Here is a 56,659-nt window from a genome sequence, read left to right as displayed (position 1 = left end):
TTGAGGAAGGCGACCAACAGGCCTTCCAACAGGTGCAGGCGGCGCTCGACCTTCTGCAGACGATGGTTGAGGCGGCGGGTCACCGTGTTGCTGCGGAAGCTCAGCCATTCGCTCAGCAGGTGCTTGAGGTTCTTGACCTGCGGGCGGCCATCCAGGCCGATCACATTGAGGTTGACGCGGTAGCTGCGTTCCAGATCGGTGGTGACGAACAGATGGCCCATCAGCTGCTCGGCATCCACGCGGCTGGAACGCGGCACCAGGACCACCCGCACCGGGCTGGTGTGGTCGGATTCGTCGCGGATGTCTTCCAGCCACGGCAGCTTCTTGGCGCGCATCTGCTGGGCGATCTGTTCGATCACCTTGGACGGCGAGACCTGGTACGGCAACGCGTCGATGACGATGTTGGCGTGTTCTTTCTTGTAGGTGGCGCGCGCGCGCACGCTGCCATGGCCGGTCTCGTAGATCGCGCGCAGGTCGGCGGGCGGCGTGATGATCTCGGCGGTGGTGGGGTAATCCGGTCCGCGCACGTGTTCGCACAGCTCGGCCACGCTGGCATCTGGGTCGTCGAGCAGGCGCAGCAGCGCGCTGACGATCTCGTTGAGGTTGTGCGGCGGTACGTCGGTGGCCATGCCGACCGCAATGCCGGTGGTGCCGTTGAGCAGCAGGTGCGGCAGACGCGCCGGCAGCCAGGTGGGCTCTTCCAGGGTGCCGTCGAAGTTGGGCGCCCAGTCGGTGGTGCCCTGGCCGAGCTCGCCCAGCAGCACTTCGGCGATCGGGGTCAGCTTGGATTCGGTGTAGCGCATCGCCGCGAACGACTTGGGATCGTCGGTGGAGCCGAAGTTGCCCTGGCCTTCGATCAGCGGATACCGGTACGAGAACGGCTGCGCCATCAGCACCAGCGCCTCATAGCAGGCGCTGTCGCCATGCGGGTGGTATTTACCGATCACATCGCCCACGGTGCGCGCGGACTTCTTCGGCTTGGCGGCCGCGTTCAGGCCCAGCTCGCTCATCGCATAGACGATGCGGCGCTGCACCGGTTTCAGGCCGTCGCCCAGGAATGGCAGGGCGCGGTCGAGCACCACGTACATCGAGTAGTCGAGATAGGCGCGTTCGGCGTATTCGCGTAGCGGCAGCTGTTCGAAGCCGTGGAAGGTGGGGCGGGTCAGATCGGTCATGTAAAGCCAGGTCCTGCGTGAAGAAGAACCCGCGCCAGGGCGCGGACTCGAAGAGCGCCGATTATCCGGATGCGGCGGGGGATGCCAAGCCGCGCGCGTCGGGGCCAGCCAGATAGCGCATGGGTGGGGCGCCGAAATGGCGGTGGAACACGCTGACGAAGGCGCTGGGGCTGCTGTAGCCGAGCTGGTCGGCCACCGTGGCCACCGCGCTGCCCTGACTGAGCCGGCGCAGACCTTCGGCCAGCCGGGCCTGCTGCCGCCACTGCGCAAAACTCAGGCCGGTCTCGGCACGGAAATGCCGGCTCAGACTACGCGGCGACAGCCCGCCCCAGGCGGCCCACGCCTCCAGCGGGCGCGGATCGGAGGGGGTCTCGAGCAACTGGCGTGCGATGCGCAGCAGCCGACGGTCGGCCGGCATGGGCAGATGCAGGTGGTCGATCTGCACCTGGCATAGCTCGTCCAGCAACACCGCGGCCAAGCGTTGCCGGGCTGCGTCCAGCGGCTGATCCAGGGGCCAGCCGGCAGCGCGCATGATCGCTTCGCGTGCCAATCCGGTCAGCCGGATCACGCCGATCTGCTCAGGCAGGCCATGGCAGGCGTCCGGTCGTATCACCACGCCCCAGCCACGCAGCGGCCCGGCCAGCTCCACGGTGTGCTGCCGGCCCGGCGGCATCCAGCCGGCACAGCCTGGCGGCAGCGACAAGCTGCCTTGTTCGGTGTGCACGGTCAGCACGCCGTGTTCAACGAACATCAGCTGGCCGCGCACATGCGCATGCCAGGCGGTCTCCGGCGCCCAGACCGCGCGCAGATCGGCCAGGAACGCGATCAGCACCGGGCCATCGGCCCACTCGAAGCTGTCGCGTACGCCGGGCGGCAAGGCGTCGACGGTCGTGGTTGGCCGGTTTTCGATAGGCATTGGCGCAATTGTATTACCAGGCCAGCGTGGGCGCGGCGTATGGTGGCAACCCTTGCGTCTGGTTTAATTGCGGCCAACATATTTTCGTTGACAAATATTTTATTCGAAATAAAATCTCCGCATGAGCGATCACCCCGACACCCCGCCGTCGTTCGGACTGCTGCTGCGCCAGGTACGCGATGCGTTGATGCGTCAGCTCGAGGCCGAGATGAAGGGCGAGCTGCCCGACTTCGGCTTCAGCCACTACGTCGGCCTGAAGATTCTTGCCGTGCGCTCGCCGTGCACGGCCAACGAGCTGGCGCTGGCGCTGGACCAGACTCCGAGCGCCGTGACCCGCCTGCTCGACAAGCTCGAGGCGCTGGGTGCGGTGCGGCGCGAGCCGCACGCCCAGGATCGGCGCGCGCTGCAGATCGTCATGACCGAGCAGGGCGTGGCGTTGTGGGAGCGACTGCGTCTGCGCGGCGAACGTGCAATCGAGTACGGCCTGCGCGATCTGTCCGCTTCTGAGCGCGAGCAACTCACCTCTCTTCTTATCCGTGTCCGCGATGCACTCAACTCATGAACACCGCTAGTTTCCACCGACGATCTTCGCGCCCACGCGTGCTGCGCTTGTTGCTGCCGGCTGCCGCGGCACTGGTGCTGACGGCCTGCGCCAGCGGCCGCGGTCTGACGCCGCAGGGCACGCTGCTGGAAGCCGGTGCGCTGCATGCCGAGCGGACGCTCGGACCGGCGTCGCTGAGTCCGGCAGCCTGGCCGGCAAGCGATTGGTGGCGCGCGCTCGGCGATGCGCAACTCGACGCGTTGATCGCCGAGGGGCTGCAGCATAGCCCCAGCCTGGCCGCAGCCGACGCACGCCTGCGTCAGGCGCAGGCGCGCACCGGGACCGCGCAGGCCGAGCGTGGCCCGAGCCTGTCGGTATCCGGTGGCTACACCGGCCTGCAGCTGCCCGAAGCCATGGTCGGCGAGGAGCTGGGAGGCAGTTACGGCGGCAGCGCGCAGGCCGTGCTGGATTTCCGCTACGGCGTGGATCTGTGGGGCGGCAAGCGGGCGGCCTGGGAAGCGGCAGTGGATCAGGCGCATGCCGCCGCCATCGACGCGCAGGCCGCACGGCTGAACCTGTCGGCGGCGATCGCCGAAGGCTACGCGCAGCTCGCCTATGCGTGGAGCCTGCACGATGTGGCCAGCGACGAGCTGACCCGCGCGCAGAAGACGTTGGAGCTCACCCGCCAACGTCGCAGCGCCGGCATCGACAGCGAGCTGCAGGTCCGTCAGGCGCAGGCGCGCGTGCCGGCCGCGCAGCAGCAATTGCAGTCCGCACAGCAGCAGATCGACGAGGCGCGCACCGCGCTGGCTGCGCTGGTCGGCCAGGGCCCGGACCGTGGGCTGCAGATCGCACGCCCGACCCTGGGCACCGCGCTTGCCATGCAACTGCCGAGCAATCTGCCGGCCGATCTGCTCGGCCGTCGCCCGGATGTCGTGGCCGCGCGCTGGCGGGTGGAAGCGGCCGACAAGGACATCGCCGTCGCCAGGACCCGCTTCTATCCCAGTCTCAACCTGATTGCGCTGGGCGGAGTGGTCAACCCGGATGTCGGCAAGCTGCTGGAAAGCGGCTCGGTGTTCGGGCTGGTGGCCCCGGCGCTGAGCCTGCCGATCTTCGACGGCGGCAAATTGCGCGCCAACCTTGCCGGCAGCGATGCGCAGTACGACCTGGCGGTGGCCGACTACAACCAGAAAGTGATTTCCGCCCTGCGCGAAGTGGCCGATCAGGTCAGTGCGGTGCGCTCGCTGGAGCAGCGCGCCCAGGCGCAGGACCAGGCCGTGCAGACGGTGAGCGCCGCGTTCGACCTTGCGCAACAGCGCTTCCGTGCCGGTATCGGCAGCTACCTGGATGTGCTCAGCGTGCAGGAGCAGCAGCTGCTGGCACGCCAGCGCATGGCCGCATTGCAGTCGCAACAACTGCTGGCCTCGGTGAGGTTGCAGCGTGCGCTGGGCGGCGGCTACATGCCCGAGCCCGCACGCGATACCGCACATACCGCAGCCAGTTCCGCACAACCGCATTCCTGAGACAGCGCCAATGAGCCAGACCCCTTCAGCTTCCTCCCAGCCCGCGCCGGCCGCACCGAACAAGCGCCGTGCGGCGCTGCGCATCGTGGCCCTCGCAGTCATCGTGGCGATCATCGGTATCGTGGCGTGGTATCTGCTCGTCGGCCGCTGGCACGAAGACACCGACGATGCCTATGTGCAGGGCAACCAGGTGCAGATCACCCCGATGGTGGGTGGCACCGTGGTCAGCATCGGCGCCGAAGACGGCATGCGCGTGGAACGCGGCCAGCTGCTGGTGCAGCTGGATCCTGCCGACACCGCCGTGGCCTTGCAGCAGGCCGAGGCCAATCTGGCCAAGACCGTGCGCCAGGTGCGCGGGTTGTACCGCACGGTGGAGGGCGCACAGGCAGAGGTGTCTGCGCGCGAGGTGACGCTGCGCAGCGCCCGCGCCGACTTCGCCCGACGCAAGGACCTGGCCGCCACCGGCGCCATCTCCAACGAAGAACTGGCGCATGCCCGCGAAGAACTGGCGGCCGCCGAGGCGGCGGTGAGCGGTTCGCGCGAAAGTCTGGAGCGCAATCGCGCGCTGGTGGACGATGGCGCGCTGGCCAACCAGCCGGATGTACAGACTGCCGCCGCGCAGCTGCGTCAGGCCTATCTCAATCATGCGCGCACCGGCGTGGTGGCGCCGGTGTCGGGCTATGTCGCGCGGCGTTCGGCGCAGGTCGGCCAACGCGTGCAGCCGGGCAGCGTGCTGATGGCGGTGGTGCCGCTGGAGCAGGTGTGGGTGGAAGCCAACTTCAAGGAAACCCAGCTCAAGCACATGCGGCTTGGGCAGGAAGTAGAGCTGCATTCGGATCTGTATGGCGGCGGTGTCGCCTACAGTGGCCGTATCCAGAGCCTGGGGCTGGGCACCGGTAGCGCGTTCTCGCTGCTGCCGGCCCAGAATGCCAGCGGCAACTGGATCAAGATCGTGCAACGGGTTCCGGTACGCATCGCGGTGGACGCCAGGCAACTGGCGGCCAATCCGCTACGCATCGGCCTGTCGATGAAGGTCGATGTGAACCTGCACGATCAGCAGGGGCAAGTGCTGCCGGCCAAGGCCGCCAGCGGTGCGGTGTTCTCCACCGATGTGTATGCACAGCAGCTCAAGGCGGCCGACGCCGATATCCATCGCATCATCCAGGCCAACCTGCCGACGCAGGCTGCCGCCAAGCTGGGCTGAGCCGGCATGTCTTCGCAAGCTGCTACTGCGCCCGGTGGCCCGGCGGCGCCCGCGGCCGGCTTTCGCCCGGCGAGCGTGGCGCTGTGCACCGTGGGCCTGGCGATGGCCTCGTTCATGCAGGTGCTGGACACCACCATCGCCAACGTCTCGCTGCCCACCATCGCCGGCAATCTCGGCGCCAGTTCGCAGCAGGCCACCTGGGTCATCACCTCGTTCGCGGTGAGCACCGCGATCGCGTTGCCGCTGACCGGCTGGTTGAGCCGTCGCTTCGGCGAAACCAAGTTGTTCGTGTGGTCGACGCTGGCCTTCACCGTCGCCTCGCTGCTGTGCGGGCTTGCGCAGAGCATGGGCATGCTGGTGGTGGCGCGCGCGCTGCAGGGCTTCGTGGCCGGGCCGATGTATCCCATCACCCAGAGCTTGTTGGTGTCGATCTATCCGCGCGAAAAACGTGGGCAGGCGCTGGCGCTGCTGGCGATGATCACCGTGGTGGCGCCGATCGCCGGGCCGATCCTGGGCGGCTGGATCACCGACAACTACAGCTGGGAATGGATCTTCCTGATCAACGTGCCGCTGGGCATCCTCGCCAGCAGCATCGTCGGCTCGCAGTTGCGGCACCGTCCGGAGCAGTTGGAAAAGCCGCGCATGGATTACATCGGCCTGATTCTGCTGGTAGTGGGCGTGGGCGCGCTGCAGCTGGTGCTGGATCTGGGCAACGACGAAGACTGGTTCGCTTCGGACAAGATCATCGTGCTGGCCTGCATCGCCGCGGTGGCCCTGGTGGTGTTCGTGATCTGGGAGCTGACCGACAAGGATCCCATCGTCGATCTCAAGCTGTTCCGGCACCGCAACTTCCGCGCCGGCACGCTGGCGATGGTGGTGGCGTACGCCGCGTTCTTCAGCGTGAGTTTGCTGATTCCGCAATGGCTGCAGCGCGACATGGGCTACACCGCGATCTGGGCGGGCCTTGCCACCGCGCCGATCGGCATCCTGCCGGTGCTGATGACGCCGTTCGTGGGCAAGTACGCGCTGCGGTTCGACCTGCGCATGCTGGCCACCATCGCCTTCATCTTCATGTCGTTCACCAGCTTCTTCCGTTCCAACTTCAACCTGCAGGTGGATTTCGGCCATGTGGCCACCATCCAGCTGGTGATGGGCGTGGGCGTGGCGCTGTTCTTCATGCCGGTGCTGCAGATCCTGTTGTCGGATCTGGATGGTCGCGAGATCGCGGCAGGCTCGGGCCTGGCCACCTTCCTGCGCACGCTGGGCGGCAGCTTCGCGGCCTCGTTGACCACCTACCTGTGGGCGCAACGCACGCAAGTGCACCACGCGCACCTCACCGAACACATTTCGGTCTACACGCCCGGCATGCAGGAGCAGGTTGCCGCGATGGGGCAGGGCGACCTGCAACGCGGCGCAGCCTTCCTCAACAACATGATCAATCACCAGGCCTCGCAGATGGGCTTCAACGACATCTTCTACCTGCTGGGCTGGACCTTCCTGGCGATCATCTTCTTCCTGTGGCTGGCCAAGCCGCCGTTCGGCGCAGGCGCCGGTGGCGCAGCGGCTGCTGGCGGGCATTGAGCGCGGGTGACAGGGCGCGTGGCCGCTCTGACATCGGCCAGGAGACATATCACGCCGTTCTACTGCAGAGCGGGTGATCTGCGACTTGGCTGCAGGGCCCTTGCCCGCCCACGCCGGCTCTCGACACCTACGCTGCCACACTTCGAACAGATAAGGCTCTGACGCGGCATCCATGCCGCGTAAGGTGGGCAAGGACCAGCCGGGATATCGGTGTGCGTAGTGCTTTTCAAGGCAACCAGCAAACCGTTTGGAGCGGTGGGGGCATCGCGGTTTCGACCGACGCAGCCCCGGCGCAGATGCGGCTATTCGTGTATTCGCGCTGGACGTGCTGCTGTTTCCGGCGTCCGGCAATGCGCTGGACAGCCTTGCCTGGGCGCATGAGGCAGGCGAACGTGAGGAGGCGTGAGGCCTCAGCTATCTGTTGCTGATTGCGGCTCGATTGCCTGGTGCCGCGATGCGTCGTCGTTTGCGTAGTTCTGCTGCGCTGTTGATCGGCATGCTCACCAATGCCATCGCCCAAACGCAAAAAACCTCGCCGAGGCGAGGTTTTCTACGATCTACCGTGAGTCGTGGTGCCCAGGAGAGGACTCGAACCTCCACGAAGTTGCCCCCGCTAGCACCTGAAGCTAGTGCGTCTACCAATTCCGCCACCTGGGCGACTCAGGAGGCGAATTGTGCAAGCTGCGCGTGCGGCTGTCAACGTGTCTTCGGCAAAATGTTCGTGCTCGCCTGCGCTGCGCGTTGCGAGAACGGCAGCGTGATCGAGGACGCAGGTTGCATGCGTCCGTTACCGCGACGCACGGCAACCGATGGCGCTCTGCCGCGCCCGGCCGTGCGGGCGGGCGGTCAGAAGTCGGTCTGCGCGGTTCGCAGCACCGGGTACAACCGGTAGCGCTCATCCCATGAGGAATGGCGCCGGGCGAAGAACTCCAGCCGTGCCTGCGGGTCGCCGGCGAAGACCTTGTCGTTGGCGAGGCGTTGCTCGAACTGTGCCTTCAATGCGGCATCGCGGGCCAGCATCTCGCGCGCCACGTCTTCGGCGACATAGGCCTCCATGTATTCCTTGCGTTCGAAGGCCGTATTGAAAAAGCCCCATTGCAGCAGCGAATCCGGCGCCTGCGGCTCCAGCATCGCCATCACCAGGCGCGCCTTGGGTTGGGCGATCGGCACGAACAGTGAGCCGGCCGGCACGGCGCGGCGTTCCTCACGCCATTGCCCGACGACTTCCACGGTCTGGTGACCTTCGTTGGAGCGTGCCGCGAAGGTGGCGGTGTCGGCGCGGAAGGTCTGCACCTGGCGCTCTGCAGCCGTGCCGATGGTTCGGAAGTCGACACCGTGCAGGCGCAGTTTTTCCGCCACCAGTGCAGCCTGTGCGGCCGGCACCAGATACCCGCCGCGCGGCGCATCCACCACCACATCGGGCTTGACCTGATCGCGCAACGGCACCTTCCAGACTTGCGGGGTGTTCTCGTCGTAGCGCGTCATCAGCGCGCCGGAGATCGGCGAGGGCGTGCGTGTGTAGGCATAGCCGCGAAACGCGACGGTGCGCGCGGCGGGGCCAGCCGCAAAACTCAGCGGCTCGGGCGTGCCGGCCAGGCGGCTGGCACGTTGATCGGCCGCCAGCGCATCGGCGCGCCAGGCGGTTCCGTGTCTGGCCGCCTGCTGCAGCACCGACACGATGGTGTTGCGGGTGACCCGCACGCGGGTGGGGTAATCCTTCCACGAATGCGTTTCCACCAGCATGCCGAAGCGGTTGCGCAACAGGAAATAGCCATGCGAGAAGCGCGGCGGCGAGACGTCGTCGGCGAATCCGGAGCTGGGGTCGTCTTCGCGGACGAAGGAGGGGTAGTACGGCAGCGGCAGCGAGCCCTGCTTTTTGAGATCGGCAAGTACGGCGTCACGCCAACGCGTGCCATCGCGCTGCAGGGCGGCGTCGCCGGCATGCACCGGTTCGACCTGCACCGAGACATCGTGCTCGAACTTGGCGCCGTCGGTGACATGCAGGTCCACATACATCAGTGGGTCCCACTGCTGCACCAGCCGCAGCATGGCCTGCATTTCGGGCGCATCGGCCTTGACGTAGTCGCGGTTGAGATTGAGGTTCTGCGCGGTGGTGCGCCAGCCCATCTGCTCCGGCCCGCGCTGGTTGGGGCGGTTCCAGGCGCCGAAACGCTCGTGGCCATCCACGTTGAACACCGGCACGAACACCCACACCAGCTTGTCGAGGACGCCCTTGCCGGCCTTGCCGTCCAGCAGCTCGCGCAAGGCCAGAAAGCCGGCGTCCTTGCCGTCGATCTCGCCGGCATGGATACCGCCCTGGATCAGAACGACTGGCAGCTTGCGTTGCGCGGCGGCATCCGGATCCAGCACGCCGCTGGTGGAGACGACCAGCGCCTTCATCGGGCGGCCTTCGGGCGTGGTGCCGAATTGTGTGCAGCGCACCGCCTGCGGATAGCGTTGTGCGAACGCATCGCAGAGCGCGATGACCTCGTCATAGCGACCGGTCTGCACGAAGCCGCTGCGTTCGGCCACGCTGGTCAGCGATTCGGCAGCACCTACGGCAGGGAGGGAGGCGCACAACAACAGGCCCAAGGCCAGGCGGGTGAAGCGGAGCATGCGGGGGTCCGGCGATCTGGGGAAACCCTTTGCAATGTAGCCGAGCCGGCGGCACAGGCCAATCCGCACCGTGACCTGGCGCGCGCGGATGCGCGCTACCGGATCAGGCCCGCGGCGCGCAATGTCGCGGCGCATACGCCCGCCGGCATGACGCCATGCGAGGCGAGATGCCAGTCGCATGGCAGCGAGCCCACCGGCGCCGGTACGATAGGGCCTGCCTACCGTTGGACCGGACCGCCTTTGACCACCCCGACCTTGCCCGGCGCCGCTGCCGGCGCGCGCCTGCCGCGCCAGATTCCCTTCATCATCGGCAATGAAGCCTGCGAGCGCTTCAGCTTCTACGGAATGCGCAACATCCTGGTGCAGTTCCTGATCACCTCGTTGCTGCTGCAGGAGATCAGCGGCCCAGGCCGCGAGGCCGAGGCCAAGCACATCCTGCACAGTTTCATGATCGGGGTGTACTTCTTCCCGTTGCTGGGCGGCTGGCTCGCCGATCGGTTGTTCGGCAAATACAACACGATCCTGTGGTTCAGCCTGGTCTATTGCGCCGGGCACGCGTGTCTTGCGCTGTTCGAAGACAGCCGCAGCGGCTTTTTCGTCGGATTGAGCCTGATCGCGCTGGGGGCGGGTGGTATCAAGCCACTGGTGGCCTCGTTCATGGGCGACCAGTTCGATCAGTCCAACAAGCACCTGGCGAAGGTCGTCTTCGACGCGTTCTACTGGATCATCAATTTCGGCTCGCTGTTCGCCTCGCTGCTGATTCCGCTGGCACTGAAGAACCTGGGGCCATCCTGGGCGTTCGGCATTCCCGGCATCTTGATGTTCGTGGCCACGCTGGTGTTCTGGCTGGGACGCAACCGCTATGTGCGGGTGCCCTTGCCGCCCAAGGACCCGCACGGGTTCGGCGCGGTGGTGCGCACCGCGCTGCTGACACGCGCATCGGGGCAGGGCCGCCCGGGCCTGGTGCTGGCGCTGCTGTCGGTGTTGCTGGCGCTGGCCTGCTTCGTGCTCATCGAACCGTTGGGCATCGTCATCTGCCTGTGCATGGCGCTGGTGCTGCTGCTGGCCGGCATCGGCGGCGGCACCTGGTGGCAGCTGGAACGTGCGCGGGGCACGCATCCGGATGCGGCGGTGGAAGGCGTGCGGGCGTTGCTGCGAGTGCTGGTGATCTTCGCCCTGGTCACCCCGTTCTTTTCGCTGTTCGATCAGAAGGCCTCGACCTGGGTGCTGCAGGGGCGTGAGATGCGCATGCCGGTCTGGTTCACCGCCTCGCAGATGCAGGCGCTCAATCCGCTGCTGGTGATGCTGTTGATCCCCTTCAACAACCTGGTGCTGTATCCGGTGCTGCGCCGGATCGGCTGGGAACCCACGCCATTGCGGCGGATGACCAGCGGCATCGCTTTCAGCGGCGTGGCCTGGATCGCGGTCGGGCTGATCCAGGTGGTGATGGATGGCGGCGAGCCGATGCACATCGCCTGGCAGATCCTCCCGTATGCGCTGCTCACCTTCGGCGAGGTGCTGGTGTCGGCCACCGGCATCGAGTTCGCCTACAGCCAGGCGCCGCCGTCGATGAAAGGTGTGGTGATGAGTTTCTGGTACCTGACCACCACGGTCGGCAATCTGTGGGTGCTGCTATCGAACGTGGCGGTACGCAATGAGACGGTGACCGCGCATATCGCCGATACTGGGCTCAGCGAAGCGGCGTTTCTGATGTTCTTCTTCGCGGCCTTCGCATTCCTGGCGGCACTGGCCTTCGGCCTGTATGCGCGCGGTTATCGCATGGTCGACAATTACCGTTCTGCCTGAGGTCTGCATGATTACCCTGATCCTGATCGCCATCAACGGCATCGTCTCCTGGATGGCGTTCAACAACCGCAGGTTGAACGACCGCCTGATCCTGTGGCCGCCGGCCGTGGACAAGTACAAGCAGTACGACCGGTTGGTGACCTATGGCTTCATCCACGCCGACCTGGGCCACCTGGTCTTCAACATGATCACGCTGTTCTTCTTCGGGCGGGTCATCGAACGGGTGATGCTGCAGGTCACCGGCAGCGTGCTGACCTATCCGCTGTTCTATCTGGCGGCGCTGGTGGTATCGATCCTGCCCAGCTATCTGAAGAACCAGAAGAATCCCAACTATCTGAGTCTGGGCGCATCCGGGGCAGTGTCGGCGGTGCTATTCGCCTTCATCCTGCTGCAGCCGTGGACGATCATCCTGGTGCTGTTCATTCCGGCCCCGGCGATCATCTATGCCGTGTTCTACGTTGGATACAGCCTGTGGATGGATCGCCGTGGCGGCGATCGCATCAACCACAGCGCGCACCTGGCCGGTGCGGCGTTCGGGGTGATGTTCATGCTGATCATGGCGCCAGAGGTGTGGCAGATCTTCCTGCAACAGCTCGTCAATCCGCGCTTCGGCTAAGCCTGCGCCAGACACACTGCTGCAGCCAGGCGTGAAGGGAGTGGGGCGGCACCGTCGTGAACGGGTCGGGCCACTTCCTGCGCCGGGATTGTCGCAGTGGCGCGGCGTCCCGGCGGATACCGCCAAGCCGCTCAGGCCGCGCTGCGGTCCTGGTCGCTTGCGGTGGCACTGCTGGACGTTGCGCCATAGGCCTGCTGCAGGCGCTGATACACCGTATCGTTGAGCTGTGCGAAGTCCGCGCTATGGGTGTCGCCGGTCAGGGCGAACTGGAACAAGCCTTCCAGCAGCGAGCTGTCGCTCGGGGCGTTGTTTCCTGCCGAATCGTTGTGCATGCGATGACTCCTCGTAGGTGAGCAAGAGCCTTGTCCAGTGCCCGGAGCCGGGTGCTGCGAGTGCTCTTGAGCTCAGCTATCGGCGCAGGCGAAACGAACTTGAGTGACGGCCCTCCAATTCGTGCGGAGTGCGTGGCGTGGGTTCATTTTCACGCTGGCGCGGCGTGGCGCTGTTCACACTCAAGGCCCATTCCCTGGCTGCAGACCACACGGAGTCAGCGACCATGCGCGCCGAACACCAACCCGCCGAGCAGCGATTCCATCTATCGGCTGATGGCCAGCGCGCCGAGCTGCAATACCGTCGCGACGACGCACGCCTGACCATTACGCACACGGCGGTACCCGATGCGATCGCCGGGCGCGGCATCGCGTCGGCCCTGGTCGAGGCCGCATTACAGTACGCACGCGACAGCGGCCTGAAAGTCGTGCCCGCATGCAGTTACGCCGAGGCATACATGCGCCGGCATCATCAGTATCACGACCTGCTGGCCTGATGCCGGCAACAACGTTTGGATCAGGGGAGTTGGCAGGAATGGGGCGGTTGGCGCAAGTGAATGGATGGGTGGGGATCGTGCTGCTGGCCATGCTGGCGGGTTGCACGCAGCGCGAGGCGACGACCGCCGAACCGGTGGCGCCGGCTGCCGATGCTGTGCCGACGCCGGTCGCCGAACCGGTCATGGTGAGCAGTGGTCCGTTGCAGGACGTGATCGAGCATGCGCCGGCATACATGGTGGGCATCAGTTATCCGCGTGGCCTGGACGCCTATCCGGAATTGGCTGGCCTGGTCCGCGACTATGCACAGGATGCGCGCGACGAGCTGATGCAGGCAGTGTCGGGACTGGGCAACGACAAGCCTGCAGCGCCCTATGAACTGTCGCTGTCGTTCGAGAAACTGTTGCAGACTCCCGAACTGATCGTGGTGTCCGCCGACGGCAGCCGCTATACCGGCGGCGCGCATGGCGAACCATTAGTGGCGCGTTTCGTCTGGCTGGTCAAGGAGCGCAGGCAGCTGACCGCACAGGCACTGATCGCAGATCCCGCTGGCTGGGAAAAGATCGGCCGCGAGGTCGCCATGCAGCTGCATGCCGCCGCAGCCGAGCGCGTAGTGGCCGAGCGCGTGCCGATCGAGGAACAGGCAGAGCAGGTTGCCTCGGCCGACCGCATGATCGCCGAAGGAACCACGGCGCAGGTAGGCAATTTCGCTCAGTTCGTTCCGGTATTGAATGCGGCCGGCAAGATCGCCGCACTGCGTTTCGTGTTTCCGCCGTATCAGGTCGGGCCGTATTCGGACGGCACGCAAACGGCGGAAATCACAACTGCGACGTTGCTCCCGTGGGTCGCGCCGGAATATGCACATCTCTTCGCTCGCTGATCCATCGCCTTGCAGGTGATGTGTTTGAATGGCCGCGCCATTCAGTATTGGAATCAGACCGGCGATATGAGTAGTTTCGATGCGACCGAGAACTGCGTGAACCACACAAGCGAGCGTTACACGGCATTTCCGCGGGAATCGGCCGTCGTGGTGAGGTTGATCAAGCATCTGTACAAGCGACTGCATACGATCACTTGCATCCGGCTCAGGCCTTACGGAATCAGCCCACCAGAATACGAGATCCTGATGACGCTGCATGGCACGCCGGACCAAGCGATCACGCCGACCGAGGCGGCCGAGGCGGTTAGCGAGAAGCCGGCCAACATCACCCGGCTCACCGACCAGCTATGCGAAAAAGGCCTGATTGCGCGCGGCACCAGCGCAGATGATCGGCGCAAGATCGTGTTGACCCTGCAACCGGCTGGGCTGGCGTTGATTGAGAGCTTGCTGCCGGAAGCCTGCGAGCTGCTGGCGCAGCAGACCTCCCACATCAGCGAGGCCGAACAGGTGCGTCTGGAAAAGCTGCTGAAGAAACTGCTCATTGGCGTGGACTTGGTCGAGCCCTGAGCCGGTACGACGGCGCGCGTCGCCATCAACGACAACGCCGCCCGGAGCGATCCGGGCGGCGTTGTCGTTCTTGGGACTGGACGTTACGGCTTGGACTGCGGAGTTTCCTTCGTTGCGCCGTCGCCGCCCTGCGCGCTCAGGCCGCGCTTTTCCAGTAGCGGCTCGATCTGCGGCGCGTGACCGGCGAAGTTCTGGAACAACTCCATGGCATCCACGCTGCCGCCGCGCGAGAGCAGGGTCTTGCGGAAGCGGTCGCCGTTGGCGCGGCTCAGGCCGCCGTGCTGCTTGAACCATTGCTGGGTGTTGGCATCCAGCACTTCCGACCAGATGTAGGCGTAGTAGCCAGCGGCATAGCCTCCCATGATGTGGCTGAAGTAGGGAGTCTTGTAGCGCGGCGGCACCGGTGCGTAGGCAATGCCGTCCTGCTGCAGGGCCTTGGCTTCGAACGCCATGACGCCGGCTGCATCGGGCACCTGGCTGGCGCTGACCTGATGCCAGTTCTGGTCCAGCATCGCCGCACCCAGGTATTCGGTGGTGGCGAATCCCTGATTGAACTTGGACGCGGCGATCACCTTGTCCAGCAATGCCTGCGGCATCGGCGTGCCGTTCTGGTAATGCTTGGCATAGTTCTTCAGGATCGACGGCTCGTCGGCCCACATCTCGTTGACCTGCGAGGGAAATTCGACGAAGTCACGCGGCACGCTGGTGCCGGAGAAATACGGGTATTTGACGTCCGAGAACATGCCGTGCAGCGCATGCCCGAACTCATGGAACATGGTGGTCACTTCATCCCAGGTCAGCAGCGTTGGCTGGCCGGCCGGCGGCTTGGGAATATTGAGATGATTGGCCACCACCGGCTTGAAACCGGTCAGGTCCGACTGCGAGACATACGAGTTCATCCATGCGCCACCACGCTTGGATTCGCGTGCGTACATGTCGGCGATGAAGATCGCCAGCTGCTTGCCATCGGCATCGAACACGTCGTAGACGGTGATGTCGTCGCGGTAGGTCGGCAGATCGGTGCGCTGCTTGAAGGTCAGGCCGTATTCCTGGGTGGCGGCGTAGAACACGCCGTTTTCCAGCACGTTCTTCAGTTCGAAGTAGGGCTTGAGCTGGGATTCGTCGAAGTTGTACTTGGCCTGGCGCACCTTCTCGCTGTAGTAGGCCCAATCCCAGGCTTCGAGCTTGAAGGTGGGCTTGCGTGCAGCTTTTTGTTCCTTGTCGATCATCGCCTGCAGATCGGCGGCTTCGCGCTTGGCGTTGGCGACCGCAGCAGGTGCCAGCTTACCGAGCATCGCATTGACCGCTTCCGGAGTCTTGGCGGTCTGGTTTTCCAGGGAATAGGCTGCGTAGGTGGGGAAGCCGAGCAGCTTGGCCTTGTCGGCGCGCAGCTTCATGATGCGCGACACCAGCGCGGTGTTGTCGTACTGGCCGCCATGGCTGCCACGCGACACCGAGGCGTCGTAGATCTTCTTGCGCAGGTCGCGGTTCTTCAGCTGGGTCAGCGGCGGTTGGCCGGTGGTGTTGAGCAGCGCAATCACGTACTTGCCATCGAGCTTGCGCGCCTTCGCCGCTTCGGCGGCCGCAGCGATCTGTTCTTCGGACAGGCCGTCGAGCTGCTTGACGTCATCCACGACCACCGCGGCGGCGTTGACCTCGGCCAGTACGTTCTGGCTGAAGGTGGTGCCCAGCTTGGCCAGCTCGGCATTCATCGCCTTGAGCGTGGTCTTGTCCGCATCGGAGAGCTTGGCGCCATCGCGCACGAAGTCGCTGTAGTACTTCTCGACCAGGCGCACACCTTGCGCATCGAGGCCCAGCTTGGCGCGTTGGTCGTACAGGGTCTGGATGCGCGCAAACAGCTTGCCGTTGAGCGAGATCGCATCGCGGTGCGCGGCGAACTTGGCCGAGTAATCGGCCTGCAGCTTCTTGCGTACATCGTTGGTGTCGGCACCGACCAGGTTGAAGAACACGGTGGTCGCCCGATCCAGGGTGGCGCCGCTCTTCTCCAGCGCGAGGAGGGTGTTCTCGAAGCTCGGTTTGGCCTTCTGGTTGGCGATCTTCTCCACTTCCTTCAGCTGCTCCGCCATGCCGGCGTCGAAAGCGGGGGCGAAATCGCTGTCGGTGATCTTGTCGAACTGCGGGTAATGCAGCGGCAGGTCGCTGTCGGCGAAGAAGGGGTTGGCCTGGGTGGCGGCCTGGGTGGCAGCGGGGGCGGCAATGCTGTAGGACGGCATGGCAAGTCCCAGGGAAGCGGCCAGGGCAAAAGCGAGACGGGTGGTCAAGAGAGTTGCTCCAAAGTGCGACCCATGAGGCTAACCCGGGCCGGGGGGTACTGGCTTGTGACAAAAGGCATGGCCGGGCAGCGGACGCGAGCATTGGCAGTTGCGGTTCTGGCGTGGTGGCGACCAGTACGCTGGGGCGATCTGACGGCGAGCCACACGTTGCAAGGTCTGCAGGCAAAGGCGATTCTTCGGGCGGCGCCTGCCGTTCGCCTGCCGGCGCAATGCGTTGCTGCCAGTGTCTGCGACGTCTGGCATCGCGAATGAAATGCGCGAGCGGCCTCATTCCGGGCCGCACACGTGGCTCGCCGCAGGGCAACCTTGCCACTCCGGCCAACTGCAACGTGCGGCCCTGCATCGTCCTGCGCTAGGCTGACGTCTTTGCAGTGGAGACCGGCATGACGGCGCTTTCGGCCCAGCAGTTCACCGACCTCGATGGGCGCACGCACGCCTTGGCCGACTACGCCGGCAAGGTGCTGCTGGTCGTCAATGTGGCCTCCAAGTGCGGTTTTACCCCGCAGTACGCGGGCCTGCAGGACCTATGGCAGCGCTACCGTGCGCGTGGTCTGGTCGTGATCGGCTTTCCGTGCGATCAATTCGGCCATCAGGAGCCAGGTGACGCCGCGCAGATCCGCCAGTTCTGTTCGCTGGATTATGCGGTGGATTTCCCGTTGTCTTCGAAGATCGAGGTCAATGGCAGCGGCGCGCATCCGTTGTGGCAGTGGCTCAAGCACGAACGCCCCGGCGTGCTCGGATCGGAGGCCATCAAGTGGAATTTCACCAAGTTCCTGATCGGCCGCGACGGGCGCGTACTGGAGCGTTATGCGCCCACCACCAAGCCGGAAGCGTTGGCTGCCGACATCGAGCGCGCGCTGGGCACATGATCCGGTAGGGCATGGTGCTCGAACCGACGGCATCGGGTCCTTCAGATGAAACGCCGCGCCGCGCTGGCGTTTCACCCGTGTCAGGTCACTTCTCGACGAAGGCACGCTCGAATACGTAATGCCCCGGCGTACCGATGCGCGGCGAGGTCTGGAAGCCGCGGCCGTCCAGCAGCGTACGCAGGTCGGCCAGCATCTGCGGGCTGCCGCAGATCATGAAACGGTCGTTGGCCGGATCCAGCGTTGGCAGGCCCAGCGTCTGCTGCATGCGTCCATCGGCCATCAGCTCGGTCAGCCGGCCCTGGTTGGCGAAGGCTTCGCGGGTGACTGCCGGGTAGTACAGCAGCTTGTCGCGCAGGATATCGCCGAGGAACTCGTGCTGCGGCAGCTCGCGCTCGAAGTAGTCGCGATAGGCCAGATCCTGCTCGAAGCGGACGCCGTGGGTGAGGATCACCTTGTCGAAGCGCTCGTAGGTTTCCGGGTCCTTGATGACCGACAGCCATGGCGCCAGGCCGGTGCCGGTCCCCAGCAGGTACAGGTTGCGGCCCGGGTGCAGGTCGCTGATCAACAGCGTGCCGGTGGGCTTCTTGCCGACCAGCACCTTGTCGCCGGGCTGGATGTGCTGCAGCCGCGAGGTCAGCGGACCATCGGGCACCTTGATGCTGAAGAACTCCAGCTGTTCTTCCCAGTTGGCACTGGCGATCGAATACGCGCGCAGCAACGGGCGCGTCTCGGTCTCCAGTCCGATCATCACGAACTGCCCGTTCTCGAAACGGAAACCGGGGTCGCGGGTGGTGGTGAAGCTGAAGTAGGCATCGGTCCAGTGGCGGACCTCGAGCACCGTTTCGGCGCCGAAAGCGGAAGACATACCGGTGAGTGTCGTGGGAGGAATACCGGGCAATTCTACCTCAAGCCCGCCAAATGAGATGAACTCTCATTTGGCGGGCCGGAATTCGGGAGTCGGAATTGGGGATTCGCAAGAGCAGATCCTGGGTCCCGGAAGTGCCGGGCTCGCGGATGAGCCGGCAGCTCTTCCCAATCCCCAATGCCTAATCCCGGCCTCACCGATACCCAGCCGCCTGCAGCTCGAACAGCTCCGCATAGCGCCCGCCCTGCGCCATCAGCTCCGCATGGGTGCCGTTGGCCTCGATGCGCCCCGCCACCAGTACCAGGATGCGGTCGGCCATGCGTACGCTGGAGAAGCGGTGCGAGATCAGTACCGCGGTGCGGTTGTCCGACAGCTCCTTGAAGCGCTGGAATACCTCGAACTCGCTGCGCGCGTCCAGCGCGGCGGTGGGTTCGTCCAGAATCATCAGCTGCGCATCGCGCATGTAGGCGCGCGCGATGGCGATCTTCTGCCACTGCCCGCCGGACAGGTCCACGCTGTTCTTGAAGCGGCGGCCGATCAGCTGGTCGTACCCATGCGGCAGGCCGGCGATCAGTTCGCCCGCCATCGCGCGCTGCGCGGCTGCCTGGATGCGGCCGGTGTCGTCCATCGCATCCACCTGGCCCACGCCGATGTTCTCGCCCACGCTCAGGTGATAGCGCACGAAATCCTGGAAGATCACCCCCAGATTGGCGCGTAGATCGTCCAGGTCATAGTCGCGTAGATCGTGGCCATCGAGCAGGATGCGGCCTTCGGTCGGGTCGTAGAGCCGCGCCAGCAGCTTCACCAGGGTGGTCTTGCCGGCGCCGTTCTCGCCCACCAGTGCCAGCACTTCGCCGGCGCGCAGTTCGAAGTCCAGATGGCGCACCGTCCATTGCTCCGCCTCGGGATAGCGGAAGCCCACGTCCTCGAACACGAAGCCCTGGCGGATCGGGCGCGGCACCGGCAATGCGTCGGGGCGGGAGCGGATCTCCGGCACGATGTTGAAGAACGAGTACAGGTCGTCCAGGTACAAGGCCTGGCCGGCGACCTGCGAGAACCCGATCAGCAGGCCTTCCAGCAACTGGCGCAGGCGCAGGAAGCTGCCGGCCAGGAAGGTCAGGTCGCCGATGCTGAAGTCGCCACGCACGGTGCGCCAGGCGATATAGCCGTACGCGGCGTAATAGCCCAGGGTGCCCAGCGCCGCCAGCAGCGCGCCCCACAGCGCACGCTTGCGCGCCAGTGCGCGGTTGGCCTGGAAGAACTTGTCGGCCAGTCGCCGGTAGCGCGCGATCAGGAACCGGTGCAGGTTGAGGATCTTGACTTCCTTGGCGGTCTCCACGCTGGCGCCGACCTGGCGCAGGTAGTCGAGCTGGCGCCGTTCCGGCGTCCACTGGAAGTTGAGCGAGTAGCCCAGTGCGTTGAAGTGGGCCTCGCCGATGAACGCGGGAATCAAGGCGATCGCCAGCAACACGATCAGCCAGGGCGCATACACCACCAGGCCCACCGCCAAGCTGATCACCGTGATGGCGTCCTGCACCTGACCGAACAACTGGCTCATCAGGTTCATGCGGTTCATGGTCTGGCGCCGCGCGCGATCCAGCTTGTCCTGCCGGTCGGGATCTTCGAAGTCCTTCAGATCCAGCTGCGCAGCGTGTTCCATCAGGCGCACGCTGGCCGCGTTGTTGAACAGCTCCGACAGCAGCGCATCGGCATAGCCGACCATGCGTCCGAGTAGATCCGAACCGATCGCCAGGGCCAGCTCCAGTGCTAGCAATTCCAGCAACCGGTTCAGGCGCCCACTGCCCAGCGCCTGGGCGAATGACTCGAACGCCGGCGGCTGGCCCACCAGGTGGATCGCCTCGTCGATGATCAGCTTGCCGATGTAGAGCGTGGCAATCGGCATCAGCGCGCGCAACACGCGCAGGCCGATGCTGCTGGCGCTCAACCAGCGGCTGGTCTGCCAGATCTGACGCAGGAAGGGGGGCAGATTGCGCAGCGCATCCAGGCGTTCGCGCAGGGTGGGGCCGGTACGGGGAGTGGGCGCGGCGGCGCCGGAATGGGAAGCTGACATTCGCCCAGTGTGCCGGGCGCGGCGTGCTTCGGGAGTGTTGAACCTTGCCGGAGGGGGAGCGCATCGCCGCCGGACAGCTTGGCCCGGCCCGGGCACTGCGGTGCGAAGGGCTGCAGCGCTGCCGCAGACGCGCCATTCGCAACCCAGCCTTCCCCTGGCTACGCCGGTGCGGCCGGCGGTTTGTTCTAAAATGCCCGGATTGACCCCCGCCAGCCGTAGAGCCAGCCGTGACCTCGATCAAGCAGGAAGACCTCATCCAGTCCGTCGCCGATGCGCTGCAGTACATCAGCTACTACCACCCGGTCGACTACATCAAGAATCTGTCCGCTGCCTACGAGCGCGAAGAGTCGCCGGCGGCCAAGGACGCCATCGCGCAGATCCTGATCAATTCGCGCATGTGCGCCGAAGGCCATCGCCCGATCTGCCAGGACACCGGCATCGTCACCGTATTCCTGGAAATCGGCATGAACGTGCGCTGGGACGATGCCACGATGGGTGTGGAAGACATGGTCAACGAGGGCGTGCGTCGCGCCTACAACCATCCGGACAACAAACTGCGCGCCAGCGTGCTGGCCGACCCGGCCGGCAAGCGCGCCAATACCCGTGACAACACGCCGGCGGTGGTCAACACCAAGATCGTGCCGGGCGACCATGTCGAAGTGATCGTCGCCGCCAAGGGTGGCGGCTCGGAAGCCAAGAGCAAGTTCGCCATGCTCAACCCGTCCGATTCCATCGTCGATTGGGTGCTCAAGACCGTGCCGACCATGGGCGCCGGCTGGTGCCCGCCGGGCATGCTGGGCATCGGCATCGGCGGCACCGCCGAGAAGGCGATGCTGCTGGCCAAGGAAGCGCTGATGGAGCCGATCGACATCGTCGACCTGCAGGCGCGCGGCGCCTCCAATCGCGCCGAAGAACTGCGGCTGGAGCTGTACGAAAAGGTCAATGCGCTCGGCATCGGCGCACAGGGCCTGGGTGGCCTGACCACGGTGCTGGACATCAAGGTCAAGGATTACCCGACCCATGCCGCCAACCTGCCGGTGGCGCTGATTCCCAATTGCGCGGCCACCCGCCATGCGCATTTCACCCTGGACGGCAGCGGCCCGGTGATGCTGGACCCGCCCTCGCTGGAAGACTGGCCCAAGCTCACCTACAACCCGACCAATGCGCGCCGGGTCAACCTGGATACCATCACCCGCGAAGAAGTGGCCAGCTTCAAGCCGGGCGAGGTGATCCTGCTCAACGGCAAGCTGCTGACCGGCCGCGACGCCGCGCACAAGCGCATGATCGACATGCTCAACAAGGGCGAAACCCTGCCGGTGGATTTCACCAACCGCTTCATCTATTACGTCGGCCCGGTCGATCCGGTGCGTGACGAAGTGGTGGGCCCGGCCGGCCCGACCACCGCCACGCGCATGGACAAGTTCACCCGCCAGATGCTGGAACAGACCGGCCTGCTCGGCATGGTCGGCAAGTCCGAGCGTGGCGATGCCGCCATCGATGCGATCCGCGACAACAAGGCGGTGTACCTGATGGCGGTCGGCGGCTCGGCCTACCTGGTGTCCAAGGCGATCAAGGCCGCGCGCGTGCTGGCGTTCGAAGATCTCGGCATGGAGGCGATCTACGAATTCGAGGTCAAGGACATGCCGGTCACCGTGGCAGTGGATTCCACCGGCGAGTCGGTGCACAAGACCGGCCCGCGCCAGTGGCAGTCGCGCATCGGCAAGATTCCGGTGGTGGTCGAGTAAGCGCGGCAATCGAGCCGGCTGCGCGGCCGATGGGCTGGCGTGGCCGGTATCGGCAAGCGACATGGACCAGGCGTTTACGGCGGCTATTGCGAACGCTCGTCTTCGACTGAGCGGCAACCAGACGGCGTGCGTTTCGACCGTCCGGCCTGGAACGGCGAGGCAGCGCACGCAGCGTCGCACAATCCACCGGCAGTACGGCCCAGTTACAGCGCACCCGGGCGCGACGAAGCGTTAACGGAAATGCATCGCACCCGGGTGCGTACCGCCGCGCAGGAAGCGGCTATGCTCGGCGGACCAGCGGGTCCGCAAGCAGAACGGATGCTCCGACGCATCTGCACCGTGCTGCTGTCGTGCCTGAGCCTGAGTGGGGCGCAACAGCAAGAGGCGGCGACGGTGCTGATTCCGTCCAGCAACGACGCGTCGCGGCCTGCTACCACCTGATCCGGAGCGCGCATGGTCGCCACGCTGTATCACACCCCCAGCACCGCCGCCCTGGTCGTGCACTGGCTGCTGATCGAACTCGACATTCCCCACGTGCTGCATCCGCTGGACTTCGACCGGCGCGAGCAGAAATCGCCGGAGTATCTGGCGCTCAATCCAGCCGGCGTGGTGCCAACCCTGGTGCTGGACGGGCAGGTGCTGACCGAAGCGGCGTCGATCGTGTTGCACCTGGCCGACCTGTACCCGCAGGCCGGGCTGGCACCGCCTGTCGGTACGCCCGAGCGTGCCGCCTATTACAAGTGGATGTTCTTCTGCGCCAATACCTTGCAGCCGGCCTATCGCGCCTGGTTCTACCCTGACGAACCAGCCGGTGCCGCGCGTGCCGAAGACGCACAGGTACAGGCGCGCGCGCGGCTGGAGGCAGCCTGGACCCAGGTGGATGCGTATCTGCAGGCGCACGGCCCGTACCTGCTGGGCCGGCAGCTGTCGGCAGCCGATTTTCTGCTCACCATGTTGATGCGCTGGTCGCGCAACATGCCGCGGCCGACCGATACCTGGCCGGCGCTGCAGGCGCATGCGCAGCGTATGAAAGCGCGCCCGGCCTTTCAGGAAACCTATCGCCGTGAGGGCCTGACGGACTGGACCTGAACCGGCGGCTGGCGACTGCGAAGTTTTGTGCGCATTACCTCCTTCTGGGTCGTTTTGCGGCGTTTGTCACATAGTACGATCGCGGCACCAACCAGAGAGCAGGGGCTCGCCATGTCGCATTCCGCATCCCGTCGAAAACTGCTGCAGTGCGCCTGTTGCGCGCCGATCGCCGCAGCTACCGCGTCGCTTCCGTTTGCCGTGCGCGCCGCCCCGTCGAAGAAGACTGACCTCAACGCCGAGCAGGCGCTGCAGATACTGCGCGATGGCAATGCCGCCTTCGTGGAAAACCGCCCCAAGAAGATCATCTCCGACAGCCGCCGCCGCCTGGAACTGGCGTTGGGCCAGACTCCGTTCGTGATCCTGGTGTCGTGCTCGGATTCGCGCGTACCGCCGGAGCTGCTGTTCGGCCGCGGACTGGGCGAGATGTTCATCGTCCGCAATGCCGGCAACACCGTCGATACGACGGCGCTGGGCTCGATCGAATACGCAGTGAGTCAGCTCGGCGTGCCGCTGGTGGTGGTGATGGGCCACGAGAGCTGCGGCGCGGTGGCTGCGGCGGTCTCGGTGGTGGAGCAGAACGCGTTCTTCCCGGGCGCGATCGGCGCCATGATCGAACCCATCGTTCCGGCGGTGCTGACGGCCAAGAGCAAGGGGAGCGACGATCTGCTGGCTGCCTCCGTGAAGGCCAACGTCAAGCGGACCGTCGATCGTCTGCGCGGCGCTTCCGAACCCGCCTTGCTCGAACCCCTGCGCACCGGCGCCTGCAAGGTGGTCGGCGCCTACTACACCTTGAAGGACGGCAAAGTGGATTTCTTCGACGTCTGAGTCGATGGCGCGCCGCTGGCGGTGCATGATGCGGACTGCCAGGAATGCGCAGTCCGCGCCGCGCAACCCGGCGTGGCGGTGGGTTCGCAGCTTCCCGCGCAACGCAAAGAGCCGGCAGCGATGCCGGCTCTTTGCGTGTGTGTCATGTCTGCAGGGCAGGGCGTTGCGTGCGCCGTATGCCGTGGACGGATCGTGCCTGGCTCAGAACCACTCCAGCAGCGACACGCCGACGCCCACATAGGTGGCCTTGTGGTTGTAGTCGATCAGGCTTTCGCCGTAGCCATCGAACACCTGCACGTGGCCGCGCAGCAGGTTGTTGATGGGAAACCCATAGTCCAGCTGCACGGAACCATGTGAACGATCGCCTCCGCGCAACGAGTGACGCGCGATCAAGGCGACCTCGTGGCCGTTCTTGTTGTAGACCAGGGTCGCATCGCCACGCCCCATGTAATCCTCGATGTCCGGATTATTGTCGTCGGCGCGGTCTTCCTTGATACGGAACCACGGACGCAGGGTCAGCGCCCAGTTCTCCCGATCCAGTCCGATATTGAGGATCACCCGGTTCCACGAGCGCGACAACGGGTCGGCTCGCCCGTTGGACATGTGGTTGAGGCTGATGCCGCTCATACGGCCCTTCCAGCCGAAGATGCTGTAGTTGTTGCGGAACACCAGCATCGCTTCGGGTTCGTAATTGGTCTCGCGGAACGGGCGCGACGCCTCCGAGTTGTAGGCCTGCCAGCGCGAGCTCTGGGTATAGCCCATCCAGATGTCGCCATTGTCGCCGAACAGATCCTCGGCCACCTTGGTCTTGAAGCTGAGCTGGAACTTCAGTTCGGCGCTGTCCAGCTGTTGCGGCGTGTTGACCGAGTTGGCCGGGTTCGGCGACTGTGGCGTGCGGTTGGTATCGCTGGTCCAGAATGCGGGAAGCAGATAGACCGGCTTGTAGCCGCGTAGCTGGAAGGTGCCCAGTTTGGAATCCTTGGCCAGCTCCCAACGGCGGTCCAGCAGCGAACCACGTCCGGCATTGGCCACCGCTTCCTCGATCGGCCTGTCTTGCGCTTCGGCACGGAAGAAATCGCCGACGCGGCTGAGGGTGCGCGCATCCTCCGGCTTGGCGGCCTGCTTGGCCAGCTGCGCTGCCGCGTCTGCCTGCTGGGTGGCCTGCGGTGTGTAGCCCAGGGCCTGGTCGTAGCAGGCCAGGCGTGCGGCGTCCGAGGTGACGGAGGTGCAGGCCTGCGGCGATGCCGGTTGTGGAGCGATTTCCTGTGCCTGGGCCAGCGGGGCGGCTGCCAGTGCGATCAACAGGTAGGAGCGAGAAGAATGGGTAGGCATGGCGCTCGGGCCGAGGAGGGCGCCGGGCCGGCGCGACAGCAGCTAGCTTAACGGTCGCGTCTGCATACGCAGTGTGTATACGGCGGCATAACACCCGCCTGGGGTGCAGCCGCAGCGAGCGCTAGTGAGCGATGCTGGGTCGTTTATCGCCCGCGCCCAGATGAGCGCGTGGCGAGCACGGCGCGTGATGCCTCAAAAAAACCAGGCGATCGCGAACACGCCGAGCATGCATAGCCCCAATGCCAGCTTGGTGGCAGTGCCCAAGACGATGCCCAGCCACGTGCCGACCCCGACCTTGGTGGCTCGATCGGTCTTGCGCGTCTGCAGGTATTCGCCCAGCCAGGCACCGGCGAATGGCCCGACGAACAAGCCGATGGGCATGAACAGCAGTCCGACGAAGGCGCCGATCACCGATCCCCACAACGCGGCCTTGCTGGCACCCACGCGTCGGGCGCCGTACACCGTGGCCAGAAAGTCGATCAGGAACGACAGCGCAGTGATCAGCCCGAGAACAAGCAAAGGGATCCATCCCACGTGAGCGAAGCCGTCGGCCCAGGCCGCCAGCAGCAACCCGGCAAAGACCAGTGGCAAGCCGGGCAACGCGGGCAGGATCACCCCGGCCAGGCCCACCAGCACCAGTGCTACGGCCAACACGTAGTAGACGACGGTGATATCCATAATGCTTCGAAAATGTCCTATTTCAGACTTGATGGGATTGCACAAGGGGTGCTTGAAAATTGGTTTTGCGCGGGTTAAGTTGCAGCCGCTGCTGTTTGCAAAGGTCACCGTGAATCGTGGCCTGATGGGTAGATCGGCCGATCCGCTACATCCTCGTACCTCGCTTCCTCCTTGCAATCACAGCCACCACCGCCAGTCCATCACAGTGTCGTAGGGAGTCAGTCGAGATGTCCAACATCGAACGCGAACACGGTGTCGTGAAGTGGTTCAACGATGCCAAAGGCTTTGGATTCATCAGCCGCGAGAACGGCGAAGATGTTTTCGTGCATTTTCGCGCGATCCAGATCCAGGGCTTCAAGAGTCTCAAGGAGGGGCAGAAGGTCAGCTTTACCGTTGTGCAGGGACAAAAGGGACTGCAGGCCGATGCGGTGCAGGTGGTCTGAGCCGCACGATCGGTCACTGGTATCGCAGATAGCAAAAAGGCCCGTCACCGGGCCTTTTTGCTGTGTATCGCCGACGCCGGTGCCGATCAGCGCAGCACGACGCGGCCGTTGACCACCCGCACATAGGCGTTTTCGCGCACGCCGGCCAGGTCGCGCTGATTCACCACGATCACGCGGCCGTCGTCCATACGCACCTGCACATCGAAGCTGGAACTGGTGACGTTGTTCTGGATGGCATTACCGGCCAGCGCGCCAGCCGCCGCGCCGGCGACGGCCGAGACATTCTTGTTGCCCTTGCTGCCGCCGGTCTCCTTGGAGATCTGGCGGCCGGCCACCGCGCCCACGATGCCACCCAGCACGGCACCGGTACCGGTCGGGGCCGTGCGGGTGGGGCCGACTTCGTCGATGCGGGTCACGATGCCGCAATCCACGCAGCGTGGTGCAGGCTGCGAGTAACCCCGGTCATAGCCGCGATCGCCGCGATAGCTGCCGTACTGAGGTTGAGAGGTGGCGCAGCCAACCAGGGTTGCGGTTGCAGCCAGGCCGATAACGAGCAGTCGGGTCTTCATCGTGGTGTCTCCGGGGTGGTTCTGAAGGCGGTCGAGGCCGCGGCGACGTCATCCTGTGATGGTCCGGGTGAACGGTCTGCCAACTGGGTCACTCCAGGCTTAACGAAACCCGAGCGTCGGCTTCACCGGAAATCGCGATGACAGGCATCGCAGGCCTCGGCGACCTGGGCGTGCAGATCGGCCAAGGCCGCGCAATCGGCCGCGGGCATGGCCTGGGCGCGGTCGAGTACCGCACGCAGGGCCTGGGCGTGCTCGCCAAAGCGGCGGTCCTCTCCCTGGTGTGCGAACGCGGGCTCCAGGTCGGCGGCAAGCAGGCGCAAGGTGCGCACCCGCGATTGTTGCTGCGCCGGCGTGCATGCGCTGCCGGGCGGCAGCCGCAGCGCGCGCAGTTGATAGTCCATCACCTGCATCAGGCTGTCGGGGATCTGGTCGCGTCGGGCCTGCAGCACGCGCGCCACCATCACCGTTGCCACCAGTCCGATCAGCACGCCCAGCACCAGCATGAAGGCGTAGCGCGCCGCGCGCGATTGAGGGGCAGGGGAGTCGGTCATGTCGCGTGCTCCGGCAGCAAGGCGGGCGGTTGGGCGGACGCGCCGCGGATGGCGCGCGTAAAATAAGCTGATGAAAGCACAATGGCGTGAACGCTTTGCCGGTATCGACCGGCTGTATGGAGTCGGCACGGTGGAGCGCCTGGCCGCCTGCCGCGTGGCTGTGGTCGGCATGGGCGGCGTGGGCTCGTGGGTGGTGGAGGCGCTGGCACGCACGGGCGTGGGCCATCTGCGCCTGATCGATGCCGACGATCTGTGCGTGTCCAACACCAATCGGCAACTGCCGGCATTGGCCGGGCAGTATGGGCGCAACAAGGCGCGGGCAATGGCCGAACGCTGCGTGGCGATCAATCCGGAGATGGACGCCGAAGCGGTGGAGTCCTTCCTCACCGCCGGCAATATCGACACCCTGCTGGGCGATGGCTTCGATCTGGTGATCGATGCTTGCGACAGCTTCCGGGTCAAGGTGGAAACCATTGCGTGGTGCCGTCGGCGCAAGCTGCCGCTGCTGACCGTGGGTGCTGCCGGCGGACGTACCGATCCCACCCTGGTGCGGGTGCGCGACGTCTCGCGTACCGAGCACGATGCGATGCTGGCACTGATCCGCAAAAAGCTGCGCAGCGAGTTCAACTTCCCCAAGAACCCGCAGCGCTACTTCGGCGTGCCGGCGGTGTATTCGCTAGAGAACGTCAAGTATCCGCAGGCCGACGGCAGCGTGTGCGGCATTCGCCCGCAACTCGATGCCGATGCCACGCTCAAGCTCGATTGCGGTGCCGGGCTGGGAGCGGCCACGCATATCACCGGTACCTTCGCGTTCGTGGCGGTGGGCAAGGCGTTGGAGATGCTGCTCAAACCCAAGTCGAAGGCTGGCGCGATCAGCCCGTCGGCTGGCATTGCCGCGGCATCGTAAATCGCCGGGCGTAACGCCCGGTGGCCTCACGCCGCCGGCAACCCGAACAAGCTGCGTGCGTTGGCCGTCGTCTGTGCGGCGACGCTGGCGGCATCGTCCCCGCGTAGTTGCGCGATGCAATCCAGCACCGTGCGCAGAAAGGCCGGCTCATTGCGCTGGCCGCGATTGCCTGCGTCGGGTTGGTCGGGTGCATCGGTTTCCAGCAGCAGATAGCGCAGCGGCATGCTCGCCGCCAGGCCGCGCAGGCGATTGGCCCGTGGATAGGTGACCGGCCCGCCGAGGCCGATCAGGAAGTCCAGGTTCCACAGTTGCCGGGCCTGTTCCGGACTGCCGGCAAAGCTGTGCACCACGCCGCGCAGGCCGCCGACCGCCTTGATGCGGGCGATGACCTCTTCGGTGGCACGACGTGCATGCACGATCAACGGCAGGTCGTACCGTTTGGCCAGTTGCAGCTGGCCATCGAAATAGCTGCGCTGCGCCTGCGCATCCAGGCCATCCAGGTAGTAATCCAGCCCGCACTCGCCGATGGCGCAGGGGCGCTCGCGCTCGATCCAGTCGGCCAGGACCTCCAGATGCTCGGGACGATGTTGATCCAGGAAGATCGGATGCAGGCCATAGGCCGCATGCAGCCCGGGTGCCTGCGCGCAGACCGCGCGTAGGCCCGTCCAGCTGGCGGCGCTGATGGCCGGCACCACCTGTTGCACCACGCCGGCCGCGCGTGCGCGGGCGATGACTGCGGCGCGGTCGTGGTCGAATTCGCCGGCGTCCAGATGGCAGTGGCTGTCGACCAGTTCCATCAGCTGTGGCGCGACGCTGCGGGGAGTGGCGCTTTGCGGGTTTTCCAGTTCGCCAGCAGCAGTGTCGTGAGGCCGAACAGCAGTTCGTCCAGGAAAGGCAGCGGATCGGGCAACAACAGGTCCACCGCGAACAGGATCGCCGCCAACTTGAACAGTGTGGGGTAGCGCAGTCGGCCGGCCCACTCCAGCGCGCGTGCGGTCAATGGATTCGGCATGCCTCGGCTCCTGCTGTTAGAAGTGCATGAAGTAACCGCTAGCTGAACTTAACTGGCGCGTTCATGAGCGAGCGCGTTTTCGTTCAGGGTTCCCATGCTGGAATCACGCCGTCAACAACGCGGCGGGTCCGCAGGGAGCTGGTCATGAAGAGCAATACGACAACTATACTGGTCGCTGCCGGTGCCTTGCTGGTCGGGGGCGTTGCCACTGCGGCCTTCATGAACAATCGTCCGTCCTCCGGCGATTTCGTCGCCAACGGCCAGCCGGCTCCGCGTGGCCTGGAATACGCCGACGTGGTCAAGGTGGCACCGATCACCCAGCGCGAGCCGCAGTATGCGCAGGTGATCAACAGCAGCGCGATCCGCGAAACCACCACCAGCTCGTCGCCGCGCGAAGTCTGCCGCGACGTGGTCGTGCAGGAACGGCTGCCCGAGCGCGACGGCAACGTCGGCGGCACCGTGGCTGGCGCCGTCATCGGCGGTCTGATCGGCAACCAGGTGGGCGGCGGCAACGGTCGCAAGCTGGCGACCGCTGCGGGTGCAGTGGGTGGCGGCTTCATCGGCAACCGGGTCGACCGTAATCATGTCGGCGGACGCGTGGTCGACCGTACCGAACGCCAGTGCCATACCGAGAACGCCAATTCGCAGTCCTCGCGCGTGGTGGGCTACGACGTGACCTACCGCAACGCCGATGGCACCACCGGCACCATGCGGATGGACAGCAAGCCGGGCGAGCGCATCTCGCTGGGCGATGCCGACAACACGGTGGGCTACGACGTGACCTACCGCTACGACGGTTTCGAGAAGACCGTGCGCATGAATGATCGGCCGACCAGTGATCGTCTGCCGGTGGTCGATGGTCAGCTGGTCACCCAGACGGCCTCGGCAGCCGGCGGCGCGGGCTTCCGCCGCGACGAGATGGGCACCAGCCGCCAGTAATCGGACTGGAAGCATTGCAGAAGAAAGAGCCGGCGCCGCCGGCTCTTTTTTTGCGCCGGGAACCGCCAACGGCTACGGCGCGCCACCGGGCCGGCAAGTGGCAGATAATCGGCGCCTTCTGATGCGAGGAGCGGAGATGCCGGTGCGTTGCGATGACATGTTCGATGTTCGCGCGCTGCTGAGCGAGGACGAGCGGGCCGTGCAGGACGCGGTGGCGCGCTTTACCGATGCCCGTGTGCTGCCGGCGATCGGTGCCGCCTTCGACGCGGGGCGCTTCCCGCGCGAATGGGTGCCGGAGCTGGCAGCGCTTGGCTTGCTGGGTGCCAGCCTGCCGGCAGAGGTCGGCGGTGCGGGATTGGGCGCGGTGTCCTACGGGCTGATCTGCCAGGAACTGGAACGTGGCGACAGCGGCCTGCGCAGTTTCGTCAGCGTGCAGTCCTCGCTGTGCATGTATCCCATCCACGCCTATGGCAGCGACGAGCAGCGTCGGCGCTGGTTGCCGGAGATGGCGGCGGGTCGGGTGATCGGCTGTTTCGGCCTGAGCGAGGCGCAGGGCGGCTCGGACCCGGCGGCGATGAGCACGCGCGCGGTGCGCGAGGGCGACGGCTGGCGCTTGAATGGCGCAAAGATGTGGATCACCAACGGCAGCATCGCCGCGTTGGCCATCATCTGGGCGCACACCGACGACGGTGTGCGCGGGTTTCTGGTCCCCACCGACAGCCCCGGATTCAGCGCGCAGGACATCGTGCACAAGATGAGTCTGCGCGCATCGGTCACCTCGGCACTGTTCCTGGACAATGTGTTCGTGCCCGAGCAGATGCGCCTGCCGGACGCGGCCGGGCTGAAGGCGCCCTTGGGGTGCCTCAGTCAGGCGCGTTACGGCATTGCCTGGGGGGCGATCGGTGCGGCGGTGGCCTGCCTGCGCGAAGCGCTGGCCCACGCGGGCGAGCGCATCCTGTTCGGCCGGCCACTGGCGGCCACGCAAAGCGCGCAGATCCGGCTGGCCGACATGGCGCGGCGGATTTCGACCGCGCAGTTGCTGGCGCTGCAGCTCGGCCGCCTGAAGGACGCAGGCGCAGTGCGGCCGGAACAGATCTCGCTGGCGAAATGGAATAATTGCCGCATGGCGCTGGACGTGGCGCGCGACTGCCGCGACCTGCTCGGCGCGGCCGGCATCACCACCGACCATGTGGCGATCCGCCACGCGCTGAACCTGGAATCGGTGATCACCTACGAGGGCACCGAGACCGTGCATCAGCTGGTGGTGGGCCGTGCGTTGACGGGACTCAACGCGTTTTGACAAGGAGCGGGCGTTGATCGGCAGGGAGGTGGAGCGACGCCTGGGTGGCGTGATGTGGATGTTGTGCGTGGCTGTGGTGGCGACGATCGCGCCCGCGCAGGCCAGCGATGCGCCGCGCATGGCGCCGGCACCGGGTTGGGTGGTGTCCGATGCGGTGCCCGCCGCGGTGCCTGGCGCGGGTGGGTTGCGCTACGAGTTGGTGTCCGATCAGGTCGATCTGACCGGCCGCGCGGTGCGCGCGTATCGACGACTGAGCTACACCGTGCGGCAGGCCAGGAGCCTGGACGAGGCCGGGCAGATCTCCATCGATTACCACCCGCTTTACCAGCGCCTGGAGCTCAACAGCCTGGACGTGTGGCGCGAGGGCAGGCGCATCGATATGCGCGATCGCGCACATTACGCCCGCTTGCGCCGCGAGAGCGGGCTGGAGAATGGCTTGCTCGATGGCGCCTCGACACTGTCGATTACCGTGCCCGATCTGCGGGTCGGCGATCGGGTCGATTATGCGACCACCGTCACCGGCTCCAATCCGGTGTTCGGCAAGGGCTACTACGATGTATTCGACGCGCGCTACGGCGTGCCCCTGGGCGAACGCCGCGTGCGCCTGCGTTACCCGGCCGGCATGGCGCTGCAGTGGCGGATCAGTGCGCCGGGATTCAGTCGCAAGCTCGACACCGCCGGTGCGGTGGCGACACTGGACATTGCGGCCAGCAACGTGGCGGCCGCGCGGCCGGAAAAACACGCGCCCGACGACATCGATCCGTACGGGATGATCGAGATCTCCACCGCCGGCAGCTGGGCGGCGGTGGCGGACTGGGCGACACGCTTGTATCCGGACCGGTTCCAGAACGCGCAGGTGGCTGCCGACATGGCGCAGAGCCTGCAACTGCGCCGCGAGGACCCACAAGGCGCGCTGCTGCGCGCGGTGGCCTTCGTCCAGGGCGAGATCCGCTACCTCGGCCTGGACATGGGCGAGAACTCGCACGCGCCGCATGCCCCGGAAGCGACCCTGCGCAACCGCTATGGCGACTGCAAGGACAAGGCGACCTTGCTGGTCGCCCTGCTGCAACTGGCCGGTATCCGCGCCGAGCCGGTGCTGGTCAGCAGCGACAAGGGTGGGGTGCTGGACAAGCGCCTGCCCAGCCCGTACGCGTTCGATCATGTCGTGGTGCGCGCGCATCTGCCGCAAGGCGCCGTCTGGGTGGATGCCACCCGCGACCGCGAGGACGGCCCGCTGGCACAGCGCCGGCCGCTGCCGTTCGTGCGTGGACTGCCGGTGTTGGCCGGACAGGCGACCTTGGTCGAGGTACCGGCACCGATGCCGGCATTGCCGCAGGTCGAGGTGCACGAAGACGTCGTGATGTCGTTGCGCAAACCGCAGCGTGTGGCGACCTTTACCGTCGATACCACGTATCGGCAGGGCCGCGGCGAGCGCGTGGCCGCCAGCTTCGAGAACGAGGGCGCACAGGCGGTCGGCGAGCAGTACCTGGACTTCATGCAGCAGTACTACACCGCGCTCACCCAGGTCGAGCCGCCGACCATCGACGCGGCCGACGCGTTGAACGTGCGCACGCACGAGACCTACCGGCTGCAATGGCCGGACAAGGAGGGCGACGAAGTGGGCTTCCCCTTGTTTCAGCTTGCCGACTGGATGGATGCCCTGCCCAAGGGCGCGCGCAAGGCGCCGCTGGCGCTGGGCGGACCGCAGCTGGCGCGTCAGACCATCGATGTGCAGGTCGATCCGCCGGTGCGGTTGAAAGCGCAGACCCAGGTCGTCTCCAATCCCTGGTTCCGCTTCTCGCGCACGATCACGATGCACCAGGGGCGTCTGCGCATCGTCGGTCAATGGCAGCGCTTCACCGACCGGATTCCCGCCGATGGGGTGGCGCGCGCCGCAGCCGACATGGAACGCGCACGCGACCTGCTGTACTTCAATCACGATTTCGAACCGCAGCGGCGCATGCAAGCGGCCGACTGGCGTGCGCTGGAGTATCCGCTGGTGGGGCTGCTGGCGCTGATCGTGCTGGTGCTGGCATGCCTGGCCTGGTGGCGCGGCGGGGGCTTGGGCGGGATGCTGTTCGATCCGCACGCGGTTGCGCAGCGCCTGCAGATGCAGGCCGGCGCGCGCCGGAGCGCGTGGTGCGTGTTCGGCCTGATCCTGATGCTCTCGAGCTGGATGTGGGTGTCGCCGCGGCCGCTGTGGGTGCACGCCATCGCCGTGGCGATCATGCTGGCCAGTGCGCTGGTGGGCTGCGTGCTGTTGCAGCGGATGCTGCGCTGGATGGGCGGCGTGGCGCAGCTCGATGCGTTGCTGCCGGCGCTGCTGGGCAGCGCGTTGCCATGGCTGGTCTGCCTGCTGGCGGCGCTGGCCGCGCTCGGTGGCGATCGCGTCCTGCTCGGGACCGGTGTCCACGATCCAGCCGGGCTGGCGCAGGTGGCCATGGCGGTGCTGCTGATGCTGCTCGGCGGGCTGTGGTGGTCGACCGCTGCGGTCCAGGCGGTTGCCGGTGCCACCGGCTGCACCCGCGCGCGCGCCTTCGGTGCGCTGGCATTGACCGTGTCGGTGCTGGGCATGCTGGTCGCCGTGCTGGGTGTGCCGGTGGCGCTGGTGGTGATGCGCTGAGCCACGCGGCCGGCGGTGCACGCACCGCGGCGAGGCCTTGCCGCAGAATCGGTGCAGGGCTTTGCAAACACCCCCGGGGCTGTGACACTGCCAGCCCCCCATCGCTGCCGTGGAGCCAGCTTGATGTCGACCGTGCGTCCCCCGTTGACCGTCCATGGCATGTCCAGTTCCGGCAACTGCTACAAGGTACGTCTGCTGCTGGAACAACTGGGTAGCCGCTACCACTGGGTGGAAGTCGACAGCGTGGCCGGTCAGACCCGTACGCCCGGATACCTGGCCAAGAATCCCAACGGTAAGGTGCCGATGGTCGAGCGCGACGATGGCCGCGTGCTGACCGAATCCAATGCCATCCTGTTCTGGTTGGCCGAAGGCACGCCGTACCTGCCGACCGATGCGTGGCAGCGTGCGCAGGCGCTGAGCTGGATGTTCTTCGAGCAGTACAGCCACGAGCCGTACGTGGCGGTGGCGCGTTTCATCAGCCTGTGGACGCCGCGCGATGCGGCGCGCCGCGGCGAACTGCCGCAGCTGCGCGTGCGCGGTGAGCAGGCGCTGGCGGTGATGGACCAGCATCTGCAACAGCACGCCTGGTTCACCGGCAGCGATTACGGTATCGCCGACATCGCGCTGTTCGCCTATACCCATTGCGCCGAAGATGGCGGCTTCGACCTGCAGCGCTGGCCGGCGATCGGCGGCTGGCTGCAGCGCGTGCAGCAGCTGCCCGGATTCGTAGCGATGCCGGCGCCTACGGTGGTTGCGGCATGAGCCGTGCAGCCGCAGTCGCCAGGGACTGGACGATGGCCGCGTCGATGATGTCGGGTGGTCCTCGCGCGCCGATGGATGCCAGGCATTCGGGTCGACAGCCAGGCGCGCGCCTGGCTGCGGTCGCCGGCCTCCCCGCCGGCACGCAGGGGCGCTGACGATGTGCGGACTGGCAGGACTGTTGCTGGCGTCGCCGCGCCTGCATGGCGAACACCTCGAGGCCCTGGTGCGGCCGATGGGGGCGGCATTGCGCCACCGCGGCCCGGACGACGCAGGCACCTGGTGCGACGCGCAGGCCGGCGTGGCGCTGGCGCATCAGCGTCTGAGCATCCTGGACCTGTCGCCGTTGGGGCACCAGCCGATGCGCTCGGCCGATGGCCGCTACGTGTTGGCCTATAACGGCGAGATCTACAACTTCGCGCAATTGCGCGGTGCCCTGTCCGCGCTGGGGCATCGCTTTCGTGGCCATTCCGATACCGAGGTGCTGCTGGCGGCCGTGGTGGAGTGGGGGCTGGACGACACCCTGGCCCGTTGCAACGGCATGTTCGCCATCGCGCTGTGGGACGAGCGCGACAACTGCCTGTTCCTGGCGCGCGATCGCGTGGGCAAGAAGCCGCTGTACTACGGCTGGGCCGGCGACACCCTGGTGTTCGGCTCCGAGCTCAAGGCGCTGTGGCAGCATCCGGATTTCGACAACGGCGTCGACCGCAACGCACTGACGCTGTTGCTGCGGCTGGGCTACATCCCGGCACCGGCCTGCATCCACGAGCGTACCTTCAAGCTGATGCCGGGCCGGGTGCTGCGGATGGATGCGCAGACCGTGGCCGCCGGGGCAGCCGCACATCGCCCCGATCAGGCGCAGCAACCATTCTGGAATGCCCGCGAAGCGATGCAGCGCGCCTTGGCGGCGCCGTTCGCCGGCGCCGAGGCGCAGGCCGAAGAGCAGCTGGACGGCGTGCTGCGCGATGCGGTAGCGCTGCGCATGGTGGCCGACGTGCCGGTGGGCGTGTTCCTGTCCGGCGGCACCGATTCGTCCATCGTCACCGCGATGATGCAGGCGCAGAGCGCGCAGCCGGTGCATACCTTCAGCATCGGCTTCGAGGGCTCGCATCACGACGAGGCGCCGCTGGCGCGCGAGGTGGCCACCCATCTGCAGACCGACCACACCGAGCTCTACGTCAGCGGCGCCGATGCGCTGGCGGTGGTGCCCGGCTTGCCGGACATGTTCGACGAGCCCTTCGCCGATGCCTCGCAGGTGCCCACCGCGCTGGTGGCGCGGCTGGCGCGCGGTGGGGTGACGGTGGCGCTGTCCGGCGATGGCGGAGACGAATTGTTCTTCGGCTATGGCCGCTACCAGCGCGCGTTGCGCAACTGGCGCATGCACGGGCTGGTGCCGGGTCCGCTGCGCCGGCTGATGGCGGTGGCCGCGCGCAATGCCGGCGAGTCCTCGCGCACCGGCGGCCTGGCCGCGTTGGTGGCCGAGGCCGGCGCGCGCGGCATCGGCGACATCTACCGCAACCGCATTTCGCGCTGGCGCGATCCAGCCGCCGTGGTCCTGGGCGCGAGCGAGCCGGACAGCTTCTACAGCCTGGCCGATCCGTTGCACGGGTCGGGCACGCCGGCCGACGCGATGATGCTGGCCGACTTCGCTGCCTACCTGCCCGACGATCTGCTATGCAAGGTGGACCGGACCACCATGGCGGTGGGCCTGGAAGCGCGTGCGCCGCTGCTGGACTGGCGCGTGGCCGAGTTCGCCTGGTCGCTGCCGTTGTCGCTCAAGTACCGCGACGGCGTCAGCAAGTACCTGCTCAAGCGCGTGCTGCGGCGCTATCTGCCCGATGCGATGGTCTACCGCGGCAAGCGGGGCTTCGGTGCGCCGGTCAGCGCCTGGCTGCGTGGGGATCTGAACGGCTGGGCGGACGATCTACTGGCACACGGCACGCTCGCACGCGAGGGAGTCTTCGCTGCCGATACCGTGGCCGGGCTATGGCGCGACTTCAACGGGGGCGAGCGCAAGTGGCATACGCATCTGTGGACGGTGCTGATGTTCCAGGCCTGGCAGGCGCACTGGCGCGCGCAGCGCGCGGCGATCGGTCGCTGAGCGAGCCGCTTCACTGCTCGTGTGCGCATTGCCGACTAGAGTCCGGCACTGGTCCCCAATGGAGCGTTCAATGAGCAAGATCACCGTCGCGGTGCTGGTCGGCAGCCTGCGCAAAGAGTCGTACAACCGTCAGCTCGCACGCGCGCTGGAACATCTGGCCGGCGACAAGGCGGTGTTCGAGTACGTGGAGATCGGCGATATCCCGCTCTACAACCAGGACCGCGACGGCGACTTTCCGGCCGAAGGCACGCGTCTGAAGCAGCAGATCCGCGCTGCCGATGCGGTGCTGTTCGTGACGCCCGAATACAACCGCTCGATCCCCGGGGTGCTCAAGAACGCGCTGGACACCGGCTCGCGCCCCTACGGCGACAGCGCGTTCTCCGGCAAGCCGGCGGCGGTGGTCGGCATCTCGGTCGGCGCGATCGGCACCGCCACCGCGCAGCAGCATCTGCGCAACGTGCTGGCCTATCTGAACATGCATGTGCTCGGCCAGCCGGAGGTGTTCCTGCAGTACAAGGATGGCCTGTTCGGGCCGGACCACAGCATCGCCAATCCGGATAGCCGCAAGTTTCTGCAGGGCTTCATCGACGCCTTCCTGGGCCTGGTCGGGCATCTGCAGCGCTGAGTTGATCACAGCACGCGCCGGTCCGCTGGCGCGGCCGCAGCAGACGCGGCGGTGCGTGCGGACCCAGGCGGGGCAAGGATCGCAGCCGATGCGACAGGGGCGGCTTACAACGCCGATGCACCGGCTGTCCACCAGTTATCCACAGAGTTGTGCATGGTCGTCGGCTGCGCCGATGACTATGCTTCCTGCCCTCGTGTCTCCCGCGTCAGGTCTGTTTGTCCATGTCCGCTCGTCCTGGTTTCCGTTCCAAGCGCGTTCGCGATCGCGACGACGATTACGATCGTCCCGAGCCGCGGCTCGATCAGCTGCGGGTACCGCCGCACTCGGTCGAGGCCGAGCAGGCGGTGCTGGGCGGGCTGATGCTGGCACCGGAGGCGTTCGACCGGGTCAACGATCAACTCACCGAAAACGACTTCTACCGGCGCGACCACCGGTTGATCTACCGTGCCATCCGCGAGCTGGCGGAGAAGGATCGCCCGTTCGATGCAGTGACCCTGGGCGAGTGGTTCGAATCGCAGGGCAAGCTGGAGCAGGTGGGCGATGGCGCCTATCTGATCGAGCTGGCCAGTACCACGCCGTCGGCAGCCAACATCACTGCCTATGCGGAAATCGTACGCGACAAGGCGGTGCTGCGGCAGCTGATCGAGGTGGGCACCACCATCGTCAACGATGGTTTCCAGCCCGAAGGCCGCGAGAGCGTGGAGCTGCTTTCGGCCGCGGAAAAAGCCGTGTTCCAGATCGCCGAGGCGGGCGCGCGCGGGCGCACCGACTTCGTGGCCATGCCCGGTGCGTTGAAGGACGCCTTCGAAGAACTGCGCAATCGCTTCGAGAACGGCGGCAACATCACCGGCCTGCCCACCGGCTACAACGATTTCGATGCGATGACCGCCGGCCTGCAGCCGACCGACCTGATCATCCTGGCCGCCCGCCCGGCCATGGGCAAGACCACCTTCGCGCTCAACATCGCCGAGTACGCCGCGATCAAGTCCAAGAAGGGCGTGGCGGTGTTCTCGATGGAAATGTCGGCATCGCAGCTGGCGATGCGCCTGATCTCTTCCAATGGCCGCATCAACGCGCAGCGCCTGCGTACCGGTGCGCTGGAAGACGAGGACTGGGCGCGCGTGACCGGCGCGATCAAGATGCTGAAGGAAACCAAGATCTTCATCGACGACACCCCAGGCGTGTCGCCGGAAGTGCTGCGTTCCAAGTGCCGCCGACTCAAGCGCGAACACGATCTGGGCCTGATCGTCATCGACTACCTGCAGCTGATGTCGGTGCCGGGCAACAGCGAAAACCGTGCCACCGAAATTTCGGAAATTTCGCGCTCGTTGAAGGGCCTGGCCAAGGAACTCAATGTGCCGGTGATCGCCTTGTCGCAGCTCAACCGCTCGCTGGAAACCCGCACCGACAAGCGCCCGGTGATGGCCGACCTGCGCGAATCCGGCGCGATCGAGCAGGACGCGGACATGATCGTGTTTATCTACCGCGACGACTACTACAACAAGGAAAACTCGCCGGACAAGGGCCTGGCCGAGATCATCATCGGCAAGCACCGCGGCGGCCCGACCGGCTCGTGCAAACTCAAGTTCTTCGGCGAATACACCCGTTTCGACAATCTGGCGCACGATTCGGTGGGCAGTTTCGAGTAGGCGGCAGGTCATGGCGTCGATCACATGACGATTGCGCTCGCCGCTACGCGGGGGAGGGGCGTCGGCTTTGCGAGGGTACGGTGCGGATGTTTCGGGTATAGAGCGTGCGATCTGCGGTTTGGCTGCGTGGTCCTTGCCCGTCCACCATCGCAGGACACGCTGCAAGTACGTCGATGTAAGCTCTTTGGCGGCGTCCATGCCGCCAAAGGTCCCGCGACGGTGAGCGGGCAAGGACCAGTCAAGTTGGTCGGTGCGTAGAACTTTCAAAAATCACCAGCCAACTGTCTGGAGCGGTGAGGGCACCGCGCACTCGACCGAGGCCGAGGGTTTGCTGCAGGGTCCTGGCCGCAGCGGAAACGCCCGCCGCCGCATCGCGCCATCGTTGCATCTGCTGGCTTATGCTGCGCAGCCTTGCCGCCGCTGCCGAGTCCGCATGTCATACGCCATCGTCTGGTTCCGCCGCGATCTGCGCCTGGAAGACAATCCGGCCCTGCGTGCCGCACTTGATGCCGGGCACCATCCGATCCCGCTCTATATCGATGCCCCGCACGAAGAAGGCGAGTGGACGCCGGGCGCGGCGTCGCGCAGTTGGCGGCATCGCTCGCTGGCGTCGCTGGACGTGTCCCTGCGCGCGCTGGGCAGCGGCCTGGTGATCCGCGCCGGCAACAGTGCGCAGGTGCTCGATGAGGTGATCCAGCAGACCGGCGCGGTGGCGGTGTACTGGAATCGCAAGTACGAGCCGGCCACCCAGCCGCGCGATGCGCAGATCAAACGCGACCTGCGCGAGCGTGGCATCGAAGTGCAAAGTTGCAACGCCGCGCTGCTGCTCGAACCCTGGCAATTGACCACCCAGCAGGGCGGCCCGTACAAGGTGTTCACCCCGTTCTGGCGCAATGCGCTGACCCAGCTGCAGTTGCCCGACGCAGTGCCGGCGCCGCGTAGCCTGCCGCCGCTGCCCGCCAGACTGAAGAGCGACGCGCTGGAAACCTTGGGGCTGGTGCCGACGCTGAGCTGGGATCAGGGGTTCTGGGAGCACTGGCAGCCCGGCGAGGCGGGGGCGCACGAGATGCTGGAAATCTTCATCGACGGCGCGCTTGCCGGCTATCAGGCCGATCGTGACCGGCCCGACCGTGTCGGCACCTCGCAACTGTCGCCGCACCTGCACTTCGGCGAGATCGCGCCATGGCGCATCGCCAGTGCATTGAACGCGCAGCGCAATGCGCGCAATGGCGCGCAGGTCGATGCCTACATCCGCCAATTGGGCTGGCGCGACTTCGCCTACCACCTGCTGCATCACTTCCCGGACACCACCAACCAGAATCTCAATCCCCGCTTCGAAGGGTTCGACTGGGCCAAGGTCGATCCGGTCGCGCTACAGGCCTGGCAACGCGGCCGCACCGGCATACCCATCGTCGATGCCGGCATGCGCCAGCTCTGGCAGACCGGCTGGATGCACAATCGCGTGCGCATGATCGTGGCCAGTCTGCTGTGCAAGCATCTGCGCATGCACTGGATCGAAGGCGCGCGCTGGTTCTGGGACACGCTGGTGGATGCGGACCTGGCCAACAACACGCTCGGTTGGCAATGGGTGGCCGGTACCGGTGCCGATGCTGCGCCCTACTTTCGCGTGTTCAATCCGGTGACGCAGGCGGAAAAATTCGATCCGCAGGCTGCCTATATCACGCGCTGGGTGCCCGAGCTGGGCAAACTCGCGGTGAAGGAGCGTTTCGCGCCCTGGCAGCATCCGGCGTCGCTGGTGCGTCTGGCGCCGCAGTATCCACGTTCGCCGATCATCGGGCTGGCCGAAGGACGCGACGCTGCTCTTGCGGCGTACGCGAAGACGCGGGGTTAGGACGTTGCCGTGGTGGAAGCACGCTGTCGCCCGGTAGAGCGCGATCGCTGGGAGCCTGTGCACCGCCACCGGATGTCGCTTCGTCGATGCAGTTGATGGAGAGCGACGGATTGCGCTGCGGCAATTGCATTCGCTGCGAACCCGCGCCTGACCACCCGCCCCAGTCGCCGGATGGCATGCGCGATCGCGCGCGTCCACGACCCTGGGGCTGCGGCGATCGATATCGCGCGTCCTCAAGAGCGCTGCGAAAACGTTTTCCTGAATGGAGAGCCAGCTGCGCGCGTCCCACCCGCGTTTTCATCATGTAGCAGTCGCGCGGCGCTGTTTATCCTCGCCGACACGATTGAGTGCCGGACGATCCGGCGATAGGAGACCACCATGTCCTCAGCAGCCACCAAGAGTCTTGCCGTTGCCCTGGCAAGCGCGATCGCATTGTCGGCCTGCGCCACCGGCGGTTCGTACGTGCAGCGCGATCAGTACGGCGATCAGACGCAACAGCAGAATCGCACCGGCCGCAATGCGCTGATCGGCACTGCCATCGGTGTGGCTGCGGGCCTGCTCACCGGCGACAGCGCCACCGAGCGTCGCCAGCACGCGATGATCGGCGCCGGTATCGGCGCGCTGAGTGGTGCGGCGGTGGGCCAGTACCAGGATCGCCAGGAGCGCGCGCTGCGCGAGCGCACCGCCAACACCGGTATCGACGTGCAACGCCAGGGCGACAACATCACCTTGAACCTGCCCGATGGCATCACCTTCGACTTTGGCAAGTCTGCGTTGAAGCCGCAGTTCTACAGTGCGCTCAACGGGGTTGCCTCGACGCTGCGCGAGTACAACCAGACCATGGTGGAAGTGGTGGGCCACACCGATAGCGTGGGCAGCGACGCAGTCAACCAGCGTCTGTCGGAAGAACGTGCCGGCGCGGTGGCGCAGTACCTCACCGCGCAGGGCGTGCAGCGCGAGCGCATGGAAACCATGGGCGCCGGCAAGCGCTACCCGATCGCCGACAACAGCACCGACGCCGGTCGTGCGCAGAACCGCCGTGTCGAAATCCGCTTGATTCCGTTGCGTGCCGAAGGCGCTGCTGCCAGCAATACCGGTATGCGTTGAGCGGCGGTCATCCTGCGTGGCACGGCGAGTGATTCGCCAGCGCCCCAGCACCATGAAAACAGGCCGCGACAGCGGCCTGTTTTCATGGTGTCGACCCACGGTTCGCAAAGTGCTGCTTGCTGGATCCAGTTTCCTTCTCCCAGTGGGAGAAGGATCTCCTCAGTGCGTCATCTCAGTCAGACTTACGCAGTCACGTGTTCCAGAATGCGCTTGCCTTCCGCACGCTCGGCTTCCAGTTCGACTTCCACCTCCGCCTCGCTGTGGGCCTTCTGCGCCGCAAGCCGCGCTGGGCATTGCGCCATCATGTAATCGGCGTCGAAGTTCATGCGCGTGACCAGAAAGTCCACGAAGGCGCGGACCTTGGGCGACACCAGCTTGCCGCCTGCGAACACCGCATTGAAGTCCACTTCCGGCCCCGTCCAGCCGGCGAGTACGCGGCGCACCAGGCCCGATTGCACGAACGGTTTGGCCATCACGTCGCCGGTCAGCAGCAGGCCTTCGCCGCAGAGCACCGCTCCATTGAGCGCTGCCGGATCGTTGGCCACCATCAGCGGATTGACCGGGAAATCGCGCAGGTTGCTGCCATCGCTGAGCGACCAGAAGAAGCGATTGTTGTGCACGTTGCGGTTCTTGCGCAGCGCCAGGGTGCGGTGGAACTGCAGTTCGTCCGGATGCAGCGGCTCGCCATAGCGTTCGATATAGGACGGGCTGGCGAACACCTGCGTGCGCAGGCTGCCGAGTTTGCGCGCGACCAGGTTCGAATCGGGCAGGGCACCGACGCGTAGTGCCAGGTCGGCTTCGCCGCCGATCAGGTCCAGCTTCTCGTTGCCCAGGTGCATGTCCAGCTGGATCTCCGGATATTGCGCATGGAATTCGCCCAGCAGCGGCGCGATCCAGGTGATACCCAGCGAATACGGCACGGTGAAACGCAGCCAGCCGCGTGGGCCGGACTGCAGCTGTCCGACCGCGCTTTCGGCTTCTTCCAGCTCCCGGGCGATACGTTGGCAGTGTTCGTGATACACCGATCCCGCCTCGGTCAGCCCGATGCGCCGGGTGGTCCGGTGCAACAGGCGCGCGCCCAGGCGCGTTTCCAGTTCCTGCACCTTGCGGCTGACGGTGGTCTTGGGCAGGCCGAGCGCGTTGGCGGCGGCGATGAAGCTGCCCTGTTCGACCACCTTGACGAAGATCAGGGTGTCGTTGAGATCGTGAGTCATGGACTGCCTTCCGGGGGTAGGAGGGATTAGACCGCTTGCGGGACGATTATTCCCCTAAATCCGGACTAATCAAGTGCTGCTTTGAGGCCTAGCTTATGCAGCACCCCCTCCACGCAGGAGCACGGCCATGTGGTTGTGCGATGTCCTCGGTTTGTCCTCCCAGTCCCGCAGCGCGATCGAAAGCGCCTTCGATCCGGTGGTTTTGCCGGCCAAAGGCCCGCGTTCGGCTGTGTCGCGCAGTTTTGCCTCGTCCCCGAAACGACAGTCCGGCGGCGCGCCGTTTCAGCGAACTGGACTGGCTGCACGTCGGATCCAACGTCACATTGTCCCGATGTCGGGAACGAAAGTCCCATGAATGGGATGGTTCAATTCGAAACGGCCGTGATCGGTGGCGCCGGCAATGTGGGCGCTGGCATCGTTTCCGCGCTGCTCGATGCAGGCATGCCGGTGCTGGCGATCGGACGCGATAAGGCCAAACTGGCGGGGTTGCGCGCCCGGCATGGCGACTCGCCTCTGCTGGATACCGTGCAGGGGTCTGTCGCCGACGATGCGTCCGCGCAGCATCTGGCCACCGAACTGGCCCAGCGCACACGCCCGCTGGGCGCGGTCATCGCCAGCCTCGGCAGTCCGCCCAAGGCAGGGCGCCTGCTGGACCGGCCCGCCAGCGCGCTGCGTCGCCGCCTGGAACGCGATGTGGTGCCGCACCTGGCCGCTGCGCGCCACCTGCTACCGCTGCTGGCCGAAGCCGATGGCGGCGGACGCTATCTGTTGCTCGGCAGCCCCTGTGCACTGCGCGCCTGGTCGGCCCATGGCGATCTCTCGGTGGCGGCCGCCGCGACCCGCATGCTTGCCCAGGTGCTGCACGAGGAAGCCAAGCCGCTGGGCATCCGCGTGCATCTGCTGTCGGTCGAGCAACCGGTTTGCACGCCGGGCCGGGCCAGGGAGGCGTGTCCGGAATGGATTCGCGCCGTGGATGTCGGCCGTGCTGCTGTTTCCCTGATCGCCGGGCCAGGCCAGCCTGCGCAACCCATCGTGACCGTCAGCCGTCGTCCGCATGTCGCCCCCTCGGCGGACCGGCTGGCTGGTCTGCATCACCCTATTTCCACTTGAGAGACGTCCCCATGACTCCGAACGCCACCCCGTTCCGTTTTCCCATGCGCACCGCCCTGACGGCTGCTGTCTTCGCGGTGGTGCTTGCCGCCTGCGGAGGCGGTGCCGCGCAGACCGGCGCGCCGCCCCCGCCGAGCGTCAGCGTCGCCCCGGTGCTGATGAAGGAGATCAGCCAGTGGGACGAATTCAGTGGCCGCATCGAGCCAGTGGAAAGCGTGGAACTGCGCCCGCGGGTGTCCGGCTACATCGACAAGGTGAACTACACCGAGGGCGCGGAAGTGAAGAAGGGCGATGTGCTCTTCAGCATCGACGACCGTAGCTATCGCGCCGAGTTCGCGCGTGCCAATGCCGCCCTGGTACGTGCACGGACGCAGGCCGCCCTGGCCCGCAGCGAAGCCACGCGCGCGCGCAAACTGTCCGAACAGCAGGCCCTGTCCACCGAGACCTGGGAGCAGCGCCGCGCCGCCGCCGACCAGGCCGATGCCGACCTGCTGGCCGCGCAGGCGGCCGTGGACACCGCCAAACTCAATCTGGACTGGAGCCGCGTGCGGGCGCCCATCGACGGCCGCGCCGGGCGGGCGATGGTCACCGCCGGCAATCTGGTCACCGCCGGCGACAGCGCCAGCGTGCTGACCACCCTGGTGTCGCTGGACAAGGTGTTCGTCTATTTCGATGCCGACGAAGGCACATTCCTGCGGTATTCGCAGATGGCCCGCAACGGCGAGCGCCCGGACGAACGCGGCGGGCAGCTGCCGGTACGCATCGGTCTGGTGGGCGAACAAGGCTTCCCGCACACCGGTCGCGTGGATTTCCTGGACAACCAGGTGACCCGCAGCACCGGCACCATCCGCGTGCGTGCGGTGCTGGACAATGCGCAGCGTCAGTTCACCCCCGGTCTCTACGCGCATGTCCAGCTGTTGGGCAGCGGCCAGTTCAAGGCCATGCTGGTCGACGAAAAGGCCGTGCTGACCGACCAGGACCGCAAGTACGTCTACGTGGTCGACAAGGACGGCAAGGCGCAGCGGCGCGATGTGGAGCTCGGGCGTAGCGCCGATGGGCTGCGGATCGTGCGCACCGGCCTGGCATCCGGCGACCGCGTGGTGGTCGACGGCGTGCAGAAGATCTTCATGCCCGGCATGCCGGTCGATGCCAAGGCGGTGGCCATGGCACCGGCGGCGGACAAGCGCACCGCTTCCAACTAGATATCGCCCGCGCATGCGGCACGCAGTCACGCCCTACCGGGCGACTGCGCACCACCTGCAACGGTTGCACTGTGTCATCGCTGCATCGCAGCCCGTGATCGCCGGCCTTCTCATCAGGCCGGCCAGTGGCCGCCGTGCCGCGCCGCCTCCCGGCGGCAACCTCCTTCAGGACCATCTCCATGGACTTCTCCCGTTTCTTCATCGACCGGCCGATCTTTGCCGCGGTACTGTCGATCATCATCTTCGCGGCCGGCCTGATCGCCATGCCGCTGCTGCCGATCAGTGAATATCCCGAAGTGGTACCGCCGAGCGTGCAGGTGCGCGCGGTGTATCCCGGCGCCAATCCCAAGGTCATCGCCGAGACCGTTGCCACGCCGCTCGAGGAAGCCATCAACGGCGTGGAAAACATGATGTACATGAAATCGGTGGCCGGTTCCGACGGCGTGCTGCTGGTCACCGTCACCTTCAAGCCGGGCACCGACCCGGACCAGGCCCAGGTGCAGGTGCAGAATCGCGTCAGCCAGGCGCAGGCGCGCCTGCCCGAGGACGTGCGCCGGCAAGGTGTGACCACCCAGAAGCAGTCGCCGACGCTGACCATGGTGGTGAATCTGTCCTCGCCCGAGGGCAAGTACAACTCGCTGTACATGAGCAACTACGCCACCTTGAAGATCAAGGACGAGTTGTCGCGCCTGCCGGGCGTTGGCCAGATCCAGATCTTCGGCGCGGGCGACTACGCCATGCGCATCTGGCTGGATCCCAACAAGGTGGCCGCGCGCGGGCTCACTGCCAGCGATGTGGTGGCCGCGATCCGTGAGCAGAACGTGCAGGTCTCCGCCGGCCAGCTCGGTGCCGAGCCGATGCCGAGCAAGAGCGACTTCCTGCTCTCGATCAACGCGCAGGGTCGCCTGACCACCGAAGAAGAGTTCGGCAACATCGTGATCCGCAGCGGCAACAGCGGCGAGATCGTGCGCTTGAGCGATGTGGCGCGGCTGGAGCTGGGCGCCGGTAACTACACCTTGCGCTCGCAACTGGACAACCAGAACGCGGTCGGCATGGGCGTGTTCCAGTCGCCCGGCGCCAACGCGATCGAATTGTCCGACGCAGTGCGCGCCAAGATGGCCGAACTGGAAAAGCAGTTCCCGCAGGGCATGGTGTGGTCGTCGGCCTACGACCCCACCGTGTTCGTGCGCGACTCGATCAGCGCGGTGGTGAGCACGCTGCTGGAAGCGGTGCTGCTGGTGGTGCTGGTGGTCATCCTGTTCCTGCAGACCTGGCGTGCGTCGATCATTCCGCTGCTGGCGGTGCCGGTGTCGGTGGTGGGCACGTTCGCTGCGTTGTACGTGCTGGGCTTTTCGATCAATACCTTGAGCCTGTTCGGCCTGGTGCTGGCGATCGGCATCGTGGTCGACGACGCGATCGTGGTGGTGGAAAACGTCGAACGCAACATCGAGGAGGGACTGAACCCGCTGGAAGCGGCGCATCAGGCCATGCGCGAGGTGTCCGGGCCAATCATCGCCATTGCGCTGGTGCTGTGCGCGGTGTTCGTGCCGATGGCCTTCCTGTCTGGCGTGACTGGCCAGTTCTACAAGCAGTTCGCGGTGACCATCGCCATTTCCACGGTGATCTCGGCGATCAACTCGCTGACCCTGTCGCCCGCGCTGGCGGCGATGCTGCTCAAGTCGCACGACGCGCCCAAGGACGGTCCGTCGCGTCTGATCGATCGCCTGTTCGGCTGGGTGTTCCGTCCGTTCAACCGCTTCTTCACCAGCAGCTCGCACAAGTACCAGGGCGCGGTTTCGCGCACGCTGAGCAAGCGCGGCGCGGTGTTCGTGGTGTATGTGCTGCTGCTGGTGGTCACCGGTTTCATGTTCAAGGCGGTACCGGGCGGCTTCATCCCGACCCAGGACAAGTTGTACCTGATCGCCGGGACCAAGCTGCCGGAAGGCGCCTCGCTGGAGCGCACCAACGAGGTGATCCGTCAGATCACCCAGATCGCGCTGCAGACCGAGGGCGTGGACCATGCGATCGCCTTCCCGGGACTGAATCCGCTGCAGTTCACCAACACGCCCAATACCGGCACGGTGTTCCTGACCCTCAAGCCCTTCAGTGAGCGCAGCCGTACCGCCGAGCAGATCAACGCGGAGATCAACGCCCGCATCAGTCAGATCCAGCAGGGCTTCGCGTTCGCCTTCATGCCGCCGCCGATCCTGGGATTGGGCCAGGGCTCGGGCTATTCGCTGTACATCCAGGACCGTGCCGGTCTGGGCTACGGCCAACTGCAGGGTGCGGTCAATGCGATGTCGGGCGCGATCTCGCAGACGCCGGGCATGCAGTTCCCGATCGGGACCTATCAGGCCAACGTGCCGCAGCTCGATGCCAAGGTCGATCGCGACAAGGCCAAGGCGCAGGGCGTGCCGTTGACCAACCTGTTCGATACCCTTCAGACCTATCTCGGTTCGTCGTACGTCAACGACTTCAACCGGTTCGGGCGTACCTACCAGGTGATCGCCCAGGCCGATGGACCGTTCCGCGACAGCGTCGAAGACATCGCCAACCTGCGTACCCGCAACGCCAACGGCGAGATGGTGCCGATCGGCAGCATGGTCACGCTGGGCCAGACCTACGGCCCGGATCCGGTGATCCGCTACAACGGCTATCCGGCCGCCGACCTGATCGGCGAGGCCGACCCGCGCGTGCTGTCTTCCACCGAGGCGATGCAGAAGCTCTCCGCGATGGCGCCGCAGGTGCTGCCCAATGGCATGAACATCGAATGGACCGACCTGAGCTATCAGCAGTCCACCCAGGGCAACTCGGCGCTGATCGTGTTCCCGATGGCGGTACTGCTGGCGTTCCTGGTGCTGGCCGCGTTGTATGAAAGCTGGACCTTGCCGCTGGCGGTGATCCTGATCGTGCCGATGACGCTGCTGTCCGCCCTGTTCGGCGTGTGGCTGACCGGTGGCGACAACAACGTGTTCGTGCAGGTGGGCCTGGTGGTGCTGATGGGCCTGGCGTGCAAGAACGCCATCCTGATCGTCGAATTCGCCCGCGAGCTGGAAATGCACGGCAAGGGCGTGGTGGAGGCCGCGCTGGAGGCCTGCCGTCTGCGCCTGCGTCCCATCGTGATGACGTCCATCGCCTTCATCGCCGGCACCGTGCCGCTGTTGTTCGGCCACGGCGCCGGGGCCGAAGTGCGCTCGGTCACCGGCATCACGGTGTTCGCCGGCATGCTGGGCGTGACCTTGTTCGGCCTGTTCCTGACTCCCGTGTTCTACGTGGCGCTGCGCAAGTGGGTGACCCGTCGCGGGCCCGCTGCACCGGCCGCCGTTCCGCATGACGCCGTCAAGGCGTAACCCCCACATCCCTGTTTTGAAGGACTGACATCATGAGCAACACCAAGATCGCGCTGGTCACCGGCGCCACCCGCGGCATCGGCCTGGAGACCGTTCGGCAACTGGCCCAGGCCGGCGTCCACACGCTGCTGGCCGGGCGCAAGCGCGACGATGCCGTGGCCGCCGCGCTCAAGCTGCAGGCCGAAGGGCTGCCGGTGGAAGCCATCCAGCTCGACGTCAACGACGACATCAGCATCGCCGCGGCGGTCGGCACGGTGGAGCAACGCCATGGCCACCTGGACATTCTGATCAACAACGCCGGCATCGTGGCCGAAGACATCCAGCGCAAGCCGTCCGAGCAGAGCCTGGACAGCTGGAAGCGCACCTTCGATACCAACCTGTTCGCGGTGGTGGGCGTGACCAAGGCCTTCCTGCCGCTGCTGCGTCGCTCGTTGGCCGGGCGTGTGGTCAACGTGTCCAGCATCGTCGGCTCGTTGACTCTGCACAGCCAGCCCGGCTCGCCGATCTACGATTTCAAGGTACCTGCCTACAACGCGTCCAAGAGCGCATTGAACAGTTGGACCGTGCATCTGGCCTATGAGCTGCGCGAGACCTCGATCAAGGTCAACACGGTGCATCCGGGCTACGTCAAGACCGATATGAACGGCGGTGGGGGTGAGATCGAGGTCGAAGAGGGCGCACGCAGCAGTGTGCAGATGGCATTGATCGATGCGCACGGTCCCACCGGCAGTTTCACGCATCTGGGAGAGACCCTGCCATGGTAAGAACCCTGCTTGGCGCGGCATTGGCCGCGCTGATCCTCGGTGGCTGCGCCGTGGGGCCGGACTACCGGCCCGACCCGCCCGCGTCGGTGACGCTGCAAGGCGCACAGGATGCGGCCTTCAGTCCGCAGTCGCCGGTAGGCAACTGGTGGTCGCAGTTCGACGATCCGGTGCTGGAACAACTGGTGCGCGATGCGCTGTTCGCCAACCACGACCTGCGCATTGCGGTCTCGCGGGTCAAGCAGGCGCGCGCGGTCTTCGTCGAGCGTCGCCTGGATCAGGCACCGCACATCACTGCGCAGGGCAGTTTCGATCGCCGTGAGCAGCAGCAGGTGATCGCCGGCAACCAGCGCTTCCTCACCGAACAGACCAGCCTGGGTCTGGATGCGGCCTGGGAGCTGGACCTGTTCGGCCGTCAGCGGCGGGCGTCGGAGGCCGCGCGTGCCGACCTGGATGCCGAGCAGGCCAACCTGCAGGACGTGCAGGTCACCGTCGCTGCGGAAGTGGCACGCAACTATTTCGAGCTGCGCGGTACGCAGAAGCAGCTCGATGTCTCCAGACGCACCCTGACCAATCTGCGCGACACCCAGCGATTGACCCAGACCCGCCGCGACCTGGGTGCAGGCAGCGAACTGGATGTGCAGAGCAGCCTGGCGCGCCTGAAGGCGATCGAGGCGGATATTCCGCTGCTGGAAACCGCCGAGGCGCAGTACCGTCACCGCCTGGCGGTATTGCTCGCACAGCAGCCGGGTGCTCTGGACGCCACCCTGGTCGCACGCAGCATGCCGGCGTTCGCGCGCCCCCTGCCGCTGGGCGACACCGCCGGCCTGTTGCGTCAACGTCCGGACGTGCGCAGCGCCGAACGACGTCTGGCCGCCGCCACCGCGCAGGTCGGCGTGGCGACCGCCGATCTGTTCCCGCGCATCAGCATCAGCGGCTTCGTCGGCTTTCTGTCCGGCGATGCGGCCAGGCTGACCGAAGGCAATGCGAAGGCCTGGTCGATCACCCCGTCGATCAGCTGGGCGGCGTTCGATTTCGGCACCGTGCGGGCGCGGCTGCGCGCCAGCAAGGCCCAGGCCGAAGGTGCGCTGGCGCAGTATCAGCAGGCCGTGCTGCTGGCGCTGGAAGACACCGAGAACGCCTTGATCGGCTACGGCCGCCAGCAGGCACGCCTGGCCATCGTGGTGGAGCAGGCCAATGCGGCGCGGCGTGCCGAGCAGCTGGCGCAGATCCGCTACCGCGAAGGCTCCGAAGACTTTCTCACCCTGCTGGACGCCCAGCGCACCCAACTGGCCGCCGACGATGCCCTGGCGCAAGCCGAGGCAGCTGTGAACGTCGGCGTGGTGGGGGTCTACAAGGCGCTGGGAGGATGGAAGCAGGGCGAGGCCCCGGCAACGCCGGTTGCGGTGACGACGCGTTGAGGCGTGGGCGGGGCGGCCGGCAGGTCGCCCCGTCGATCCGGGGCGAGGCAAGCGCCAGGCCGGGGATCGGGCTGTTGCGTCGGTGTACCCGCAGCAGGCTGGACGCACTGCCGGCACCAAGCGCGGTCGCCGCCGCGCTCAGTCGGCAATACGCACGCTGTCGCGGCCACTGTTCTTGGCCAGATACAGCGCTGCGTCCGCACGCGAGAACCAGTCCTGCCAGTGCGTTTCGCCGTTATGACGCGCCGCTCCCAGCGACACCGTGATGCGTCCACCTGGACCGCGCAAGCCGTTGCGGATCACCTTGCGCAAGCGCTCGGTGGCAGCTTCCAGTTCCGCCAGCGACCCGGCGCGCAGCAGCACCACGAACTCCTCGCCCCCGAAGCGGAACACCTGATGCGGTTCGCGGACCTCGAACCGCAGGATGGTGGCCAGATCCGACAGCGCCGCATCGCCTGCGGCGTGGCCGTACAGATCGTTGACCTCCTTGAAATGGTCCAGATCCAGGATGATCAGGCTATTGAGCCGCTCCTGCGGCTGGCGCTGCGCGATCTGATGGGTGAGTGCGCGTTCGAGCATGCGCCGATTGGGCAGGCCGGTCAGCGCATCCAGCGAGGCCAGCTCTTCCAGGTGCACGCGGTCGTCCTGCATGCGCAGCGAGAACGCATAGCCCACTGCCAGCGTCACCAGGGTCACCACCACGGTGGACACGCCCTGACCGGGGCTCACGATCAGGCCGGGCAGGAACAGCAGGGCCGCCAGCAAGGGCAGGCTCAGCAACACCGCGCGCTGCGGCCCGCACAGGAAGTAATTGGTCGCCAGCACCGGAAACAGCCAGGGCAGGGCGCCATCGCCTCCGGTCCAGCACGCCACCAGGCAGCCGCCGACATTGATCGACGCCAGCCACACGCCACCGGCGCCGGTACGTTCGGCGGCACGCATCTGCCAACCGCGCCAGATCGCCAGGGCGCCCAACGCTGTGGTGATCAGGCACGCCGCCACCTGGCCGGAGATGGCCAGGTACACAGCATAGAGACAGAGCAACAGCGCAGTGATTGGCCCGAGCATCTTGACGATGCCGAGGCGAAAATCCCGCCGCAGGTGGAGGATCACATGGAAGGTTCTGTAGGAGTCGGCATCATTATCGGCCGGGCTCGGCAGAAGTTGAGGGGGCGAATGGCGCGACCGCAGGTCGGAAAATGAAGCGTTGCCTGGCAGGGTTTCGCACCTCCTTGACGGCGTTCCCGCAACCGTATCGCCTTTGCCGTCGGAGCCTGCCATGTCCACCCGCGAAGAACTCGACCGGCGCCTGGACGCGCTGCAGGACGCCTTGCCGCAGCTGGCGGCCGACGAGGATGCAGACTTCGACTACCTGGACTTCCATGCCCGCGCCGAGGCGCTGCTGCGCAGCGCGGGGCCGGACGATGCCAGCTATGCGCGTGACCGCATCGACACCATGCTGGCTGGCGCAGGCCTGATTCCGACCGGCGCAGAGCGGCGTCCCGGTCGCTGAGGCGCCGCCGCGTAGGCGGGATCGGCGCATGGAGCGCAGCCCCGAACGACGCGGCTGTGTTGCAGCCGCAGCCGAAGGTTCCGTTCGCCAGGGCGCTTCCAGGATGCAGTGCGGACCTTCGTGACGATCCCGATGGAAGTGATTCGGGATTCGGGATTGGGGATTCACAACGGCAACGTGTCGTTGGTGGAGCGTGGGAGGCGCTTTCTTGCGATGGTGGAATTGTTGGCGAGGTCGCGCTGCTGTTGGCGTGAGAGGGGTATCTGCCACCATGCCGGTCCCGGGTCCCCTCTGTCAGCGATACAGCGCCGGTCAGCTGGCAGACGGTGCAACGCTCGCCGCTGCGCCCGTGCGACGGTATGCTGGTGGTACTTCCCAGAGCCGAACGCCCCTTGGTCATTTTTCTCGGTAGCTACCAGCTGACCTGTCAGGCGGCCCAATGCGACGATGGCGCCAACGACGCCTGGAGCGCGGGCTGGCGCATCGACCAGATCGGTCTCGGCAAGCCTGGCGAATTGGCGGGCGCCAGACTGTCGCCCATCTTCCCCGATCATCGCAGCGCCATGGCAGCGGCCCGCATCGCGGGCATGGTCACCCTGGAAGCCATGCACGCCGAAGCGCAGCGACAACTCGAGTACGCCTGAGCGCGCCTTCCGCCCCGGAGGCCGCGCTCGAACGCCGTGCGACCGGCCCCGGTCGCGGACTTGCGCGCGCACGCAATTCACCGTGCGGCTGCAATCAAACAGAGTAGAACAGAGTAGACGCGACGATTGGCAGTGCGGGCGTCAGCGGTGGCGTTTCGCCTGTCGCGTGAGTACGCGCCTCTTTGCTGCGCTGGGTATCTTCTACACTTGTCGCCGTACGCATCCTGCGACTTCGTCATTGGTGCTGGCACGCGCTTTGCTTCGATTTCACCAGGGCGCGGGGGAGCGTCGGCGGAGCCTTAGCAATGAATGAGCCCAACAAGAGCGCCCTGGTCCTGCTGCGGCGGGAAGCTACCGAATTGCTGGCGCTGTTCGACCAGCTCCGCGGCGACGTGCTGCTGCCCTTGCCGCTCGCCGAGCAGGCCCATGACCGGAACACGGGCGTCGCCGATCCGACCGCCCGCGTCACCAATTGACCCGTTGTGCCCGTACGTGCGCTGCCTGCCGCACGAGTGGCAGTACATCGTCGGGTTGCTCATGAAAAAGGCCGGAAACCCTCCACATCGAGGATTCCCGGCCTTGGTCGGTCGTCTTAGGACAGTGGTGTGGTTGTGGTGGAGGTGGGCGGAGCCTGAAGACGCCCTCAGACAACCCATTGACCTTAAAGAAATTTAGGCCTGATGGATGTGCCCGCTTTGATACCTCAAATGATACCTCAGGTCTTAGCGAGACGTTGGTGCGCTTAGTCCTGCTAAGACTGGCCTGCTAATAGGCATGATGTATGGGTAATCCCCCACTTTTAGCGGTCGCCAGAAGTGGAGCTAAGCGGCCATCGCCAACTTCATGGCAGGCGTGATGCCGCCGAGCGCCATATTCGGACGCTCGTGGTTGTACGTCCATAGCCAGCGGGTGGCTTTGTCCTGCGCCTGGTCGATGGTGTCGAACAGGGTTCGGGCGAGCCAGGCGTAGCGGATGGTGCGGTTGTAGCGTTCAACGTAGGCGTTCTGCTGTGGCTTGCCCGGCTGGATGTGCTCGACCCGGATGCCATGCCGCTGCGCCCAGGACAGCAACGCGCCACTCGATGATCTGCTCCAGCGATCGGATCACCCGGGCTGACGGCAGCGACAGATCCACCTCGATTCCCAGCCCCTCGCGGTTGAAGTCGTCGAGCACATTGAACAGCCGGAAGCTGCGGCCGTCGGCCAACTGGTCGTGCATGAAGTCCATCGACCAGACCTGGTTGATGGCCTCCGGCACTGCCAGAGGCTCGGGCCGCTCACGCACCAGCCGCTTCTTCGGCTTGATCTGCAGGTTCAACTCCAGCTCGCGGTAGATCCGGTAGACCCGCTTGTGATTCCAGCCAAAGCCCTTCACGTTGCGCAGGTACAGGTAGCACAGGCCAAAGCCCCAGTCGCGATGGGCGGTCGTCAGGCGGACCAGCCAGTCAGCGATCCGGGCGTTCTCCTCGCTGGCCTTGGCCTGGTAGCGGAAGCAGGTCTCGCTCACCGCGAAGCTCTGGCAGGCGTGGCGGATGTTCGTGCGCCCGCTCGTGACTGCGGATTGGGCCATCTCGCGTCGCTGAGATGGCCTCACCATTTTTTTGCGAGCGCTTCCTTCAGCAGGTCGGTACTGAGCTGCGCCTCGGCGTACATCTTCTTGAGCCGGCGGTTTTCCTCCTCCAGCTCCTTCATGCGCGCGACCATGGACACGTCCATGCCGCCGAACTTGCTGCGCCACTTGTAGAACGTGGCCGAGCTGATGCCGTGCTGCCGGCAAAGGTCAGGAACAGGTGTCCCGGTCTCGGCCTACTTGAGTACGGCGATGATCTGGCTGTCGGTAAAGCGGGACTTCTTCATGGGATCTCCTCGGGATCAGATTACGAGAAAATTCCACTTCTGGAGTCTGCTAATGGGCGGGGGGATTACCGGGGGAAGTCCTGAGTTCCGGAAGTTTAGACAACTCAATTGGCGTAAAATGGAAAGTCACATCTGCTGATGCAGCGTGCTCAACATGGTGGACGAACTTTCAGCAGAATCAGTGCAGTCTATAATGGATAGAACTATGAAAGCTAAAATGATCTTGTCCATGGCGCTGCTTTCCGGTGCGCTCGCTGCGTGTGGAAAAGCCGACAAGCCAGCGGAAGATACCAATACAGCATCTTCGCAGGCTGAAACTTCTGCGACGGAAAACGCTGAGCACAGCTCAGCTGCGAATCGAGCGGAGCAAAAGGCAAAGTTAGCAACGCCTAGCGGCGTGCAAGATGCTAAGCAGTATTTGTGTCAAGGTGTCGGGAGTGCCTGCAAGGCAAGTGGCCCACTGGTAGCTAACTCGGATGCCGAGGCAAAGTGGCTTTTGTCTAACGGCTATCCGACCGAGGCCGAACTTACGCGACTGGAAAAACTATCGCTGGATCAGTTGAAGGCCGAGTCGCAGGCAGGTAATAAGGCCGCAACTGTCATCTATGGAAAGAAGACAGCGACGAGTGGTCACTTCCAGGAGGGGCTTGGCATTTTGAGAAATGCGGCGTCTGCTGGAAATTTATATTCGTATTATGGGCTGTCGGATATTTATGCCAGCGACACAAGGGACAAAAATCTGATCGATAGCGCTGCATATCTACGCCTAGCCTATCTATTGGGAGACGGCAAAGCGTCTGCCGACATTGCATTGAGGGGGTTGAGTAGTGTTGAAAGTGTTGCTGCCGATGAGCGTGCAGCTTCGCTTTACAAGACATTCTCTAAATATCAGCGTCCGTCTCCGAGGCCTGTTGAGTAAAATAATTTAGCGGGTAAACGAAAATGAGGAGGTTTCACCTCCTCATTTTTTTATTGAGTTAAGTTGCGGCGCAACTCACGTGTGATACGCCCAGGGTTTCCTAGGGATGGTCTGATCAACGCGGCCGGAGAACGAAGTAAGCCACATCCACCGCGCTAAGAGCGCTCAAATCCCCGATTTTTTGCCGTTTTCGGCGCGTTTGCGGGGTATTGCCT

At 65.7% G+C, this 56,659-nt stretch carries 49 protein-coding genes, 1 tRNA gene and 1 pseudogene (1 of these 51 cut by a window edge); 34 read left to right on the top strand and 17 right to left on the bottom strand.

Annotated elements, in window-relative coordinates:
• Window positions 1–1,175 carry the 5' portion of a DNA topoisomerase IV subunit A gene (gene parC, locus LL964_RS13140; RefSeq protein ID WP_104588032.1) on the bottom strand. The gene continues 1,069 nt to the left of window position 1, outside the view, so the window shows 1,175 of its 2,244 coding nt (coding positions 1–1,175); the start codon lies at window positions 1,173–1,175; its stop codon lies off the left edge, out of view.
• Window positions 1,176–1,236: 61 nt separating this feature from the next.
• The gene (locus tag LL964_RS13135) at window positions 1,237–2,091 is read right to left on the bottom strand and encodes an AraC family transcriptional regulator (protein ID WP_104588031.1); all 855 of its coding nucleotides are present in this window, start codon (window positions 2,089–2,091) and stop codon (window positions 1,237–1,239) included.
• Between the two features lie 121 nt (window positions 2,092–2,212).
• Between LL964_RS13135 and LL964_RS13130 the strand changes: the two genes are divergently transcribed.
• The 4 genes from LL964_RS13130 to LL964_RS13115 are packed head-to-tail and all read left to right on the top strand — an operon-like array spanning window position 2,213 to window position 6,940.
• Window positions 2,213–2,653, top strand: a complete 441-nt coding sequence (locus LL964_RS13130; protein WP_104588030.1) for a MarR family winged helix-turn-helix transcriptional regulator — start codon at window positions 2,213–2,215, stop codon at window positions 2,651–2,653.
• Complete coding sequence (locus LL964_RS13125) at window positions 2,650–4,155, top strand: efflux transporter outer membrane subunit (protein WP_104588029.1); 1,506 nt, start codon at window positions 2,650–2,652, stop codon at window positions 4,153–4,155. Before LL964_RS13130 ends, LL964_RS13125 begins: the two co-directional genes overlap by 4 nt.
• Before the next feature lie 10 nt (window positions 4,156–4,165).
• Entirely contained in the window at window positions 4,166–5,359 is a 1,194-nt protein-coding gene (locus LL964_RS13120) for an HlyD/EmrA/EmrK family protein (RefSeq protein WP_104588028.1), read from the top strand.
• Between the two features lie 6 nt (window positions 5,360–5,365).
• Window positions 5,366–6,940: a DHA2 family efflux MFS transporter permease subunit gene (locus tag LL964_RS13115; RefSeq protein ID WP_104588027.1), complete on the top strand. Its 1,575-nt coding sequence runs from the start codon at window positions 5,366–5,368 to the stop codon at window positions 6,938–6,940.
• A 570-nt stretch (window positions 6,941–7,510) separates the two neighbouring features.
• On the opposite strand, the gene LL964_RS13110 is transcribed toward LL964_RS13115, so the two are convergent.
• Together LL964_RS13110 and LL964_RS13105 are read right to left on the bottom strand one after the other, a co-directional pair.
• A tRNA-Leu gene (locus tag LL964_RS13110) sits at window positions 7,511–7,597 on the bottom strand.
• A gap of 189 nt (window positions 7,598–7,786) precedes the next feature.
• On the bottom strand, window positions 7,787–9,556 hold the full coding sequence (locus LL964_RS13105) for a M14 family metallopeptidase (protein WP_104588026.1): 1,770 nt from the start codon (window positions 9,554–9,556) through the stop codon (window positions 7,787–7,789).
• A gap of 240 nt (window positions 9,557–9,796) precedes the next feature.
• Between LL964_RS13105 and LL964_RS13100 the strand changes: the two genes are divergently transcribed.
• Together LL964_RS13100 and LL964_RS13095 are read left to right on the top strand one after the other, a co-directional pair.
• On the top strand, window positions 9,797–11,362 hold the full coding sequence (locus LL964_RS13100) for a POT-type proton-dependent oligopeptide transporter (RefSeq protein WP_104588025.1): 1,566 nt from the start codon (window positions 9,797–9,799) through the stop codon (window positions 11,360–11,362).
• Between the two features lie 7 nt (window positions 11,363–11,369).
• Window positions 11,370–11,978 (top strand): rhomboid family intramembrane serine protease, encoded by a 609-nt coding sequence (locus tag LL964_RS13095; RefSeq protein ID WP_104588024.1) that lies wholly within the window; start codon window positions 11,370–11,372, stop codon window positions 11,976–11,978.
• Window positions 11,979–12,109: 131 nt separating this feature from the next.
• Here LL964_RS13095 and LL964_RS13090 read toward each other — a convergent pair whose 3' ends face one another.
• A complete protein-coding gene (locus LL964_RS13090; protein WP_104588023.1) occupies window positions 12,110–12,310 on the bottom strand; it encodes a hypothetical protein in 201 nt (66 codons plus the stop codon).
• Between the two features lie 224 nt (window positions 12,311–12,534).
• Between LL964_RS13090 and LL964_RS13085 the strand changes: the two genes are divergently transcribed.
• From LL964_RS13085 to LL964_RS13075, 3 genes are all read left to right on the top strand, one after another.
• Complete coding sequence (locus LL964_RS13085) at window positions 12,535–12,804, top strand: GNAT family N-acetyltransferase (RefSeq protein ID WP_104588022.1); 270 nt, start codon at window positions 12,535–12,537, stop codon at window positions 12,802–12,804.
• A gap of 38 nt (window positions 12,805–12,842) precedes the next feature.
• Window positions 12,843–13,682: a DUF3298 and DUF4163 domain-containing protein gene (locus LL964_RS13080; RefSeq protein WP_104588021.1), complete on the top strand. Its 840-nt coding sequence runs from the start codon at window positions 12,843–12,845 to the stop codon at window positions 13,680–13,682.
• Window positions 13,683–13,748: 66 nt separating this feature from the next.
• Complete coding sequence (locus LL964_RS13075; RefSeq protein ID WP_104588122.1) at window positions 13,749–14,249, top strand: MarR family winged helix-turn-helix transcriptional regulator; 501 nt, start codon at window positions 13,749–13,751, stop codon at window positions 14,247–14,249.
• A gap of 83 nt (window positions 14,250–14,332) precedes the next feature.
• Here the strand turns inward: LL964_RS13075 and LL964_RS13070 are convergent, their stop codons facing one another.
• Window positions 14,333–16,531, bottom strand: a complete 2,199-nt coding sequence (locus LL964_RS13070) for a M3 family metallopeptidase (RefSeq protein ID WP_208621464.1) — start codon at window positions 16,529–16,531, stop codon at window positions 14,333–14,335.
• Between the two features lie 395 nt (window positions 16,532–16,926).
• On the opposite strand from LL964_RS13070, the gene LL964_RS13065 reads away from it, so the two are divergent.
• The gene (locus LL964_RS13065; protein ID WP_104588019.1) at window positions 16,927–17,412 is read left to right on the top strand and encodes a glutathione peroxidase; all 486 of its coding nucleotides are present in this window, start codon (window positions 16,927–16,929) and stop codon (window positions 17,410–17,412) included.
• Window positions 17,413–17,497: 85 nt separating this feature from the next.
• On the opposite strand, the gene LL964_RS13060 is transcribed toward LL964_RS13065, so the two are convergent.
• Complete coding sequence (locus LL964_RS13060) at window positions 17,498–18,277, bottom strand: ferredoxin--NADP reductase (protein ID WP_104588018.1); 780 nt, start codon at window positions 18,275–18,277, stop codon at window positions 17,498–17,500.
• Window positions 18,278–18,470: 193 nt separating this feature from the next.
• Complete coding sequence (locus LL964_RS13055) at window positions 18,471–20,348, bottom strand: ABC transporter ATP-binding protein (protein ID WP_104588017.1); 1,878 nt, start codon at window positions 20,346–20,348, stop codon at window positions 18,471–18,473.
• A 227-nt stretch (window positions 20,349–20,575) separates the two neighbouring features.
• Between LL964_RS13055 and LL964_RS13050 the strand changes: the two genes are divergently transcribed.
• The 3 genes from LL964_RS13050 (at window position 20,576) to LL964_RS13040 (ending at window position 24,007) form a co-directional block, all read left to right on the top strand.
• Window positions 20,576–22,093, top strand: coding sequence for a fumarate hydratase (locus LL964_RS13050; protein WP_104588016.1), 1,518 nt, complete (start codon window positions 20,576–20,578; stop codon window positions 22,091–22,093).
• Between the two features lie 453 nt (window positions 22,094–22,546).
• Window positions 22,547–23,182, top strand: a complete 636-nt coding sequence (locus LL964_RS13045; protein ID WP_104588015.1) for a glutathione S-transferase family protein — start codon at window positions 22,547–22,549, stop codon at window positions 23,180–23,182.
• A gap of 111 nt (window positions 23,183–23,293) precedes the next feature.
• Window positions 23,294–24,007, top strand: coding sequence for a carbonic anhydrase (locus LL964_RS13040; protein WP_228316469.1), 714 nt, complete (start codon window positions 23,294–23,296; stop codon window positions 24,005–24,007).
• Window positions 24,008–24,208: 201 nt separating this feature from the next.
• Here the strand turns inward: LL964_RS13040 and LL964_RS13035 are convergent, their stop codons facing one another.
• Both LL964_RS13035 and LL964_RS13030 read right to left on the bottom strand, forming a co-directional pair.
• The gene (locus LL964_RS13035; RefSeq protein ID WP_104588014.1) at window positions 24,209–25,339 is read right to left on the bottom strand and encodes a phospholipase A; all 1,131 of its coding nucleotides are present in this window, start codon (window positions 25,337–25,339) and stop codon (window positions 24,209–24,211) included.
• Between the two features lie 192 nt (window positions 25,340–25,531).
• Window positions 25,532–26,017, bottom strand: coding sequence for a DUF456 domain-containing protein (locus tag LL964_RS13030; RefSeq protein WP_104588013.1), 486 nt, complete (start codon window positions 26,015–26,017; stop codon window positions 25,532–25,534).
• Window positions 26,018–26,244: 227 nt separating this feature from the next.
• On the opposite strand from LL964_RS13030, the gene LL964_RS13025 reads away from it, so the two are divergent.
• A complete protein-coding gene (locus LL964_RS13025; protein WP_104588011.1) occupies window positions 26,245–26,460 on the top strand; it encodes a cold-shock protein in 216 nt (71 codons plus the stop codon).
• Between the two features lie 86 nt (window positions 26,461–26,546).
• On the opposite strand, the gene LL964_RS13020 is transcribed toward LL964_RS13025, so the two are convergent.
• Together LL964_RS13020 and LL964_RS13015 are read right to left on the bottom strand one after the other, a co-directional pair.
• On the bottom strand, window positions 26,547–27,029 hold the full coding sequence (locus LL964_RS13020; RefSeq protein ID WP_104588010.1) for a glycine zipper 2TM domain-containing protein: 483 nt from the start codon (window positions 27,027–27,029) through the stop codon (window positions 26,547–26,549).
• A 122-nt stretch (window positions 27,030–27,151) separates the two neighbouring features.
• Window positions 27,152–27,580, bottom strand: coding sequence for a hypothetical protein (locus LL964_RS13015; RefSeq protein ID WP_104588009.1), 429 nt, complete (start codon window positions 27,578–27,580; stop codon window positions 27,152–27,154).
• Between the two features lie 70 nt (window positions 27,581–27,650).
• Here LL964_RS13015 and LL964_RS13010 point away from each other — a divergent pair, with 70 nt between their 5' ends.
• Window positions 27,651–28,487, top strand: a complete 837-nt coding sequence (locus tag LL964_RS13010; protein WP_104588008.1) for a tRNA threonylcarbamoyladenosine dehydratase — start codon at window positions 27,651–27,653, stop codon at window positions 28,485–28,487.
• A 26-nt stretch (window positions 28,488–28,513) separates the two neighbouring features.
• Here the strand turns inward: LL964_RS13010 and LL964_RS13005 are convergent, their stop codons facing one another.
• Both LL964_RS13005 and LL964_RS13000 read right to left on the bottom strand, forming a co-directional pair.
• A complete protein-coding gene (locus LL964_RS13005) occupies window positions 28,514–29,284 on the bottom strand; it encodes a TatD family hydrolase (RefSeq protein WP_104588007.1) in 771 nt (256 codons plus the stop codon).
• Complete coding sequence (locus tag LL964_RS13000; protein ID WP_104588006.1) at window positions 29,284–29,499, bottom strand: DUF6116 family protein; 216 nt, start codon at window positions 29,497–29,499, stop codon at window positions 29,284–29,286. The genes LL964_RS13005 and LL964_RS13000 overlap by 1 nt, the downstream gene beginning before the upstream one ends.
• A 144-nt stretch (window positions 29,500–29,643) precedes the next feature.
• Here LL964_RS13000 and LL964_RS12995 point away from each other — a divergent pair, with 144 nt between their 5' ends.
• From LL964_RS12995 to LL964_RS12955, 9 genes are all read left to right on the top strand, one after another.
• On the top strand, window positions 29,644–30,438 hold the full coding sequence (locus LL964_RS12995) for a glycine zipper 2TM domain-containing protein (protein WP_104588005.1): 795 nt from the start codon (window positions 29,644–29,646) through the stop codon (window positions 30,436–30,438).
• Window positions 30,439–30,574: 136 nt separating this feature from the next.
• On the top strand, window positions 30,575–31,738 hold the full coding sequence (locus LL964_RS12990) for an acyl-CoA dehydrogenase family protein (protein ID WP_104588004.1): 1,164 nt from the start codon (window positions 30,575–30,577) through the stop codon (window positions 31,736–31,738).
• 58 nt (window positions 31,739–31,796) lie between these two features.
• Window positions 31,797–34,361, top strand: a complete 2,565-nt coding sequence (locus LL964_RS12985; RefSeq protein ID WP_228329453.1) for a DUF3857 domain-containing protein — start codon at window positions 31,797–31,799, stop codon at window positions 34,359–34,361.
• A gap of 123 nt (window positions 34,362–34,484) precedes the next feature.
• Window positions 34,485–35,123 carry a glutathione S-transferase family protein gene (locus LL964_RS12980; RefSeq protein WP_167395374.1) on the top strand — a complete coding sequence of 213 codons (639 nt, stop codon included), beginning with the start codon at window positions 34,485–34,487 and terminating at the stop codon, window positions 35,121–35,123.
• 157 nt (window positions 35,124–35,280) lie between these two features.
• Entirely contained in the window at window positions 35,281–37,221 is a 1,941-nt protein-coding gene (asnB, locus tag LL964_RS12975) for an asparagine synthase (glutamine-hydrolyzing) (protein ID WP_104588002.1), read from the top strand.
• A 70-nt stretch (window positions 37,222–37,291) separates the two neighbouring features.
• The gene (locus LL964_RS12970; RefSeq protein WP_104588001.1) at window positions 37,292–37,846 is read left to right on the top strand and encodes an NADPH-dependent FMN reductase; all 555 of its coding nucleotides are present in this window, start codon (window positions 37,292–37,294) and stop codon (window positions 37,844–37,846) included.
• A 221-nt stretch (window positions 37,847–38,067) separates the two neighbouring features.
• Window positions 38,068–39,495 (top strand): replicative DNA helicase, encoded by a 1,428-nt coding sequence (locus LL964_RS12965; protein WP_104588000.1) that lies wholly within the window; start codon window positions 38,068–38,070, stop codon window positions 39,493–39,495.
• A 433-nt stretch (window positions 39,496–39,928) separates the two neighbouring features.
• Window positions 39,929–41,347, top strand: a complete 1,419-nt coding sequence (locus LL964_RS12960; RefSeq protein WP_104587999.1) for a cryptochrome/photolyase family protein — start codon at window positions 39,929–39,931, stop codon at window positions 41,345–41,347.
• A gap of 378 nt (window positions 41,348–41,725) precedes the next feature.
• Window positions 41,726–42,454, top strand: a complete 729-nt coding sequence (locus LL964_RS12955; protein ID WP_104587997.1) for a YiaD family glycine zipper/OmpA-like lipoprotein — start codon at window positions 41,726–41,728, stop codon at window positions 42,452–42,454.
• Window positions 42,455–42,636: 182 nt separating this feature from the next.
• Here LL964_RS12955 and LL964_RS12950 read toward each other — a convergent pair whose 3' ends face one another.
• The gene (locus LL964_RS12950; RefSeq protein WP_104587996.1) at window positions 42,637–43,668 is read right to left on the bottom strand and encodes an XC_2801 family transcriptional regulator; all 1,032 of its coding nucleotides are present in this window, start codon (window positions 43,666–43,668) and stop codon (window positions 42,637–42,639) included.
• 127 nt (window positions 43,669–43,795) lie between these two features.
• Between LL964_RS12950 and LL964_RS20110 the strand changes: the two genes are divergently transcribed.
• From LL964_RS20110 to LL964_RS12925, 6 genes are all read left to right on the top strand, one after another.
• The gene (locus LL964_RS20110; RefSeq protein ID WP_104587995.1) at window positions 43,796–44,023 is read left to right on the top strand and encodes a hypothetical protein; all 228 of its coding nucleotides are present in this window, start codon (window positions 43,796–43,798) and stop codon (window positions 44,021–44,023) included.
• Complete coding sequence (locus LL964_RS12945; RefSeq protein ID WP_104587994.1) at window positions 44,020–44,778, top strand: SDR family oxidoreductase; 759 nt, start codon at window positions 44,020–44,022, stop codon at window positions 44,776–44,778. The genes LL964_RS20110 and LL964_RS12945 overlap by 4 nt, the downstream gene beginning before the upstream one ends.
• Window positions 44,779–44,789: 11 nt before the next feature.
• Window positions 44,790–45,980, top strand: coding sequence for an efflux RND transporter periplasmic adaptor subunit (locus tag LL964_RS12940; RefSeq protein ID WP_104587993.1), 1,191 nt, complete (start codon window positions 44,790–44,792; stop codon window positions 45,978–45,980).
• A gap of 179 nt (window positions 45,981–46,159) precedes the next feature.
• Complete coding sequence (locus LL964_RS12935) at window positions 46,160–49,330, top strand: efflux RND transporter permease subunit (RefSeq protein ID WP_104587992.1); 3,171 nt, start codon at window positions 46,160–46,162, stop codon at window positions 49,328–49,330.
• Between the two features lie 32 nt (window positions 49,331–49,362).
• Entirely contained in the window at window positions 49,363–50,094 is a 732-nt protein-coding gene (locus LL964_RS12930; RefSeq protein ID WP_104587991.1) for an SDR family oxidoreductase, read from the top strand.
• Window positions 50,088–51,512 (top strand): efflux transporter outer membrane subunit, encoded by a 1,425-nt coding sequence (locus LL964_RS12925; protein WP_104587990.1) that lies wholly within the window; start codon window positions 50,088–50,090, stop codon window positions 51,510–51,512. The genes LL964_RS12930 and LL964_RS12925 overlap by 7 nt, the downstream gene beginning before the upstream one ends.
• Window positions 51,513–51,650: 138 nt before the next feature.
• Here LL964_RS12925 and LL964_RS12920 read toward each other — a convergent pair whose 3' ends face one another.
• A complete protein-coding gene (locus LL964_RS12920; protein WP_104587989.1) occupies window positions 51,651–52,625 on the bottom strand; it encodes a GGDEF domain-containing protein in 975 nt (324 codons plus the stop codon).
• A 166-nt stretch (window positions 52,626–52,791) separates the two neighbouring features.
• Here LL964_RS12920 and LL964_RS12915 point away from each other — a divergent pair, with 166 nt between their 5' ends.
• From LL964_RS12915 to LL964_RS12905, 3 genes are all read left to right on the top strand, one after another.
• Entirely contained in the window at window positions 52,792–53,025 is a 234-nt protein-coding gene (locus LL964_RS12915; RefSeq protein ID WP_230430202.1) for a hypothetical protein, read from the top strand.
• A gap of 392 nt (window positions 53,026–53,417) precedes the next feature.
• Entirely contained in the window at window positions 53,418–53,669 is a 252-nt protein-coding gene (locus LL964_RS12910; protein ID WP_104587987.1) for a hypothetical protein, read from the top strand.
• Window positions 53,670–53,974: 305 nt separating this feature from the next.
• Window positions 53,975–54,145: a hypothetical protein gene (locus LL964_RS12905; RefSeq protein WP_167395373.1), complete on the top strand. Its 171-nt coding sequence runs from the start codon at window positions 53,975–53,977 to the stop codon at window positions 54,143–54,145.
• A gap of 345 nt (window positions 54,146–54,490) precedes the next feature.
• Here LL964_RS12905 and LL964_RS12900 read toward each other — a convergent pair.
• Window positions 54,491–55,525: pseudogene (locus tag LL964_RS12900) on the bottom strand (IS3 family transposase).
• Window positions 55,526–55,730: 205 nt separating this feature from the next.
• Between LL964_RS12900 and LL964_RS12895 the strand changes: the two are divergent.
• Entirely contained in the window at window positions 55,731–56,444 is a 714-nt protein-coding gene (locus LL964_RS12895) for a hypothetical protein (RefSeq protein WP_228329450.1), read from the top strand.
• Window positions 56,445–56,659: the final 215 nt, after the last annotated feature.

This window comes from Xanthomonas melonis (assembly GCF_020783655.1).
GTDB classification, from domain to species: domain Bacteria; phylum Pseudomonadota; class Gammaproteobacteria; order Xanthomonadales; family Xanthomonadaceae; genus Xanthomonas; species Xanthomonas melonis.
Note: the sequence above shows the minus strand (reverse complement) of the source record. Positions and strands in the feature narration are given on the sequence as shown.

What these genes read in the sequence shown, in the direction of transcription:
- LL964_RS13135 (WP_104588031.1), bottom strand. Translation starts at nt 2,091, where the DNA reads ATGCCTATCGAAAACCGGCCAACCACGACCGTCGACGCCTTGCCGCCC.
- LL964_RS13130 (WP_104588030.1), top strand. Translation starts at nt 2,213, where the DNA reads ATGAGCGATCACCCCGACACCCCGCCGTCGTTCGGACTGCTGCTGCGC.
- LL964_RS13125 (WP_104588029.1), top strand. Translation starts at nt 2,650, where the DNA reads ATGAACACCGCTAGTTTCCACCGACGATCTTCGCGCCCACGCGTGCTG.
- LL964_RS13120 (WP_104588028.1), top strand. Translation starts at nt 4,166, where the DNA reads ATGAGCCAGACCCCTTCAGCTTCCTCCCAGCCCGCGCCGGCCGCACCG.
- LL964_RS13115 (WP_104588027.1), top strand. Translation starts at nt 5,366, where the DNA reads ATGTCTTCGCAAGCTGCTACTGCGCCCGGTGGCCCGGCGGCGCCCGCG.
- LL964_RS13105 (WP_104588026.1), bottom strand. Translation starts at nt 9,556, where the DNA reads ATGCTCCGCTTCACCCGCCTGGCCTTGGGCCTGTTGTTGTGCGCCTCC.
- LL964_RS13095 (WP_104588024.1), top strand. Translation starts at nt 11,370, where the DNA reads ATGATTACCCTGATCCTGATCGCCATCAACGGCATCGTCTCCTGGATG.
- LL964_RS13090 (WP_104588023.1), bottom strand. Translation starts at nt 12,310, where the DNA reads ATGCACAACGATTCGGCAGGAAACAACGCCCCGAGCGACAGCTCGCTG.
- LL964_RS13085 (WP_104588022.1), top strand. Translation starts at nt 12,535, where the DNA reads ATGCGCGCCGAACACCAACCCGCCGAGCAGCGATTCCATCTATCGGCT.
- LL964_RS13080 (WP_104588021.1), top strand. Translation starts at nt 12,843, where the DNA reads ATGGGGCGGTTGGCGCAAGTGAATGGATGGGTGGGGATCGTGCTGCTG.
- LL964_RS13075 (WP_104588122.1), top strand. Translation starts at nt 13,749, where the DNA reads ATGAGTAGTTTCGATGCGACCGAGAACTGCGTGAACCACACAAGCGAG.
- LL964_RS13065 (WP_104588019.1), top strand. Translation starts at nt 16,927, where the DNA reads ATGACGGCGCTTTCGGCCCAGCAGTTCACCGACCTCGATGGGCGCACG.
- LL964_RS13060 (WP_104588018.1), bottom strand. Translation starts at nt 18,277, where the DNA reads ATGTCTTCCGCTTTCGGCGCCGAAACGGTGCTCGAGGTCCGCCACTGG.
- LL964_RS13055 (WP_104588017.1), bottom strand. Translation starts at nt 20,348, where the DNA reads ATGTCAGCTTCCCATTCCGGCGCCGCCGCGCCCACTCCCCGTACCGGC.
- LL964_RS13045 (WP_104588015.1), top strand. Translation starts at nt 22,547, where the DNA reads ATGGTCGCCACGCTGTATCACACCCCCAGCACCGCCGCCCTGGTCGTG.
- LL964_RS13040 (WP_228316469.1), top strand. Translation starts at nt 23,294, where the DNA reads ATGTCGCATTCCGCATCCCGTCGAAAACTGCTGCAGTGCGCCTGTTGC.
- LL964_RS13035 (WP_104588014.1), bottom strand. Translation starts at nt 25,339, where the DNA reads ATGCCTACCCATTCTTCTCGCTCCTACCTGTTGATCGCACTGGCAGCC.
- LL964_RS13030 (WP_104588013.1), bottom strand. Translation starts at nt 26,017, where the DNA reads ATGGATATCACCGTCGTCTACTACGTGTTGGCCGTAGCACTGGTGCTG.
- LL964_RS13025 (WP_104588011.1), top strand. Translation starts at nt 26,245, where the DNA reads ATGTCCAACATCGAACGCGAACACGGTGTCGTGAAGTGGTTCAACGAT.
- LL964_RS13020 (WP_104588010.1), bottom strand. Translation starts at nt 27,029, where the DNA reads ATGAAGACCCGACTGCTCGTTATCGGCCTGGCTGCAACCGCAACCCTG.
- LL964_RS13015 (WP_104588009.1), bottom strand. Translation starts at nt 27,580, where the DNA reads ATGACCGACTCCCCTGCCCCTCAATCGCGCGCGGCGCGCTACGCCTTC.
- LL964_RS13010 (WP_104588008.1), top strand. Translation starts at nt 27,651, where the DNA reads ATGAAAGCACAATGGCGTGAACGCTTTGCCGGTATCGACCGGCTGTAT.
- LL964_RS13005 (WP_104588007.1), bottom strand. Translation starts at nt 29,284, where the DNA reads ATGGAACTGGTCGACAGCCACTGCCATCTGGACGCCGGCGAATTCGAC.
- LL964_RS13000 (WP_104588006.1), bottom strand. Translation starts at nt 29,499, where the DNA reads ATGCCGAATCCATTGACCGCACGCGCGCTGGAGTGGGCCGGCCGACTG.
- LL964_RS12995 (WP_104588005.1), top strand. Translation starts at nt 29,644, where the DNA reads ATGAAGAGCAATACGACAACTATACTGGTCGCTGCCGGTGCCTTGCTG.
- LL964_RS12990 (WP_104588004.1), top strand. Translation starts at nt 30,575, where the DNA reads ATGCCGGTGCGTTGCGATGACATGTTCGATGTTCGCGCGCTGCTGAGC.
- LL964_RS12985 (WP_228329453.1), top strand. Translation starts at nt 31,797, where the DNA reads ATGTTGTGCGTGGCTGTGGTGGCGACGATCGCGCCCGCGCAGGCCAGC.
- LL964_RS12980 (WP_167395374.1), top strand. Translation starts at nt 34,485, where the DNA reads ATGTCGACCGTGCGTCCCCCGTTGACCGTCCATGGCATGTCCAGTTCC.
- asnB (WP_104588002.1), top strand. Translation starts at nt 35,281, where the DNA reads ATGTGCGGACTGGCAGGACTGTTGCTGGCGTCGCCGCGCCTGCATGGC.
- LL964_RS12970 (WP_104588001.1), top strand. Translation starts at nt 37,292, where the DNA reads ATGAGCAAGATCACCGTCGCGGTGCTGGTCGGCAGCCTGCGCAAAGAG.
- LL964_RS12965 (WP_104588000.1), top strand. Translation starts at nt 38,068, where the DNA reads ATGTCCGCTCGTCCTGGTTTCCGTTCCAAGCGCGTTCGCGATCGCGAC.
- LL964_RS12960 (WP_104587999.1), top strand. Translation starts at nt 39,929, where the DNA reads ATGTCATACGCCATCGTCTGGTTCCGCCGCGATCTGCGCCTGGAAGAC.
- LL964_RS12955 (WP_104587997.1), top strand. Translation starts at nt 41,726, where the DNA reads ATGTCCTCAGCAGCCACCAAGAGTCTTGCCGTTGCCCTGGCAAGCGCG.
- LL964_RS12950 (WP_104587996.1), bottom strand. Translation starts at nt 43,668, where the DNA reads ATGACTCACGATCTCAACGACACCCTGATCTTCGTCAAGGTGGTCGAA.
- LL964_RS20110 (WP_104587995.1), top strand. Translation starts at nt 43,796, where the DNA reads ATGTGGTTGTGCGATGTCCTCGGTTTGTCCTCCCAGTCCCGCAGCGCG.
- LL964_RS12945 (WP_104587994.1), top strand. Translation starts at nt 44,020, where the DNA reads ATGAATGGGATGGTTCAATTCGAAACGGCCGTGATCGGTGGCGCCGGC.
- LL964_RS12940 (WP_104587993.1), top strand. Translation starts at nt 44,790, where the DNA reads ATGACTCCGAACGCCACCCCGTTCCGTTTTCCCATGCGCACCGCCCTG.
- LL964_RS12935 (WP_104587992.1), top strand. Translation starts at nt 46,160, where the DNA reads ATGGACTTCTCCCGTTTCTTCATCGACCGGCCGATCTTTGCCGCGGTA.
- LL964_RS12930 (WP_104587991.1), top strand. Translation starts at nt 49,363, where the DNA reads ATGAGCAACACCAAGATCGCGCTGGTCACCGGCGCCACCCGCGGCATC.
- LL964_RS12925 (WP_104587990.1), top strand. Translation starts at nt 50,088, where the DNA reads ATGGTAAGAACCCTGCTTGGCGCGGCATTGGCCGCGCTGATCCTCGGT.
- LL964_RS12915 (WP_230430202.1), top strand. Translation starts at nt 52,792, where the DNA reads ATGTCCACCCGCGAAGAACTCGACCGGCGCCTGGACGCGCTGCAGGAC.
- LL964_RS12905 (WP_167395373.1), top strand. Translation starts at nt 53,975, where the DNA reads ATGAATGAGCCCAACAAGAGCGCCCTGGTCCTGCTGCGGCGGGAAGCT.
- LL964_RS12895 (WP_228329450.1), top strand. Translation starts at nt 55,731, where the DNA reads ATGAAAGCTAAAATGATCTTGTCCATGGCGCTGCTTTCCGGTGCGCTC.